Raw genomic sequence first — 55173 nt, 5'->3', positions numbered from 1 at the left:
CACCGCTCGCCGAACTCGGACTCGACTCCGTCTACGCCCTGACGCTCTGCGGCGACATCGAGGACGAGTTCCAGCTCGAGGTCGATCCGACGATCGTGTGGGACCACCCCACGATCCGCGAACTCGCCGAGGGCATCCGGCAGCGTGCCGATGAGTGATCCTCACGGCGATGCCCGGCGCACGCTCGTCTCCGCGCGGGGAGTGCACGTCGTGGCGGGCCGCATCCCCGGTGCCGGATCGGGCTTCGATCCCGAGGAGGCCGAAGAGCTTCTCGGAACGGATGCTGCCACCCTCGGCTCGCTCGACGAGGCACGGGTCGCGTCGTACCTGACGGCGCGCCGGTGGGTGCGCGACATCGTCACCGTGCGCCTGCGGCGCCCCTGGAGCGGATTCGAGACGACTCCACGCGGGGTGAAGCCGCGACTCGCCGACTCGACGCTGGATGTGAGCATCGCCCACGCCGGCGACCGGCTCGTCGTCGGGGTGGTCGAACACGGGCGAATCGGCGTGGACGTCGAGCTCGTCGCATCCGTCTTCGATCAACCCTCGCTCGCCCGTCGCCTGTGCACGCCCGCCGAGCACCGCCGCGCCGAACGGCTGCCGCTCGCCGACCGCAGGGCATGGCTCACCCAGCTGTGGGCGGTGAAAGAGTCGTACGCCAAGGCGCTGGGGGCGGGACTCGCACTGGATTTCCGTGGGTTCGACGCGGCGGGTCTGCGTCACAGTGCGGCCGTTCGCGGTGTGCTGACTCCCGGATCGGGTGCCAGCCGTGCAAAGATCGCTGTCAGCTGGGTCGACGCCGCCCCTTCCTGTTCTCCGTCGCCTGTTCGGGCGATCTAGTCCCATCCCGGAAGGGCATGTTCATGCGTCTGTCTGTCATCGGTTGCGGGTATCTCGGAGCCGTCCACGCCGCGGCGATGGCGTCGATCGGTCACGATGTGGTCGGTATCGACGTCGACGAGCGCAAGGTCGCGTCGCTGTCGAAGGGTGAGGCGCCGTTCTTCGAGCCCGGGCTGCAGGAGATCCTCACCGAGGGCATCGCCTCGGGACGCCTGCGGTTCACCACCGACATGTCCCAGGCGCAGGGCGCCGCGGTGCACTTCGTCGGGGTCGGCACCCCGCAGCAGAAGGACGGGTACGCCGCCGACCTCACCTACGTCAACGCCGCCGTCGACGGCCTCGTCCCCTACCTGTCGCCCGGCGACATCGTCGCCGGCAAATCGACCGTGCCGGTCGGCACCGCCGCCGAGCTCGCACCCCGCGTCGAGGCGACCGGCGCGACGCTGGTGTGGAACCCCGAGTTCCTGCGCGAAGGGTTCGCGGTCAAAGACACCATCGACCCCGACCGGCTCGTGGTGGGCGTGCCGGCCGGCGAACCTGGTGACGCGGCCGCCGACGTGCTGCGGGAGGTGTACCACACGGCCGTCGCGAAGGACACGCCGTTCATCGTCACCGACCTCGCCACCGCCGAGCTCGTGAAGGTCGCCGCCAACGCGTTCCTGGCCACCAAGATCTCGTTCATCAACGCGATGGCCGAGATCGCCGAAGTCACCGGCGCCGACGTGACCCAGCTCGCCGACGCGATCGGACACGACGTCAGGATCGGCCGCCGCTTCCTCGGCGCCGGCATCGGGTTCGGCGGCGGCTGCCTGCCCAAAGACATCCGCGCGTTCTCCGCCCGCGCCGAAGAACTCGGCCGCGGCGAATCGGTCGCGTTCCTCCGCGAGGTCGATGCGATCAACCTGCGCCGCCGCGACCGCGCCGTCGACCTCGTCATCGACGCGCTCGGCGGGTCCGTGTTCAAGAAGAACATCACCGTGCTCGGCGCCGCATTCAAGCCCTACAGCGACGACATCCGCGACTCCCCCGCGCTCGACGTCGCCGTGCGCCTGCACGGCCTCGGCGCCTGGGTCACCATCACCGACCCCGCCGCGATCGAGAACGCGCAGCGCCTGCACCCGCAGCTGAACTACGTCGAAGACCGCGACGAAGCCCTCCGCGAAGCCGACGCCATCATCATGGTCACCGAATGGGACGAGTACCGCCGCGAACTCACCCCCGAACACGCCGCCACCCTCACCCGCGGCAAGGTCGCCATCGACGGCCGCAACGGCTGGGACGCCGCCGCCTGGAGAGACGCCGGCTGGAGCTACCACGGCATGGGACGGCCGTAACGGCGGCGGTTCGCGGACTCAGAGTTCGCGGGCTCAGAGTTCGCGGACTCTGAGTTCGCGGACTCAGAGTTCGTGGACGCTGAGGAGCTGCCAGCCCTCGGGCACTTTGGCTTCGAGCGCGGCCATGTCGTCGGCCTCGATCTCGTCGACACCGTCACGACGGGCGGTCGTCGCCGTCGAGGTGAGCAGCTGCGAACCCTTCGGCATCGCCGCCGGAATGTCCGTCGCCACCCACCCCGCGGTCAGCTGTGAGGTCACGGCTGCGTTGAGGGCCTCGAGGGAGGCGCCTTCCACATCGACGGTTCGGGTTTCGACAGGGCGGATGCGGCCGACGAGCATAGGTCGATCCTACGAGCGTCCTGCGGCAACGCTGATCGAACCGGGCCTGTTTTCCGCGGACAGCCTGCGGTATCGTCGCCCTATTCTCGACGGTGAGACAGCTCCCGCACCCGAGCCTGGCTGCCGCCGTCACGGAATCCGTGACTCGTGCCGAGACGCCCGTACGACCTCCGCGAGTCGCTGGGGGACGGAGTACGACGTGAAGCGTGCACTCATCACCGGGATCACCGGTCAGGACGGCTCTTACCTGGCCGAGCTTCTGCTCGGAAAGGGCTACGAGGTCCACGGCCTGATACGCCGGGCGTCGACCTTCAACACCCAGCGCATCGACCATCTCTATGTCGATCCGCACGATCCGAGCGCGAGGTTGTTCCTCCACTACGGCGACCTGAGCGACGGCGCCGGGCTCGTGAGCCTCCTCGTGAAGATCCATCCTCACGAGGTGTACAACCTCGCCGCACAGTCGCACGTGCGGGTGTCGTTCGACGAGCCCGTGCACACCGCCGACACGACGGGCATCGGCACGGTCCGCCTGCTCGAAGCCGTGCGCTCTTCGGGCATCGACACGAAGTTCTATCAGGCCTCCACGTCGGAGCTGTACGGCGCCACCCCTCCGCCGCAGAACGAGGAATCGCGCTTCTACCCGCGTTCCCCGTACTCCGCCGCCAAGCTGTACAGCTTCTGGATCACGAAGAACTACCGCGAGGCGTACGACATGTTCGCGGTGAACGGCATCCTGTTCAACCACGAGTCCCCGCGCCGCGGCGAGACGTTCGTCACGCGCAAGATCACGCGCGCGGTCGCCCGCATAAAGGCGGGCCTGCAGAACGACCTGTACCTCGGCAATCTGGATTCGATCCGGGACTGGGGGTACGCGGCCGAGTACGTAGAAGGAATGTGGCGGATGCTGCAGGTCGATGAACCCGAGGACTTCGTGCTCGCGACGGGCGTCGGATACACGATCCGCGACTTCCTCGAGGCCTCGTTCGGCCATGCAGGCCTGGATTGGCAGGAGTACGTGAAGTTCGACGAGCGCTACCTGCGCCCCACCGAGGTGGACGCTCTCATCGGCGACCCGTCGAAGGCCGCCGACAAGCTCGGGTGGAGAGCAACCCTCGACGGCAAGGACCTCGCCCAGCTGATGGTCGACGCCGACATCGAGGCGCTCGACCAACGACCGGAGTGGATCGACTCCGTCAAGCTCGCCTCGTGGACGGCCGAGCCGTCGCTGGTAGGCCCATGACCACCGCGACCGACGGTGTCTCGTGCGCGCCCGGGGAACTCGACCGCGACGCGACGTTCTACGTCGCGGGTCACCGGGGGCTCGTCGGGTCGGCCATCGTTCGGCAGTTGGATGCTGCGGGCTTCACGAACATCGTGGGCAAGACGTCCGCCGAACTCGATCTCAAGAACCGCGACGACGTCTTCGCCTACCTGGCCGAGATCAGGCCGCGATACCTGGTGCTCGCCGCAGCCAAGGTGGGCGGCATCCTCGCGAATTCGACATACCCGGTCGATTTCCTCAGCGACAATCTCCGCATCCAATCGAACGTGCTCGACGCGGCGCTGGAGAACGAGGTCGAGCGGGTCGCGTTCCTCGGCTCGTCGTGCATCTATCCGAAGTTCGCGGAGCAGCCGATCCGCGAGGACTCGCTGCTCACCGGACGCCTGGAACCGACGAACGACGCGTACGCGATCGCGAAGATCGCCGGCATCCTGAACATCCAAGCCGTGCGTCGCCAATACGGCTTGCCGTGGATCTCGGCGATGCCGACCAACCTCTACGGGCCGAACGACAACTTCTCGCCGCAGGGGTCGCACGTGCTCCCGGCGCTGATCCACCGGTACGACGAGGCGGTGAGCTCCGGCGCTTCGTCGGTGACGAACTGGGGCACCGGGACGCCGCGCCGCGAGTTCCTGCACGCCGACGACATGGCCGATGCTGTGCTGCACCTGCTGGAGCACTACGACGGCCCGGAGCAGGTCAACGTCGGCACCGGCACGGACGTCACCATCCGCGAGATCGCCGACATGATCGCCGGGATCGTCGGCTTCGAGGGCGAGACCGAGTGGGACACCTCCAAGCCCGATGGCACTCCGCAGAAGCTGCTCGACGTATCGAAGCTCGCCGCGGCCGGGTGGAGGTCGAAGATCCCGCTGGAGGACGGACTCGAGCGCACGGTTGCGTGGTACCGCGACCACGCCGGCGCGATCCGCGTGTAGTCGATCGCGCTTCGATGCGGGGCAGCGGCCCTCAGGCTCGGGGGAGAGTAATTCTGAGAGCCGCTGCACGGGTCACGGTAGACGCGAGTTCATCACATGGGTCCCCGGGTTGACAGGCCTCAGCGTAGCCCGTAGGGGCGGTGCTGTCCCACGCGATTTCGAGCATCGGCTGCCCACGTTTCGCGAATCACGCCGGTCGTACCGCTACCTTGGAGCCACTGCCGGCTCCTGTCTCGTCACGGAGGACACGAAATGACTCAGCGCCCGCTCGGCGTCACCCTCGTCGCCATCATCGCCTGGATCTCGGGCTTCCTGCAGATCATCGGCTCGATCTTCGTGATCATCGCCGGCCTCTTCATCACGTGGCCGGCCATCCTCGGGTGGATCAGCCTCATCATCGGCATCGTCACGCTGTGGGTCGGCGTCGGCCTCTGGCGCGGCAACCCCACCGCTCGCACGATCGCGACGATCGTGTTCGTCGCGAACATCGTGCTCGAGGTGCTGGGGATGTTCAACGGCGAGAGCCTCTGGTCGGCCATCGGCGGCAGCATCCTGTCGCTCATCGGCCTGATCCTGCTCTACACGCGCTCAGCGCGGGAGTACTTCGGCAGCTGATACGACCCGGCTGTTACGTGGCGAGGTGCGCGAGCAGCTTCTTGAGCAGCACGTCGAAGCTCTCATCTTCGGGCTTCTCGGGCTCGGGGGCTGGCGGCTTCTTCGCGGTCATCGCCTTGGGCACCAGCACGGTGCCGCGGACCGACGTCATCTCAGGATCCACCGGGAACCACTCCCGCAGCGATTCGCTGAGCGCCGCGACAGCGAGGAGCCTGTCGAGATCCTTCAGGTGCACGTCGTCAGTGACCTTCTTGCGGACCTCCGCGTCGACCTCAGACAGCGCTTCGGTGACCTGACAGTAGGCGTGGGTGAGACTCTTGAGCTTCTCGGTGGTGAGGTCGAAGTTGTCGGCTTCGGTCTCGAGCATGGTTGCCGCTGTGGTGACGGCTTGCGCGGCCGACGCGAGCGGGTCGGGCTTCGCAGGGGCCTCCCCGGGGGCCGGCGTCGCGGGCGGGTCGGGGTCGACGTCGGGCTGATTCTGCGGGGGGAGCGGCGGGCGCGGGGGCACGACGACGGCGGGAGCGGCGTTGAGTTCTTCGGCGCCCGGTGTGCCGCTCTGGGCGGGACTCGCGGTCGTGGCGGCGGGGACGGTCGGCGCGACGGGCTCGGGCGGCTTATTGGGCTCGCGGTCCTTCTGCCGGGGGCGGTTGCGGTCTTGCCGGCTCATGAGGTGCTCCCTTGGTTCGACGCGAACAGGATGGCGCGGTAACAGGCGAGCGAGTACGCGACGATCGGGTCGCGATCATAACCTCCCGTCACCGCGAGAGCGGCTTCCTCGCAGCGGAAGCGCTCTGCATCCGTGAGGACGGCTTTCGGATCACCAGCGTGGGCTTCGCGGGGCCGCGCCTCGTTCGACGCGGCCAGGTCCGCCTGTGTGCGCGGGTGCACGGCGTCCCACGCCGCACGCTCCTGGGCGAACTCGGCGAGACCGAGGGCTTCGGGCCGCGTGGTGGGCGGAGTGGCGAGTCGCGACGCGCGGAACTCGTCGAGGAGCAGCAGCTGACGCCGCCGGATCGCGAGCTTGGGCGGCTCGCGCTTCGACAGCGGACCGCCGAACGTCTCGCGCCGCAGCTTCTGGTACTGCTCGTCGACGCTCCGCTGGCCCGGGTGAGGCGTCTCTCCGCTCAGTTTCACGGCCGCATCCGCATTCATGGCCGCGACGACGCGCGTCTGCAGCAGGCGCAGGAGCAGACCGTTCTGCCGCATCTGCGACATGCGCACCTCGTCCTTGACACGGAGGAAGCGCGAGGCATCGGGGGGCGCGGCCGGGGCTGCGGGTTGCGCTGAAGCGGGAGCCGAGGGACGACGATGCGGGAACGTTGTGCGCCGCCACACCCAGTCGTCGGCCCCTCCCGGGCGCGCGCGGGTCAGTTCCTCGAGGATCGCCCCGTCCAGGAACTCCCGGTAGGCCTCGTGCGGCTTCGGGTTCTTCGGGTCGTGGATCTGGGGGTCGCGGTAGGCGTAGTTCGCGAGGGTGGTCCAGGCGGCGCGGTTCTGCGGATCCAGTTCGATGGCACGAGCGAGGATCGGGATGCCTCGGGCCCGCGTCGCTCGGTTGCTCGAGAGCGCGCTGCTGCCGATGTAGTGCAGCGCGATCGACTCGCCGTCGGTCGCCCCCGACAGATCAGCATCGAACTCGGACCGGTACCTCGAGCGCAGCGTCGCGATCAGCTCGCCACCGATCAGCGCGGCCAGCACCTCGGCCGGGGTCATCTCGTCGACGCCCGTCAGCGGCTCGCCGATCTTGACCCGCTTCGCCTTCATGAGGGCGCCATTGCGTGAGATGGTCACCGACGCCGCCGTCTCACCCTCGTTCTCGACCGTCAGCGTCCAGGGCGTCGCCCCGACGATCGCGCTCACGGCGACCTGCAGCGTGGCGACGAACTTGTTGTCGGAGAGCTCGCTCACGGCGGCGGCCGCGGTGGTCAGGTCGGTGCCGACCGGAAACTCGAGCCCTCGATTCGTCTGCCCCGCCATCGCGTCCATCGCGGCCATGATGTGCGCGCTGTCGAGGCCGGTGCCGTCGTCTTTGCTCTTGAGCTTGATCGCGACACCCTGCCGCGTCGCGAAGGCGAACGTCAGAGTGGCGATCGTCAGAAGCGCGACAAGCAGAACGACCCACCAGGTGCCGGAACGCCCCAGTACCTCGGGAACGAACTGCTCGAAGCGATAACCCTCGCGATCCACATCGGCATCGCTGGTCGGGCCGCCCTGCGCCATCACCCACATGCCGCGCAACGCGACATAGGCCGGTATGGCGACCGCGAATGTCAGACCGACGATCCATGCCGCGATGCGCCAGCTGCGCATCGACCGCAGGTTGCGCACCTTCGGCAGCAGCGCGAGCAGTCGCGCGATCACGAGCAGCGCGAGCGTGAACAGTCCGACGAAGACGAGAATCGGAACGAGCGCGTCGAGGGTGTCCGTGAAGACCTTCCACAAGGCTCCGAGGTCCACCCCGTCGTACTCTGTCGGATCCTTCACGGGACGCAGACACTCCGCGACCTCGGCCGCGTTCCATCCCGGCTGCGCGAGCAGAAGCTCGGTCGCCACCCGCAGCGCGTCTTCGCCGCCACCCTTCGCGATCGCGACCGCCGCCTCGCAGTCGGCGTCCGCGCCGAACGCCGCCGTCGGCGGGCCGAACACCGCCACCGCGGCGCCGGCGACAACGGCGCCGACGCCGGCACTACCCGCAAGACCACGCCAACCAGGCATACGGCCCCCACCGTCTCCCGGAAACCCCCGGATTAGCGCATATCGTGGCCCTGTCGCCCACCGCGCGTCAAGTCCCTCGTCGGCCGCGGGCGCAGCATCCGTCAATCCGGAACTCTGCGCCGCTCCCTCAGGTGCACGATCGCGAGGCCGATTGCGGCGCCCAGCACGTTGGCGACGATGTCGCGGAGGCTCGGCGTGCGCTGGGCGAGGAGCAGCGCCTGCCCCGATTCGATGACCAGCGTGGTGGCGAGGGCGATCGGCACGACGAGTCCGCGGTGCAGCGGGAGCGCGAACGCCAGCAGCACCCCGAACGGCACGAACAGCGCAACGTTCGCGGTCGTCTCGATGAGGTCGTACGTCAGCCACGGAACCGCCCGCGTGATCGCCTCGAGGAAGGCTGACGCTCCGCGATCCACGGGTGTGGGCCAGAACGCGATGAGCGCGAGCATCACACCGTAGACGACGAGCAGACGGATGCCGCGGCTCTGCCCGCGACGAAGGTGCACCGTTGCGACAGCCGCCGTGGAGGTCTGCGCGGGCGCGAGAGGGGGTGCATCGGCGATGGCGGGCTCCCCTCGATCGGGCGCCGCGACACTGCCGCGCAGTGCGGCGATTCTACTCGGGAGGACATGCGGGCGCGCATGGATTCTTTCTTGTGGAACGTTTGTTCGAATGTCGTCGTCGTAGATTGATTCGAGACTCTCGATGTCGCGGCGCGACGGCAACGGGCGTTGACGCTGCCGATCTGGCACAACTCCCATGATGGATCGCCTCGGGAAACCGCCGAAGTAGTCAATGAAGATCCGGTTTGCCTGCAGCTCCTGATGCCACCTCTGGCATCGCGTATCTTCAAGAGAGATTAGAACAAATCTTTGACACTCGCACCAGTTTTCGATACGCTGGATCCATGACCAGCGCACTGTCATCCCTCGCCGAGGCGATCGACGCGGCGCGCGGAATTCTGCCCGACGGCCGCGACATCGCGTCGCTCACACCGGCCGAGCTGATCGCTCTCAACGACCAGATCGGGCGTGGCAAGCGTCTCGCCGAGAGTGTGCAGGCGCTGGTGGCTTCCGAGATCCAGCGGCAGTCACGACCCGAGCTCGGGCCCGACAGCCTCGCGAAGATCCAGGGCTTTCGCAATCCCACACAGTTCATCGCGGCGACGATGGGCACCACCACCGGCGATGCCGCGCGGCTCGTGAAGGTCGGCGAGGCCACGACCCCACGCACGCTGCTGTCGGGCGACAAGGCACCCGCCCGGCACCCTCACGTCGGGCAGGGCCTCGGCGACGGCCGCATCGGTGCACAGGCCGCGGCGGCGATCATCGCGATGCTCGACCGCGTCGCGATCCGTGCCGGCGCAGAGAAGGTCGCCCAGGCCGAGAAGCTCCTCGTCGAGCAAGCCGCCGGGCTCCCCCTCGACGCGCTCTCCAAGCTCATCCTCCGCGCCGAGGCCTGGCTCGACCCCGACGGCGTCGAGCCGCGTGAGGCAGACCTCGCGGCGGAGACCACAGTGAAGGTCCGGACTGACCACCGAGGCATGCTCATCATCCACGGTGAGTTCGATCCCGTCAGCGGCGCGCCGGTCAAGACGGCGATCGAGGGCTACGTCACCGCGCAGTTGCGCGCCCAGCGCGATGCCGAGTCCGCCCGCGCAACGTCGGCAACCGACGCGCACGCGACACCCCTTCTTGACGAGACGACCGATGCTGAGCGCCGAACCATCCCGCAGATGCAGGCCGATGCCCTCGTGAGCATCTGCGAGCACGCCCTCGGGTGCGACGAGAAAGACCTCCCCCTCAACGGCGTGACCGTGGTCGTGCGCATGGACCTCGAGACGCTCCGCGAAGGCACCGGCACCGCTGAGATCGACGGCATCGACGCTCCGATCTCGGCCTCCGCGGCCCGCAAGCTCGCGTCGAGCGCGTCGATCATCCCCGCCGTGCTCGGCGGCGACAGCGAGATCCTCGACTGGGGCCGCGAGCGGCGGCTCTACTCCAAGTCCCAGAAGCTCGCCCTCGGCGAGCGCGACGGCGGGTGCGCCGGGTGCGCGCTTCCGCCGCAGTTCACGAAGGTGCATCACATCCGCTGGTGGGCGCGAGACGCCGGCCCCACCGACCTCGACAACGGGGTGCTGCTCTGCGAATCCTGTCACCACCGCGTACATGACAACGGGTGGGACGTACAGGTCGAAGGCACCGGAAGAAGAGCCAAGGTGTGGCTCATCCCACCCGCCTACGTCGACCCCGCACGCACCCCGCGCCTCGGCGGGCGCGCCCGCTACGACTTCGCCACCGTCTGAGCCCCGTTATCGTGGGCCCGTGCCCACCCATGCTTCGACCGACGCGACGGTAATGCTGCGCCTGGACGAAGCCGACGAGCTCGCCGCCGCGTGGGTATCCGCGCTGGCGGAGAGGCGCGGCATCCGTGCCCTTCTCATCAAAGGGCCGGCACTGCACCTCCACGGCCTGCGTGAAGAGCGGGTGTCGGCAGACGTGGACCTGCTCGTCGAGCCGGCCCGGTTCGACGAGCTGTGCGAGGCGATCGCAGATTCCGGGTGGAGGAAGCGGCCGTCAGGACTCGTCGGCGAGCTGACCACCCTGCACTCGAACACATACCTGCGCGACGGATGGCCGTGCGACCTCGATGTGCACAGCTTCTTTCCGGGCTTCCTCGCCGACCCTGCCGACGTGTTCGAGGCGCTCTGGCGGCACCGGTGGACGCTGGAGCTCGCACACCGCGACTGCCTCGCGCTCGACAAGGTCGCCGGGGCGCTCATCCTGGGCCTGCACTCGCTGCGCGGGGCGACGATCCAGCCGCGCCACCTCGACGAGCTCGAGCAGTTGGTGCGTACGCCCTTCACAGACACCGAGCGTCTCGAACTCGGATTCCTCGCCCGCGAGACCGGCTGCGTCGCGACCCTCGAGTCGGTGCTGCCCCGCCTGGGCGTGCAGATCGAGCCGTCCGCCGCCGAACTGACGTCACCGGCCCTGCGCGATTGGCGCGAACGCGTGTCGGCGGGATCGTTCGGCTCCTACTTCTGGCTGCTGGCGCTGCGCAAGTCGCCGTGGAGCGCACGCCCCCGCATCCTGTGGGGCGCCTTCTGGCCCTCCCGCCGCGACCTGCTGATCTCCCGACCCGAAACGGTCGACACATTCCGCGGACGGACGCGGGCGCGACTCGCGCGCTGGGGGCGCGGCATCCGTTCCGGCCCCGCCGGTCTGCGGGCCGTCTGGACCCACCGCCGCGGCGTCACCCCATGACGAACCACAGCGCGGCCACCGCCGCAAGGAACACGGCCGCGACACAGATGAGCCACATGGGTGCTCCGCCGTATTCGCGGAGGAACCACGGCTCCTGTCCGATCTCGTACCGCCGCCGCCGACGTCGTCGCTGTGCCATGGCGAGCCCCCGCTCGTAGTTCTGCTGCACGACGCCGTTGTCTGAGCCCGACCGTACGCGCGCGCGGTTGCCGGATGGGGGCGTGCGTGTAACGAATGGCCGCACGACGCTCAGGATCTCGTAAAGACGCCGAGGACGTTACGCCGCGTTGACGGGCTGCCATCTGCGTTCCACTAGGGTGAGGATCACGTCGACGGTTTGGGGCCGTCGCATGTCGGGCGAGGGGTCGCCCGTTCTGTTGAAGGCTGTGGGAGCCCGTTCGACGCCCGTCAGCCACGACTGTTCTCTGGGGGAACACAGTGACCGACACGCTCGCGCGCGCTCTCGAACCGGCCGACAACGGCATGGACCGCCGGAAGCTCCTGAAGATGGGCGTTTGGGCTGCGCCGGTGGTGGTGCTGGCCACGGCCGCGCCCGCCGCAGCCGCGTCGAACCCGGATCTCACGGTAACCGCCACAACAAGCCGGGAGGTTGGTGTGACCACCACCAATCCCGGGCGCGACACGATAATCGTGTCGACGGACGTGACCGTCAACAAGACGGCGACTCTCATTGTCGTGCTCCAGATCGCTGAGAATGGAGCCTGGGCTGCTGGCATCCCCGATCAGGACACCGTCTCAGCCCAGTCCGTGACCAAGACGGTCGCGCTCGCGGCGGGGACGACGAAACTCAAGTTCCCGAAGTTCACCCGCGGCAACAACGGCAAGAAGCCGAGCGTCACGCTAACCTACAAGCTCGTCAACGGCCTAGAGGTTCTGCCTGCCCAATCAGTCACCTGGTAGGCACTTATCTGAGACCGACTTCGGCGTCGGCCGCCATTCAAGGGACTCACCGCCAGCCGGTGAAGACGAGGTCCTGATCGCGGAGGGTTCCTAGGAACGACTCGACGTCACCGCGAATCGCATCGTGATCGACCTCGGCGGCCTCAGCAACACGCGCGACGATCGTGTCTGAGCAACCGGGACCCGCGGCGAGCGCGGTCCAGATCATTGCCGCTGACCCCTTGAGAGCCAGCGGAGACGCGGCAGGATTCGCCAGTGCCAGCACCACGACGCGCGAGGATTCGCCCGTCCAGGCGACGTCGTCGTGGATGCGCCACAGCGGGTCATCCGCGGACGCCACCGGCGACGACAATTGCAGCACCCCGGCACCGACGAGCTCGTCTACCGCCGCTTCGACGGCGGCCGCAGCATCCGTCCCCTCTGGAGCGCCGTACGCAGAAACCGCAGCCTCAGCGAAGGAGTCAAGACCGACACCATCGGCCGCACGCCAGAGCGCGGGAGCGATGCCCGCCAGCACACGCACGGTGCCGGCGTGGTCGGCGTCGAGGTGCAGGAGCGCGAGCCGATCGGGATCAGCCAGCGGCAGCTCGTCGAGCGGCGGGACGCGGCGGAACAGCCGTCCACCAGAACCCGCAGACGCTGCAGCCCGCCCCGACGACACGGACTTCGACACCCGCGGCGGCGACGGCGACATCTCCGCGACCTCGGGAATCACCGAGACGAGGGCGGAGGCATCCGTGTACGACACCCGGCGCACGCCGCCGACCGACGCGACGTGCGCGGCGATCGTGCGGAGCGGCGCGGGAAGGTTCGTGAGGTAGCTCGACTGCGCCACGAGTTCCTCGAGCGCGTCGCCCAGATCGACGTCCGAGACGACCGCACCGTCGACGCCCTCGCGCCGATCGAGCAGCACGATGCCGGCGAGCCGAAGCGAGCCACCCGGCAGCGCGCCCAGCCCCAGAGCCGAAGGCGAGCGCTGCGCCTTCTCAGGCTCCCCCGGTTCGATGATCGACAGCGGCTTCCGATAGGGCAGAACGCGACCCGAAACGTCGATCGCCACCGTCTCGTCCGACACGTACCCGTACGCCTCGCCGAGCATCCGCGCCGCCGTCGTCTTGCCGCGACCACTCGGACCCACGAGCGCCACCACCCGACCATCGGGCAGAGCGATGCCGGCGGCGTGCAGCATCCACAGCCGTCCGCGCTGGGCCTCGATCGCGGCGAGCGTCACGCGCTGAGACAGCGACGACAGCAGAGAACGGATGCTGCCACCCGCGGCCGCGACCACCTCGATGTCGGCGTCACCCAGCGCCGCAGCATCCGTCCGCGCATCCTGCCAGGCCGTTTCGACAGCAACCCGCGATTGCGAACCCAGGCCGTCGCACACGATGCCCACCCGCACCCCGAGGGCATCGATCACGAGGTTGTCCTGCACACGCGGTAGTGTACGGGGGACTGGGAGGGGCCCATGGAGCTGCGGGATTACCTGCGCATCTTGCGAGCACATTGGCTCGCCATCGTGGCCCTCACTCTCCTGGGCGTGGCCGTGGCGTGGGGATGGACCGCCCTGCAGCCCAAGGTCTACACCGCCAACGCCAGCGGGATCGTCACGGCGACCAACGCCGGGTCCGACACCGGCTCATCGCTCGTCGGCGACCAGCTCGCCCGCAGCAAGGTGACCTCGTATGTCGAGCTCGGGTCGTGGCGCGCGGTCGCCGAATGCGCGATCGACGAACTCGGACTGAATACGACCCCCGAATCCCTCGTCACCCGCGTCGACGTCTCGAACCCCCTCGACACCGTCATCGTGCGTGTCACGGCGAGCGCGTCGAGCCCCGAAGAGGCCCGCGACCTCGCCGAGTCGTGGCTCGGGTGCATGGTCGAGCAGATCAACAACGTCGAGGGCACCGACGAGACCGGCACCGCCGCCGTCACGCTCGTCACCGGCGACTCTGCCCGTCTGCCCACCGCCCCGTCGTCGCCGAACGTGCGCCTCGCGCTCGCGCTCGGCGCGCTCGTCGGACTCGCCCTCGGCATCGGCTACGCGGTGGTGCGCCACGTGCTCGACCGGCGGCTGCGCGACCCGCGCGACATCGAGCGCGAGACCGGCGTGCCCGTCGTCGGAACCCTGCCGGTCGACAAGGGCCTGAGCGTCGAGCGCGGCCTCGCCGACTTCGAGAGCCAGCATTCCTCCTCCGCCCCGCTCGCCGAAGCGATGCGCGAGCTCCGCACGAACCTGCAGTTCATGGACGTCGACAACCCGCCCCGCGCGATCGTCGTCACGAGCCCGCTCCCCGGCGACGGCAAGTCCACGATGGCGGCCAACCTCGCCGTGAGCCTCGCCGCCGCGGGCCGCCACGTCGTGCTCCTCGACGCGGACCTGCGCCGCCCCATGGTCTCGACCGTGTTCGGACTGCCCGACGGCGCCGGCCTCACCGACGTGCTCGCCGGACGCGCCGAGCTCAACGAGGTCGTGCACAACGTCGGCGCGAGCCGCAACCTCGCCGTCATCACCGCCGGCCGCGTGCCGCCGAACCCGAGCGAGGTGCTCGGCTCGAACCGCATGCAGGCGCTGGTGCAGAGCCTCACCGAGCACGCCCTCGTCATCATCGATTCCCCACCCCTTCTTCCGGTGACGGATGCTGCGGTCCTCACGACCGCCGCAGACGGGGCGCTCGTCGTGGTCAGCGCGGGAAAGACGACGTACGACATGCTGCACAAGGCACTCGCGAACCTCGGCAAGGCCAACGCCCGCGTGCTCGGAGTGGTGCTCAACCGCGTGCCGCGCAAGAACGGCGCGTACTACGGCTACCAGTACCAGGGCGACTACGCGGGAGCAGACACCCGCTGACTCCGGAAAGCGGATGCTCAGACCGGCCCCTTAGGGTGGAGCGGTGACCGACTCCCCCCTGCCCCGCTCCGTGCGCCGCGGGGGCCTCGTCTTCGCGATCGTCCTCGGCTGCCTGCTGGTGGCCGCGGTGGTCGCCACCGTGTGGATCGGGGTGCGCGGCGCCCTCGCCTACAGCCACCTCCGCGACGCGCAGCAGACGGCGGCCGCCGTGCGGGAGAACCTCGCCGACCCGGCCGCCGCGAGCGACGCGATCGCCGCCCTCGCCGCCGACACGGGCGCCGCCCACGCCCTGACCTCCGACCCGGTGTGGTCGCTGGCCGAGGGTCTCCCGTGGATCGGACCGCAGCTGGCCGCGGTCGCAGCCGTCGCCGAGTCGCTCGACGGCGTCACCAGCACCGCGCTTCGGCCGCTGTCGGAGGTCGCCGCCTCGTTCCAGGTCGACGCACTGCGCCCCCAGGGTGGCCGCCTCGACCTCGCACCCCTGCAGCAGATCAGCGGGGCCGCGCAGACCGCGAGTGACGGGGTCGGCGCGGCCGCAGCATCCGTCTCGTCCATCGATCGTGCCGCGCTCGTCGCGCCCGTCCGCGACGCGGTGGACGAGGTCGACGGCCTGCTCACCGAGGCCGGGGTCGCCACCGACGCCCTCGCCCGCGCCACGCAGCTGCTGCCGTCGATGCTCGGGGCCGACGCGCCGCGCGACTACCTCGTGCTGTTCCAGAACAACGCCGAGTGGCGCTCGCTGGGCGGGATCCCCGGCGCGATGGCGCTCATCCACACCGAGGGCGGCGCGCTCAGCCTCGCCGCGCAGGAGTCCTCGAGCGACTACCCGCGCTACGACGACGCCGTACTGCCGCTCGGCGACGAGGTCACCGCGATCTACGGCGACCGCCCGGGCCGGTGGATCCAGAACGTCACGCAGGTGCCCGACTTCGCCGTCAGCGGTGCGCTCGCCCGCGAGATGTGGGCCCGACAGCACGGCGGGCAGCAGGTCGACGGAGTGATCTCGCTGGACCCCGTCGCGCTGTCGTATCTGCTCGAGGCGACCGGACCCATCACCCTGCCGACGGGCGACGTGCTCGCTCCCGACAACGCCGTGCAGCTCCTGCTCAACGACGTCTATTCGCGGTACACGCGCCCCGCCGACCAGGACGACTTCTTCGCCATGGCCGCGGCCGCCGTGTTCGAGCGGCTCTCGAGCGGCGACGCCGACCCGGCCGCGCTCGTCGGCGCGCTCACCCGCGCCGGCGACGAGGACCGCCTGCTGCTGTGGAGCACGCATGAGAACGAGCAGACCCTGCTCGCCGACACCACCCTCGGGGGCGGGCTGCCGGTCTCGGACGACGAAGCCTCGCGCTTCGGCGTCTACGTCAACGACGGCACCGGCTCGAAGATGGACTTCTACCAGAACGCGACGACGGCGCTCGAGTGGTCGAGCTGCACCGTCGACGCCGCCGGAGCCGCGACCGGCGACGCCGTGCTGACCGTCACCGTGGGCAACACGGCGCCCGCGGACGCAGCATCCCTTCCCGCGTACATCACCGGCGACAGCGCCTTCGGGGTACCCGCGGGCATCACCCGCACGATCGGCTACCTGTACCTGCCGGAGGGCTTCGAACTGATCGACGCGACCATGTCGGACGGCACCGGATTCGGCGGCGGCACGCACGACGGGCGCCGCGTCGTGAGCTTCGCGATCGACCTGCCGCCGGGCGGATCGGCCACCGCGACGCTCACCGCGCGGGCGAACGAACCGGTCGCCGCGACGCTTGAGGCCGTGACCACGCCGACGCTCACCCCACCGGCCGCAGTTGCCGCGGTCTGCGGCGGTTCGTAGACTTCTTCCGATGCCCCACATCACCGGATCCCCCACGTCCATGCTCCTCCCCCGAGCCGCCGTCGCTGCGACGCTCGCCCTCGGAGCGGTCATCGCCGCGCCCGCAGCCGCGAACGCCTCCACGATCTACCCGCCCTCGGGCTCATGCACGACGACGCCCACGGCCCAGGCCGGCGGCACCATCTCGTTCGAGTGCGCCGCCGAGACCTTCTCGCCCGACGAGGCCGTCACCATCACCGTCACCGGTGAGAACGGCGCCGCCGCGCGCATCGGCATGGTGAGGTTCGCGATCACCACGGCCAGCGGCAACGCCTCGTCCGGGGCCGACGGCTCGCTCGCCGCGGTCGACATCACGCTGCCGTCGAACGCCACGGGCACCTACAACATCGCCGCGGTGTCGTCGACCTCCGCCGGCGGCACGGCCGCCGTCACCATCACCGGCGCCGACGGCCTCCCCGCGACAGGCCTCGACCAGGGCCAGACCATCGGGCTCTGGATCGGCGGCGGGGCGCTCCTGCTCGCCGGCGCAGCGCTCGCGGTCGTCGCCGCGGTGCGCCGCTCCCGCGACTCCCGCTGACCCGCGACTCGGGTCGGCGCCGCCGTCGGGGTCGAACGCTAGGGTGATCGCCATGGCATCCGCTGCGTCGACGACGCTCGAGCGCACCTACCGCTACCTGCGGATCGGGCTCGCCGGCACCGTCGTCGCGATCTTCGTCGCGATCGCCCAGGCGGCGACGACGTACGGCTGGCTGACCTCCATCAGCGACTACTTCTACACGCCGGCCCGCGACGTGTTCGTCGGCGCCTTGATCGCGGTCTCCCTCGCGCTGTTCGCGCTGTCGGGGCGCGGCGCCGAGAGGGCGCTCCTCGACGCCGCCGCACTGTTCGCGCCGCTCATCGCCCTGGTGCCGACGACGGTGGTCGCCGGCGCCGTGCCCGGGGTCGGCGAGACGTGCAGCGGACGCTGCTTCCCCCCGGAGTACGAGGCCGATGTCGCGAACGGCGTCGTCGTCTACCTCGTGCTCGGCGTGCTGCTGCTGCTCGTCGCGCTCTTGCTCGGCGCGCTCGGCCAGGTCTCGCTCGCGGCGGTCTGGCCGTCGCTGCTGATCGCGGCGATCGTGATCGCGGTGACCGGACTCACGTGGGTGTTCGCCCGAGACGCGTTCCTGCAGCACGCGCACTTCATCGCCACGACGGCGTTCTTCGCGCTGTTCGCGGCGGTCGCGGTGCTGGGTGCCTTCCCCCGGCAGGGTCCGCCTCCGGCGCCGGTGTTCCGCGTGCTGTACATCGCGATCGCCGTGGGGCTGGTGATCGTGCTCGTGGCGTACGTCGTGCTGCTGCCGCAGGCGAGCGGAAGCGGCATCCCCATCGTGCTCATCGTCGAAGCGATCGCACTCGCGCTGTTCTTCGCGTTCTGGGTGGTGCAGGGAATCGAGAAGTGGAGCGACCCGGACCCGTCGATCATCGCGGGCTGAGGCCGGCTCTTCGAGAGACGAAACGCCCCCGGGGGTTCGGGAGGGTCCGGGGACGTTCCGTCTGGCTTGTGGTGGGCTCCTCACTCACCCGAGGGCGCGGGGAAGAGGCCGCTGCAGCTCGGATCGATCGTGACGGGGGTCGCGGTCGCGGTCGGGGTGTGCCGCAGGCGCAGCGGACCGAGCTCGCCGGCGGGCAGCACGGCGGTGAACGAGACAGTCTCGGTCTCCCCCCTGCCGATGAACACGGTCTTGCTCACCGCCGTGTTGCCCTTCTCCACGCCGCTGCGCTCCCACCGCGCGACGTCCCCCCGTGCCGGTACGGTCTGGGTGATCTGCGCACCGGGTGGCGCGAAGAACAGCACGTCGAGGATCATCGTCGTGCGCGGCACTCCCAGCTGCCGGTTGCGGTACCCCAGGGTGTAATTGCTCCTGATGTCGTCGGTGATCCCGTTGTGCATCGTCATCGTGGTCGTGATGGTGCGTGCCGTGGCATCGCACGTCGCGGTGACGGTCGTGGCGAGGTGATAGTCGAGCTTGCTGACCGCGGAATCGTTCAGATAGATCCCCACCTGCGTCTGCGTCGTCGTGTCACCGGCGAGGGCGCCGTCGAGACCGAACTCCACGGCGAGCGCCTGCGCCGACGGGTCGGTGAACGCGAGGTTCACGCGCTGTTCCTTCGCCGATTGCTCGAGCGCGGCGAGCATCTGCAACGGATCCCACGACGACGCCGTGAGGTGGTTGAACACCTGCCGCGCAGCATCCGCGAAGAAGGCGTCCGAATCGGCACCCACGGGGTACCGCTCGTACGCGTCGCTCAGCAGCACCTTCACCGCGTTGTCGGCGGTGAGCTGCTCTCCCGTGCCGAGCGTCACCGGGCCAGACACCGCGAGCATGTGCGAGAGCACCACCGGATCGATCGACACGACTCCGTCGAACGTCGCACCCGTCGTATGCGTCCACAGCGCCTGGAACAGCTGCGCCGTCGTCGGGAAGTCGGGGGTGAAGGTGAAGTCCTGCGAGTGCCGGGTCAGCGTGGGCAAGTAGATGCCCATGGTCTCGCCGGGGAGCGCCACGTACTCGTTGCCCTGCGTGCCTGCGTCGTAGAACGTCTGCGAGCTGCCCTGGTCGACGAACCCGAGCTTGCCGTCGGTGACCGTCACGATCATGCTCGCGGCGGGATTGCCGCCCGTGGCACGGATCTCGGCGTTGTTCTGGAACATCAGCAGATACGTCTTGGTACCCCCGGAGCCGGCCATGTCGAGCAGCGTCGGCAGATACTTCTCGGCCACGCCGAGAGCCGGCGTCGCGACCTCGATGAAGCCGAGGATGTCGGAGATCGACTCGCTGACCTCGGGCAGCAGCGTCGACGTGTCGATCGGCGCGACGATCGCCTGCGCTTCGGTGAAGGCCGCGGCGATCTCGGGGATCGAGCTCTGCACCTGCCGGAAGGGCTCCAGGTCGATCCCGCCGGCCGCCACGGTGAGCCGGTCGAAGTCGGTGGCGGCCATGAACTGCAGCCCCGCCGGCAGCGCGCGGTCGACGAGCACGTCGACGGCATGCGTCACACGCCGCACGGCGTCGACGTTCTGGCCGACGAACGGCACGTTCGTCGCGATGTCCCACAGCGGCCCGTCGACGGTGCGCACGGCGAGCGTGACGTTCGCCTGGATCTCGTCGGTCACGGCACGGAGCTGCGCCGTGTCGGCGGGATCGAAGTCGTCGCGCAACGACTCGATTCCGGCCGCGGCCCGCTCCACCGCAGCGCGGGCGCGTTGCGCCTCCGACCAGAACTGCATCGCGAAGGCGCCGGCGACGACGCCACCCACCAGCAGCACGGTGAGCAACGCGACCACGATCCACGGCCACGCGCGCCGGCGGTGCGTCGGTACAGGCGTCGCCTCAGCATCGAGAACGGCCCCAGTTTGCGCACCCTCGGGTTCGGAGCGCGTGACGATCCCCCTCGTCACGCGCCCAATGGTACTCTTCGCGCCCCCTCATGTCAGGGGTCGAACGAGCGGGGCGAGCTCAGGCGGCGCCGGACGCTCCGGCGGCCGCGGCGGCCGCTTCGGGGTCGGCGATCTCGACCACGCGACGCACACCCGGAGCGGGGTGTGCGGTCACGAGGATCGGCAGGTGGTCGCTGAGGCCCTGCGGCAGCGTGCGCACGCGGTCGATCTCGAATCCGATCGACGTCGCGAAGTCGTAGTGGCCGCGGAAGAAGCGGTAGCGCGTGTACGTGCGCGAGTCCGAGAGATTCAGCTCGTACCCCTGCTCGCGGATGTGCTGACCCAGCCGCTCCTTGAAGACGGGGTAGTTGTAGTCCCCGACCATGAGCGCCGGGATCCCCTCGCCCAGTTGCTGCAGCTCGCCCAGCGCCGTGCGGATCTGATGCCGGCGCAGCGAGTTCAATGCCGTGAGGGGCGCGGCGTGGAACGACGCCACGATGAGGTCGGTGTTCTCGTCGATGTCGTGCAGCCGGACGCCGAGCAGCCGCTCCTCGGCGGGCTTGAGCACGCGGTCGTGCAGCGACTTCTTGAGCGCGAGCGCCCGCACTTCGACCGCGCGATACGTGTTCTCGCGGTAGTACACGGCGAGCCCGAGACGGTTGCGCTGCGTGGAGTCCGCGAGCCGCAGCCCCGAGATCTCTTCGGGGATGTCGGACGTGTCGGCCTCCTGGAGGCAGAGCACATCGGCGCCATGGCGTTCGACCAGGTGAGCGAGCTCCCCCGCCGCCCGATGCTTGCGCAGGTTGTACGAGATGACCTTCATGACGACGACAGCCTATGCCGACGACGTGGCGATCGGATGGCCTTGACAGGAACCTCGTATGTACGAAACACGGATGCTGCGGCTCTTCAGTGGTGTGCCGGTTCACGGCATCCGAGCGTGACACCCGCACCCCGATCCTGGAGGACCCCATGACCGCTGCATCCCCGAAGACCGTCCGCGCCGAGCTCGCCGAGGCCCTCGACGCGAGCCGCACCGCCCGCGAAGAGGCGGAGCGCGAACTGCACCGCAGCGTCGCCCTGCGCTCCCGTGCCGCGGAGGCGCTCGAGCGCACCGCCCGCCGTACCGGACTCGACGAGTCCGAGCGCGAGCGCCTGCGCACCGAGTACGCCGCCGCCGACCGCGTCGTCGCCGAGCGCCGCGCAGCCGCCCTGAAGGCGCAGGAGTTCGAGCGCGCAGCATCCGTCGTCGCCGGCGCCTTCGAGGCCGAGGCCGCCTCGGCGAGCCCGCTCGCGGCTGCTCTGCTGCAGCTCGTCGGCTCGAAGCGCGGCGGCACCGCCCGGCGCGGCTCCCTCGCGTCCGGACGCACCGCTCCGGCCGCACGCGTGCGCAGCCCGCGACCGCGCACGGCCTGACGCGACACGCCGGAGCGCCCGCGCCCTGCGTCGGTCTCGTAGGCTCGCCTTCGTGCCCACCTCGCGACGGACCCTCACGATCCTCGCGATCACGGGCGTCGTAGCCGTGGTCGCGGTCATCGCAGCCGTCGTGCTCCTGCGTGGGCAGGCTCCCGAGCCGCCCGGTCGCGGCACGAAGATCGTCGCCTCCGAGCTGTCGAAGGCGACGGATGCTGCGTCCCGCGCCGCCGACGGCAGCCCCGAGCAGGCCGCGGCGAGGTATCTGAGCGCGCAGCCCACCGCGGTATGGCTCACGCCGGAGGCCGACCCGGTCGACGTCGTCGGCGAGCGCATCGCGAACCTCGCGACCCAGGCGCGGGACCAGTCCGCACGCATCGCTGTCGTCGTCTACGGCCTGCCCGAGCGCGACTGCGGCGGCCACTCGGCGGGTGGCCTCGACGGCGACGCCTACGTCGAGTGGACGCGCGCCATCGGCGACGCGCTGCGTGAGGCCGCCGACACGGCGCCAGTGGTGATCCTGGAGCCCGACAGCCTCGCCCTCGCGCCCGAGTGCGGCAACGTCGACGAGCGGGTCGCCCAGCTGAGCGCAGCGGTCGAGGCGATCGCCGCCGAGAGCACGTGGATCTACGTCGACGGCGGGCACTCGAACTGGCTGGCGCCGACGGAGATGGCCGCCCTCATCGATCAGGTCGACCGCGCGTCCCGCGGCGACGACGGTCGCGGCATCCGTGGATTCGCCACCAACGTGTCGAACTACGAGGCGACCGACGACGAGGCGGCCTACGCCCACGACGTCGCCGACCGCCTGGACGGCCTGCACGCGATCATCGACACCGGCCGAAACGGCGCCGGCTCGAACGGCGAGTGGTGCAACCCGCCCGGCCGTCTCGTCGGCGAGTCGGGGGGCGCGATCGGCGACGACGTCGTCGACACGAACCTCTGGATCAAGCCGCCCGGCGAGAGCGACGGCGACTGCAACGGCGGCCCTGCCGCCGGCCGCTGGTGGCCGGAGGCCGCCGTCGAGCTCACCCGCGACGTCGTCCCGGATTGACACCCGACCAGGCGTTCCCTGGTTGTGTGTAGCATCGGAGTACTTTGCGCATGCGTCGGGGGCCGCGGCTGGGGTCGGTAATCGGCGCATTCACCGGTTCCACCGTCCGAGAGAGAACGTACGTATGAGCACCCCTTCCGACGAGCTGAAGACAGCGGTCATCATCGAGGACGACAAGGAGATCCGCCACGTCCTGGCCGAGGTCCTCGAGTCGTCGGGGTTCTCGACGGTGTCGGTCGGCAACGGCATCGACGGCGTGCGGGCCGTGCTCACCTACAAGCCGGTTCTGACGACCATCGACGTGAACATGCCGGGCATCGACGGCATCGAGGCGGCCAAGCGGATCCGCGCCCAGTCCGACACGTACATCATCATGCTCACCGGCATGAACGACGAGGCCGACGTGATCGCCGGGCTCGGGGCCGGCGCCGACGACTACCTCCTCAAGCCCTTCCGTCCGCGCGAGCTCCGCGCCCGCGTCGAGGCTCTCATGCGGCGCCGCACCACCGACGCGGAGCGCGCGATCGCCGCGCCCGCCGCGCCGTCGCAGGGGAGCGTCGGTCCGTCGTTCCCCGGCATGCGGCCGACGGCCACCGCCGTGCCGACCGCACCCGCGATCGAGGACCTCGAGCTCGCGACGCCCGCGGCCGTGATCGTGCCTGCGGGCGCAGCATCCGTCCCCGCCATCGTCGATACGGACGGCGAATGGCTGACGCACCGCGACCTGCGGCTGCACCCCGAGAACCGCATCGTGCTGATCGGCGGTGAGGAGCTCGACCTCACGCGCACCGAGTTCGACCTGCTCGCGACGCTGCTCGAGTCGAAGCGGCGCGTGCGCAGCAAGGCGGATCTGACGCTGGTGCTGCGCGGCGAGTCGTACGTGACGAGCTACTTCGTGGGCGACGCCGACAAGCGCGCCGTCGAGGCTCACATGACCAACCTGCGGCGCAAGCTCGGCGAGAGCGCGGCGAACCCGCGGTACATCGAGACCGTGCGCGGCGTCGGGTACCGGCTGACCTCGGAGGGCTGAGAACCCTCAACCCGGAAGAGGAGGGATCGGCTCGCCCCACGCGAGCGGATCCCCCCTCTTCCTCTTTCGGCCAGGGCGTCCGCCTCTCCCCTTGCGGACCCCTCGCCTTTCCTCCCCCGCGCCGTGCTCCCCAGCCATCGGCGCTTCCCCAGCTCCCTCACTGCTGACACGCTTCGGGTGTGTGTCAGTCGCGCGGATGCCCCAGGCTCTTCTGTCTTCGGTGAGGGTTCCCGCCTCTCCCCCAGGCGGGACCCTCACCTCCTCCCCCGCGCCGAGCTCCCCAGCCATCGGCGCTTTCCCCAGTACTGACCGGCCTTCGGGTGACCGATCAGACCTTGTATCCGTGGTGACGACGGATGAGCTTGAAGAACATGGTCAGCGTCTGCAGCACCGTGACGACGCCGACGATCGGCCAGCCGATCCAGAGGACCGTGGACTGCACCATGACGGGAAGCATCATCCAGATCGCGACCATCGCCGCGATGACCGCGACCGCGAGGATGAGCGGCGTCCAGTGGCCGAAGCCGCCGCCGCGCTCGGCCTTGGCCTGCATCGCCCAGTTGTCGACCTTCTTGCGCGAGAGGAACCGCGTCCACGACCGCACGAAGTGGCTGCAGCGGATCCACATGTAGATCTCGGCGGGCACGAGCGTGAGGCCGAAGACGACGTCGCGCCAGTTGCGGTTGTGCATCGTGAGCGCCATGCGCGTGTTGAGCGCGATCGCGACCACCGGCGGGATGAGCCACCAGTACGAGAAGACGAACGCGCCGATCGACAGCGACGCCGCGAGCAGCGTGATGAACGCGATGCGCACGAACATGTTCATGAGCATGTCGAAGTGCTCGAGCCAGCGGACGCGCAGGTTCGGGTGGAACGGCTGGCCCTTGGTGTCGCCGCGCTGACCCGGCCACATGAGCTCGATGGCGCCGTAGGTCCACTTGACCTGCTGCGCGTCGAGCGCCCGGAGGGTGGTCATGCCGCCGACGTCGGCGCGGGCGAACGGGCTGATCTTGGTGAGGTAGCCGGCGCTCTTGATCTGCAGCGACAGCAGCGAGTCCTCGACCTCGGAGTCCTTGACCCACGGCGTCGACTGGTGGTTCTCCTTCATGACGTCGCGGAGCGCGTGCGTCGAGAAGATCGAGAACTGACCGCCGAGCACCGCCATGTTGCGGCCGCGCAGCAGGTTGTGCAGGTTGAAGGCGGCGAACTGCGAGCGCTGACCGGTCGTGAGGAACTTCGCGAGCCCGCCCTTGATGGGCTGGTCGTCGATCGAGTAGATCGCCGAGATGCCGCCGATGCGGGTGTCGCTGGTGGCCTCGGCCTCGAGGTACTCGACGGCCTTCGCGTCGGCGACGGTGTCGCCGTCGACGCCCAGCAGGTAGTCGTAGCCCTCGACCAGCGTGTAGCCGTAGTTGAGCGCGCCGACCTTCTTGTCGGGATTCTTGCCGATGTCGTGGACGAAGACCTCGGTGAACTGCTCGCCGAGCTCGGTCGTGACCTCGTGCGGGCCGGCGTACTGCGACGCGAGCTTGACGGTGGCGTCGGACGTGTTGTTGACGACGACGTGGATGACGTCCGGCACGCGCGTCTGCCCGAGCAGCGACTCGATCACCTGGGCGATCGACTCCTCCTCGTTGTACGCGGGGATGACGCAGCCGATGGTGGAGCGGTGCACCGAGGTGTCGTCGAGGACGGCTTCGAAGTCGTCGGCGAATCCGTGGGCGGCGTGGACGGGCGAGACGGTCGTGACGTCCTCGAGCGAAGCGGTCGCGTCGTTGCGGTGCGTCCGCTGGCTGCGGGTGAGGGGGACGATGTCGGTCACGTTCGTCGCCTTTCGGATTCTCGGCCGGTGTCTCCGGCACATGAAGAGCTTCTCCCACCGACCGCAAGGCCCCTCCGAGGGACCGCGAACAGAACCGCAAGGTTTGCGCAAGGCATCCGCAAGAGAGCGTTTGCCGACTTTCGGCTCGGCACCGAAATGCCAGGTGGCCGGGTCAATAGAATCGCCGTATGGCTACCGGGGCTGCGCGACCGACATCGGTCGTGGGCGCGCCCGACGGACGCACGCGGTCGATCTGGCTCACGCAGCTCGTGCTGGCCGCCAGCGTGCTCATCACGGCGATCCTCGTGATGGCGCTGCAGCCCGAGATGTTCGGCCGCTGGAACTTCCTGCTCGGCACGCTCCTGGTGGTCATCCTCACGCTCGCCACCTTGTCTCTGCCGTGGTCGCGATTGCCCGCGTGGGCGGTGCTGGCGGTGCCGTTCGCGGATGCGATCGCCATCGGCCTGATGTCCAGCGGGACCGAGCTGCGTCTCGGTTACCTCTGGGCATTCCCCGTGATGTGGGTCGCGATGCATTTCCGAGCCATCGCCCTCGCCGCGATGCTCGCGCTGATCGGGCTCATCCTCCTCGTCGACTCGGCGATCGCCTCGAGCAACCTCGCCGCCCTGCGGGTTTTCGTCGTCCTGCTGTCGCTGACCTTCATCGGCATCACGGCGCACATCGCCCTGCGACGGACCCGCGCGCTGCGCCGGCTGCTGCGTCGTCAAGCGAGCCGCCTCACGGCGACCTACACGCGCCGCGCCGACCAGGAGCGCCGCACCGGCGAGATCCTCAACGGCGTCGACACCGGCATCGCGCGCATCTCCGACGACGGCTCGGTGCTCGCCGTCAACGACGCGTACTCGCGCCTGTACGGCCTCGACCCGCTCGACCCGACGCTGCCCGCCCGTTCCGTCGAGTACACGGGGCGCCGCGGCATGCCGGTGCCGTTCTCCGAGCGACCGTTCGCGCGTGCCGCACGCGGTGAGACCTTCACGGATGCCTCGGTCTGGCTGTTCACCGCGGAGGGCGAGTGGCGCGCGCTCTCGGTGACGGCCAAGCGCCTCGCCGCGGGCGGCGACGAGGGCAGCAGCATCCTCCTCCTCGTCCATGACGTGACGGCCCTCACCTACGCGCAGCGCGAGCGGGAGCGGTTCACCGCCATGGCGTCGCACGAGCTGAAGCACCCGCTCACCGTGATGATCGGCAACGCGGAGCTCGCGCTCGAGCTCGACGACCTCACCCCGCGCACCCGCGAGCGGTTCGAGTCGATCGTCGCGGCGAGCGATCGCATGCTGACGATGATCCAGACCCTCGGCACGACCTCGAAGCGCGGCTTCTCGGGCCGCGACGAGGTCGACGACATCGATCTGCGCCAGATCCTGCTCGAGTCGGTCGCCTCGTTCCGCCCGACTGCCGCCTCGGGCCGCATCTCGATCGATGTGATGGCCGACGACGCGCTGCCGATCACCGCCGACGGGTTCCGGCTGCGGCAGGTCGTCGACAACGTCGTGAGCAACGCGATCAAGTACACCCCGCGCGACGGCCGCGTGCGCATCACCGGCGCCGTCGAGAACCACCAGGTCGTGCTGTCGGTCGCCGACACCGGCATCGGCATCGCTGCGAACGACCTCCCGAACATCCTCACGCCGTACTTCCGCACCGAGGAGGCCAAGAAGAAGTCCGGCGGCACCGGGCTCGGCCTCGGCATCAGCAACGACATCGTGCTCGCCCACGGCGGCACGCTCTCGATCGACAGCGAGGCGGGCGCCGGCACGACCGTCACGATCCGTCTGCCCCTGGCCGGCGAGCTGGCCGGGGAACCGGCCGCGCGGCCGGAGGCCCGGCGCGACACAGAAGGACGAGCATGACCGACCTCATCGCCGGAGCCGGCGTCGACCTCGGCATCGCGCAGGCGGTGATCACCACCCTCGCGACGATGCTCACCATCGGCATCGCGTTCCTCGTGCGGCCGGGGCTTCCGACGCTCTACTGGAGCATCGCCTTCACCCTCGCGATGGTCGCCACTTATGGGGTCGTTGCGGGCGAGGTCGCCGGCATCGAGCAGCTGCGGCGCGCGTCGCTCGGCGCCCTGATGGGCGCGCCGGCGTTCCTGTGGTCGGGCTTCCGCGCGGCGTGGGGACTGCGTCCGCACGTCTGGGCTGGCGCGGCGATGGCGGCAGCGTCAGCGTTCTCTCTCTCGATCGTCGACGACCTCGCGTGGTTCACGATGGCGTACCGCACGGTCTTCTTCGCAGCATCCGTGTTCGCGGGTCTGTTCGTGCTCGACTGGGCGCGCGCGTCGTCCCGGCGCAGCGACCGCCTGCTGCTGCCGCTCGTGATCGTGTCGGTCGCGTTCTTCGTCACCGGCGTGGCCACGTTGATCGCGGGCTTCGTGTACCCGCCGTCGGGCGGCGACGACTTCGAGCTGGTGCGGCTGATCTCGTCGGTCGGGATGCTGGTGTACGTGGCCTGCGCGCTGATCGCGGTGGTCGGCACCACGGCGCGCGACAGCGGGCTCGGCCGCACCGCGGCCGTCTCGACGGCGTGGCAGCAGTTCGAGCGGACCGCCGGCGACCGCCTGGCGCGGGCGCAGAAGACCTCGGAGCCGTGGTCGGTCGTCTACCTCGGCCTCGACGACGCCGCCGACATCCGCCAGACCGCGGGGGCCGCGGCGTTCGCGACGCTGTCAGAGCGGCTCGAGGACGAGGTGCGGGCCGCGTTCCCGGCGGAATCCGACGTGGGATCTCCCTCCGCGGGCGCGGTCGTGGTCCTCGTGCCGCGGCCCGATGCGGTGGTGCGCGACCTGCTGCGCGCGACGCTCGAGCGGGTGACTCTGCTCGACGTCCACGGGGCGATGCCGATCCGCCCGACGGCGAGCGCGGGCTGGGCACCGGTCTCGGTGCTCGGGTACGATCTTGACACTCTCGTGTACACCGGCCGCGAGGCGGCGCGCGTCGCGAGCGGCAAGGGCGGCGACCGATGGGAGCGCGTCGGCGCCACCATCGTCAACCGCCTGATCAGTGAGTCAGAGCTACCGTGAGCGTGTCGGTCGCCGTCTGCTTGGCGTACTCGCTCGAGGTCGGCGTCGTCTGCACGAGGAAGTCGTAGCTGAACTGCAGCGTGATGTACGTCGCCTCGGCCGGGACCGGCCCGACGTTGAACGTCTGCGAGTAGCTGTAGGGATCCAGCACGAGGTAGCCGGGGCTCACCGTCGACTCGTCGACCTGGGGCTGCAGGGCATCGAGCGCGCCCGTCGGCGTCGACGGGATCGCCGTCATGGTCGCACGCTGCAGATAGACCTTCTGGCCGTCGTCCGGGGTGACGGTCGTCACCATCGAGATGCTCACGGGCTTGACCGCCTCGGCCGTCCACTCGTCCATCGACAGCGTCGACCAGTAGTCGATCGTCGCGGCGACCGCGCCCGCGGTGAGCTGGCGCTGCGTCGCCCCGCCCGACAGGTCGTTGGGCACCGGGGTCGGCACCGCTGTGGCCGTCGGCGTCGGAGTGCTCCCTCCCGCGCCCTCCTCCCACGGAGCGGGCCCGCAGCCGGCGAGTGCCGCCATGCCTACGAGCGAAATCGTGACGACGCCGGCGAACCGGTTCCACCTGCGCATAAAACCCCCGAGTCGCGCCGGAAAACGTCCGGTCAGTCTAGCGGGATGATGTCACTCGCGATCGCGCCGCGCGCGGGTCTGCTCGGCGCGCTGAGCCAGCAGGTCGTCGGCGGGGTAGCCGACCTCGGTGAGCGTGAGCCCGCGAGCCGCGAGCACTTTCACCTCGGGCACGCGCTCCTGTGCGTCGCGGATGTCGACGACGTCGTCCACATCGAGCCGGCCCTCGCCGACGGCGACGCACGCCCCGACGAGCGCGCGCACCATGCTGTGGCAGAACGCGTCGGCCTTGACGTTCGCGACCAGCACGCCCAGGTCGTCGCGGTGCCAGTCGAACTCGAGCAGCGTGCGGATCGTCGTGGCCTCTTCACGCGGCTTGCAGTAGGCGGCGAAGTCGTGGAGTCCGATGAGGGCGCGGGCCGCAGCATCCATCGCCTCCGCATCGAGGGCCGCCCGCACCGAGGTGGTGCGATGGCGCTCGAGCGGGTCGTACCCGGTCACGGTGTCGCCGATGCGGTATTCGTAGCGGCGCCACACCGCCGAGAAGCGGGCGTCGAAGCCCTCGGGCGCGATGCGCGAGCCGGTGACCGCGACGTCGGAGTAGGCGCCGACCACGCCGGTCATGCGCGCGGCGAGTGCGGCGGCGCGGTCTTCGGCGGTGGGGATGCCGGCGGCCGGACGCGCGTGCCGCGCGAGCATGCGCTGCTGCTGGGCGTCGTCGAGGTCGGCGTGTGCGACCTGGCCGGTGGCGTGCACGCCGGCGTCGGTGCGCCCGGCGACCACGAGGCGCGGGTTCCCGCCGACGACGCGAGCGAGAGAGGACTCGAGAGTCTCTTGGACGGTGCGCAACCCCGGCTGGCGCGCCCACCCGCGGAAATGCGTGCCGTCATAGGCGATGTCGAGGCGGATCCGCACGGGCTCCAGCCTATTCCGGCGGCGGGATCGAGCCGAAAAGGCCGATGAACTTCCGACTCACGAGCCTGCCGGCCCTGAGGGTGCGTCTCATAGCGTGGTGTCACTTCCCACGGGGTCCTCGTCGTCGTTGACGTAGGAGGGCCATCGTGGGAGACCAGTTGTTTCCGCCAAGAAGCAAAGAAGTGATCCCACGATGACCCAGAACCAGTCTGCCTTGACGACCCTGATTGCCGAAGTCCTCGCCGAGCCGGAGCTCGCTCATTCGGACGTGTTCCGCCGGATGCTGCAGGCCGGCTTGCAGGACCTGATCGACGCGGAAGCGACGGTGAAGATCGGCGCGGCGCCGCACGAACGCACCCCGGAGCGCACCACTCGGCGGAACGGCACCCGCCCCAAGACGCTCGCGACCCCGGCCGGGGAGGTGGACTTGGCGATCCCGAAGCTGCGGGAGGGATCGTTCTTCCCGTCGTTGCTGCACCCGCGCCGCCGGGTCGACAAGGCGCTCTACGCCGTGATCTGCCAGGCCTGGATCGACGGGGTGAGCACTCGCAAGGTCGACCAGCTGATCCGGGCGCTGGGCAACGACACCGGTATCAGCCGGTCGACGGTGTCGCGGATCTGCAGTGAGATCGACGAGGCCGTGCAGGAGTTCCTGCACCGCCGGATCGACCACACGTGGTTCCCCTACCTCTTCCTGGACGCCACCTACCTCGACGTCCGCCACCGCGGCCGGGTCGTCTCCCAAGCCCTCGTCGTCGCCACCGGCGTCAGCGGCGAGGGCCGCCGGGAGATCCTCGGGATGGCGCTGGGAGACGCGGAGACCACCGACTTCTGGACCGAGTTCCTCCGCAGCCTCCGCGACCGGGGACTGAAGGTCGCCACCGACGCCGACCCGCTCGGGGTCGCCCTGGTCACCAGCGACGCGCACGCCGGCCTGAAAGCAGCGGTGAAGGCGATCCTGCCCGGAGCTGGCTGGCAGAGATGCCGAGTCCATTTCGCCCGCAACGTCACCCAGAAGATCGGATCCGCGCGCTCCAAGCCGGTCAACGCGCTGATCACCACGATCTTCGCGCAGACCACGCCGGAGGCCGTGCTCGCCCAGTACCAGGCCGTCACCGACAGCCTCCGCGGGTCGTTCCCCGAGATCGCCGCCATGCTCGAAACCGCCGAGCCAGACCTCACCGGTTTCGCCTCGACCCCTCGAGAGCACTGGCAGAAGGTCTGGTCCAACAATCCGATCGAACGGCTCAACCGCGAGATCAAACGCCGCGCCGACGTCGTCCAGATCTTCCCCGACCGCGACTCCGTGACCCGCCTCATCGGCGCTGTTCTGCAGGAGCAGCACGAGGAGTGGCAATACGGCGAACGCCGCTACTTCTCCGACATCTCAATGCGCAAGCTCATCCACTCCCTGCACGAACACACCGAGCCCGCCCGCACCGAGCTGTACCTCACCGCCTGACCATCACCCACCATCGGCAACAACAGAAGTGACACCACGCCACGGGACTTGACCGGCCCTGAGCAAGGAGCCGTGTGAGTCGGAAGTTCATTGAGGTATTGAGAGCACCTGGTCGGACACGAACACGCCGCGGCGGCACTGCGCGCGCCGTGATACGCCCAGCCACGCCACGTATGATTGCCGTTTCCCCACCTCAGTTCGCGAGAACCCATGACGTCGACTGCGCCCTCCCCCGCCCCGCCCGCCCGCTTCGCCGGGCTGGACGGCATGCGCGCGATCGCGGTGCTGCTCGTGGTCGTCTACCACCTGTTCCCGCCGGCGGTGCTCCCGGGCGGCTTCGTCGGCGTCGACGTCTTCTTCGTGATCAGCGGCTTCCTCATCACGAGCCTGCTGCTGCGCGAGCAGGTCTCGACCGGACGCGTGGCCCTCGGCCGCTTCTGGCAGCGGCGCGCTCGGCGACTCCTGCCCGCCCTCGCGGTGGTGGTCGTGGTGTGCTCGGCGCTGGCCTGGCTCGTCGGCGGCGACGTGCTCGTCGACCTCGACGCGCAGGTGCTGGGTGCCGCGACCTTCAGCTACAACTGGGTCTCGGTCGCGGGCGGCGGCGGGTACTTCGCCGCTGCGACGCCCGAACTCTTCCGCAACTTCTGGTCGCTCGCGGTCGAGGAGCAGTTCTACGTGCTCTGGCCGCTGATCTTCCCGCTGTTCCTGCTGCTGCCGCGCGCCTGGATGCGCACGGCAGCCGCGCTCGCTCTGGCGGCCGCGTCGGCCGTCTGGATGGGCGTCACGGTCTCGGGCGGCGGCGACGTCACGCGTGCGTACTTCGGCACCGACACTCACGCGTTCGGGCTGCTGCTCGGCGTCGGTCTGGCGTTCCTGCTCGTTCCGTTGTTCCGCGCCGGAGGCCTGCGCTGGGCGGAGTCGCGTGCCGCGCAGAACATCACCGGGGCGGCCGGCGTGCTCGCCCTCGCCGGGCTGGTCGCGCTGGCGATGGTGCCGCAGAGCGCCTCGGCCGTGACATTCCCCGGCGCCCTCCTCGCCGCGAGCCTGCTCAGCGCCGTCGCGATCGTCGCCGGCGTGTGGCCGGGATCCTGGTTCGGGCGCGCCATCGACGTGCGGCCGATGCGCTGGATCGGCGACCGCTCCTACGGCATCTACCTGTGGCACTGGCCGCTCCTCGTGCTCGCGGTCGCGGCCTTCGCGCCCGACGCGACCGTCGCCACAGCGCCGGTCTGGATCAGCCTCGTGGTACTCGCGGCGACGGCCGCAGCATCCGCTCTGTCGTTCCGCTATATCGAGACCCCCGTGCGCCGGCATGGATTCCGCACCTCCGTGCGCATGCTCGCGGTGCGTCTGCAGGCCGGACCCCGCGCGCGGCTCCGTGCCGTCGGCGTGGCGCTGAGCGGTGCGCTCGTGCTCGCCGGCGCGGGCGCCGCGATCGCGGTCTCGCCCGACGAGACCAGCGCCGAGGCGGCCGTCGAGGCGGGGCGACGGGCGCTCGAAAAGGCGCTGCGCGAGGCCCCCGCGCCGATCGCCCCCACTCCTTCGGCGACGGATGCTGCGTCCCCGGCCCCCACCGACATCACCGGCGACCAGATCAGCGCCGTGGGCGACTCCGTCATGATCGCGTCGGCCGGCGGCCTCGTGGAGCGCCTGCCGGGCATCGAGGTCGACGCCGAGGTCTCGCGCTCGATGTGGGCAGGCCCCGATATCGTCGACGAGCTCGACGCCACCGGCCGCGTGCGGCCCTATGTCGTGATCGCGCTCGGCACGAACGGCGAGGTCGACCCCTCGACGCTCGAGCACCTCGCCGACACCGTGGGCCCGAAGCGGGGCCTCGTGCTCGTGAACGCCTACGCGCCGCGCGACTGGATCCCCGGCGTCAACGCCGAGCTCGCCGCGTTCGCCGACGACCACCGCAACGTCGTCGTCGCCGACTGGTCGGGCGCCATCGCGTCCCACGAGGACCTGCTCGCCGGCGACAAGATCCACCCCGGCGCCGCCGGCGGGCGCATCTTCGCCGACACGGTCGCTGCCGCCGTCGACGAGCTCGCCGACGAACGCCGCGCCTACGCCGCCGACCGCGCCGAGCGCCTCGCCGAGATCCTGAGCGCCGACCTCACCCCCTGAGCCGGCGCCGCGTCGCGTTCCGGCATCGCGCAGGGTCGCAGCATCCGTCTCCCCTTCTCCATTGCAGGGGCGCCCGAAGACGCAGCGAGGCCCGTCACCCGGGGGTGACGGGCCTCGCGGTGCAAGGGGTGCCGGGCTGCTGCGCCCGGCGGGATCCGCTTTACGCGGACTTCTCCTCGGCGGGCGCCTCGACGGCGTCCTCGGCAGCAGCCTCGGCGGCGGCGCCCTCCTCCTGCGACTCGGCGCCGGCGTCGGCGGCCTCGTCGGTGGCGGGGGTCTCCTCAGCCGGGGCCTCCTCGGCGGGAGCCTCCTCGGCCGGAGCAGCCTTCGCGGCAGCAGCCTTCTTGGCCGACGGCTTCTTCGTCACGGGCTCGAGGACGAGCTCGATGACGGCCATGGGCGCGTTGTCGCCCTTGCGGTTGCCGACCTTGGTGATGCGGGTGTAGCCGCCGTCACGGTCCGCGACCAGCGGAGCGATCTCGGTGAACAGGACGTGCACGACTTCCTTGTCACCGATGACCGAGAGCACGCGACGACGCGCGTGCAGGTCGCCACGCTTCGCGAACGTGATGAGACGCTCGGCGAGCGGACGCAGGCGCTTGGCCTTGGTCTCGGTCGTCTTGATCGACTTGTGGGTGAACAGCGCGGCGGCCAGGTTCGCAAGCAGCAGGCGCTCGTGGGCGGGGCCGCCTCCGAGGCGGGGACCCTTGGTGGGCTTGGGCATTCTCAATTACTCCAGTGTGAAAAGTCGGTCGGGGGGACGGATGCCGCGAGCCGCAGCATCCGGAACCAATCGGCTCAGACGGTCTCGTCGTCGTAGCCGCCGTAGAAGTGCGCGCCGTCGAACCCGGGGACCGAGTCCTTCAGCGACAGGCCGAGCGAGACGAGCTTGTCGCGCACCTCGTCGACCGACTTCTGACCGAAGTTGCGGATGTTCATGAGCTGCGTCTCCGAAAGGGCGACGAGCTCCGACACGGTGTTGATGCCCTCACGCTTGAGGCAGTTGTACGAACGCACCGACAGGTCGAGGTCCTCGATGGGCATCGACAGCTCGTTCGAGAGGACGGTCTCGACCGGCGCCGGGCCGATCTCGATGCCCTCGGCCTCGACGTTGAGCTCGCGGGCCAGGCCGAAGAGCTCCGTCAGGGTGCGACCGGCCGAAGCGACGGCGTCGCGCGGGGCGATCGAGGACTTGGTCTCGACGTCCAGCACGAGCTTGTCGAAGTCGGTGCGCTCACCGGCACGCGTCGCGTCGACGCGGTACGAGACCTTGAGGACCGGCGAGTAGATCGAGTCGACCGGGATCTGGCCGGCCTCGGCGTACTCGTTGCGGTTCTGCGTCGCCGAGACGTAGCCGCGGCCACGCTCGATGGTGAGCTCGAGCTCGAACTTCGCGGTGTCGTTGAGCGTCGCGATGACGAGCTCGGGGTTGTGCACCTCGACACCGGCCGGCGCCGAGATGTCGGCGGCGGTGACCTCACCGGCGCCGGTCTTGCGCAGGTACGCGGTGATGGGCTCGTCGCGCTCGCTGGAGACGACCAGCTGCTTGATGTTGAGGATGATCTCGGTGACATCCTCCTTGACACCGGGAATGGTGCTGAACTCGTGGAGGACGCCGTCGATGCGGATCGACGTCACGGCTGCGCCGGGGATGGACGACAGGAGGCTGCGACGCAGCGCGTTGCCGATCGTGTAACCGAAGCCGGGCTCCAGCGGCTCGATGACGAAACGGCTGCGGAACTCCCCGATCTTCTCCTCGGTCAGAGTGGGACGCTGTGCGATGAGCACTATGTGTTCCTTTCGATCACGTGCCCGCTATATGACACGTGCGGTGGGTGAGGTGTTGAGTTTTGCTCGGGATGCTGAGCCCACCGCTCGCGCGGGGGACGCAGCATCCGTAAGAAACGTGCCGGAGCCGGGGCACCGACGAACGGTGCCCCGGCTTACGGGATGTCAGACGCGGCGGCGCTTGGGCGGACGGCAGCCGTTGTGGGCCTGCGGCGTCACGTCCTGGATCGAGCCGACCTCGAGGCCGGCGGCCGTGAGCGAACGGATCGCGGTCTCGCGGCCCGAGCCCGGACCCTTCACGAAGACGTCGACCTTCTTGACACCGTGCTCCTGCGCCTGGCGGGCAGCGGACTCCGCGGCCATGCCGGCGGCGTACGGCGTCGACTTGCGCGAGCCCTTGAAGCCCACGCCACCCGACGACGCCCAGCTGATGACGGCGCCCGACGGGTCGGTGATCGAGACGATCGTGTTGTTGAACGTCGACTTGATGTGGGCCTGGCCCAGCGCGATGTTCTTCTTCTCCTTGCGGCGCGGCTTGCGCGCGGCGGACTTGGCCTGTGCCATTGCTCTGCTCTCCTAAACCCTGGGGGCCGCGCCTTAGCGCGCCTTCTTCTTGCCGGCGACGGTGCGCTTCGGGCCCTTGCGGGTACGCGCGTTCGTCTTCGTGCGCTGACCGCGCACCGGGAGGCCGCGGCGGTGGCGCAGGCCCTCGTAGGAACCGATCTCGACCTTGCGGCGGATGTCGGCGGCAACCTCACGACGGAGGTCACCCTCGACCTTGTAGTTGCCTTCGATGTAGTCGCGGAGCGCGACGAGCTGGTCGTCGCTGAGGTCCTTGACGCGGATGTTCTCGTCGATCTCCGTCGCGGCGAGGATCTCGTTCGAGCGGGTACGGCCGACGCCGTAGATGTACGTGAGGGCGATCACCACGCGCTTGTCGCGCGGGATGTCAACGCCGGCAAGACGTGCCATGCGATTCTCCTGGGAGTTGGTGGAGGTGTGGAGCAGTGTCGGTGCCCGGGCCCCCAGCCCGAGGTGTCCCCCGCTTCGTGCGGGATCTGACGCTGCCTGTCGTCGTATTCAGTTGTGGGATGACGGATGCTGCGGGCCGCAGCATCTGTCCAGACCTGATGTCAGCCCTGGCGCTGCTTGTGACGCGGGTTGCTCTTGCAGATCACCATGACGCGACCGTGGCGACGGATGACCTTGCAGTGGTCGCAGATGGGCTTGACGGAGGGGTTGACCTTCATGATTTCTTCTCTTCGCTGTCTTCACCGGGCACGCCGGAGCGTGGGGTGTTACTTCTCGACCGGCCTAGCGGTAGCGGTAGACGATGCGCCCGCGGGTGAGGTCGTAGGGCGACAGCTCCACGACGACACGGTCCTCGGGGATGATGCGGATGTAGTTCTGCCGCATCTTGCCGGAGATCGTCGCGAGGACCTTGTGGCCGTTGCTGAGCTCAACGCGGAACATCGCGTTGGGCAGCGCTTCGGACACGACGCCCTCGATCTCGATGACACCGTCTTTCTTCGCCATACGCTCGCTAACACTTGTGCAGACCGGTCGATCTGCGGTGGATGGGATTCGGTGCGACGACACGCCAATACAGGCGCAACGCACCAAAGATCAAGCATACGTGATAGTGGATGCCTCGGCAAATGGCCGCGGTACGGTCACGGCTCGCACTCAGGAACGCCCCCTCCCCCTCCCCGGGCGGGCCCTGCTCGACGTTGCCCTCGATGACAAACACCACATGTGCGACGAATCACCACGCTGGTCCGGGGTGGCTCGATGCGGATCCGGTGTTTCGACTCCTCCCCAGGGAGAGGGTGAGGGGGTTCGTGGGCAGGTTGTGCGCCGAAGGCCGGGATGGGGGCACGCAGCGGCGCGCGAGTCATGAGCATCGGGGCATGAGTTCGACTTCTGAGATCGGTGTCCTCCGCCCCTCCCCTATCGACCTCGTGCGTGTCGCCGACGCGTTCGGGGGCACACGCGACCTGCGCGACGCCCGTCTCTTCTACCGGGTGCGAGCGGGTGTCTACGCCGCGCGAGCGGGGTGGGAGCGGCTACCGCCATGGAGCCGATATCTCGCACGCGTGCACGCCTATGCCCTCGTCAGGCCGGATGCAGTGTTCGCATACGAGTCCGCCGCAGCGCTGCTCGGCCTTCCGCTCTTCGGCGAACCGGCGCTCATTCACGTCTACGACCTCGGCCGGACGAAGTCCCGCCGCTTCGGTGATGTGTTCGTGCACACCTGCGTCTCGAATCCGCAGACGACGACCCTGGGCGGCCTCGCAATGACCGGGATCGCCACGACGACGGTCGACCTCATGCGCGTGCTCCCGGCGCCGTACGGGCTCGCCGTCGCGGACGCGGCGATATCGCCGGTGCAGCGCGGACCACTCGCACTCTCCCAACTCGAGGCAGTGGCCGCCGCGATGCCGAACACCCGCGGCCGCGCTCTGCGCAACCTGCTCCTGCCGATGGTGGATCCGCGGTCGGAATCACCGGGCGAGAGCGTGAGCCGCGCCGTGATCGTCTGGTCGGGCTTCGAGGCTCCCGTGATCCAGCAGGTGTTCGTCACGGATGGCGTCACCGACCGCACGGACTTCTGGTGGCCGAGCGTTCGCGCGATCGCCGAATCCGACGGCTACGGAAAGTACATCGGCGACGGCTCCGACGAGACCGTGGAGCGGGTCATCGCCGAGAAGCGTCGCGAAGATCGGCTCCGAAAGCAATGCCGGGCGTTCGGCCGGTGGGACTGGGCCGCCTGCGTAGCGGTCGCCCCGCTCGTCCGGGAACTCGAGCGGCTCGAGATCCCCCGCGTCGGCGCCCCGCGAAAGCTGCTGCTGGCGTCCATGCGATCGAACCCGCGATCGCTGCATCTGCCTGGCCGACCACCGCGCACTCCGTCGGCTGTCGTGTAGTGCGCCGCCCCCGAGCGCATGCCCACACCGAACCGGGCAAACACCACATCCGCGACGAACCACCCCGACGGCCGATGGTGGCTCGTTGCGAAACTGGTGTTTGCCATCAAGAGGGCGTGGGGCGCAGCAGACGCGGGGGGACGGATGCCGCGGGACGCGGCATCCGTTCTCAGAGGGCTTACTCGAAGAGCGTCGCGAGGGAACCGGCGGGCGGCAGCTGCGAATTGGCGATGACCTGGCCGTTGACCGCGATGGTCGGGGTGCCGATGCCCTGGGATCCCGGTTGGATCGGGGTCTGCTCCGTCATCGTGGTGACGAAGCCGGCGTACGTGCCGTCGTTGACGCACGAGTCGATGCCGGTGACGCCGACGCCCGACGCGATGTCGATGATCTCGCTGTTCGTGAGGCCGCTCGACCCCTCAGCGGGCTGGTTCTCGAACATCGCCTGCAGGAACGGCAGCGAGGCGTTCGGGTCCGCAGCGGCCACGCAGTAGGCGGCGTTCGCGGCGCGCGTCGAGTACTGGGTGCCGCTGGACTGACTGTCGAGGATCGAGATCGGGTGGATGCCGAGCGTGATGCTGCCGTCGTTCACCATGCTCTCGATCTCGGCGCCGTAGACCTGCTCGAACTGGTTGCAGACCGGGCACATGAAGTCGATGTAGGTGTCGAGACGGTCCTCGCCGTCGCCGACGAGGATCGCGCCGGTCTCCGGGTCGATGCCCGCCGACGTCGGCGTGTTCACCTCGGTCGGCAGGGGCTTCGGCGTCGCCGCATTGTTCAGGGTCACCACGAGGACGGTGACGAGCACGAGCGCCACGACGACGCCGAGTGTCACCCAGATCGCGAACCAGTTGGTCTTGCGTGCCGTCTGTGCCATGTCGAGCCTCCTAGGCGATCTCGCGCGGGGTCACGCCGAAGGGCGCAAGGCCCGCGGCACCGCCGTCCGGTGCCGTGAGCACCCAGATTCCGTCTTCGTGGACGGCGACGCTGTGCTCCCAGTGGGAGCCCGCGGTGCCGTCGATCGTGGAGACCGTCCATCCGTCGTCCTCGACGAACGTGGCCTGGTCGCCGATCACGACCATGGGCTCGATGGCGAGCACCAGTCCGGGCCGCACCTCCGGGCCCGGATCGGCGACGCGGTAGTTGAACACCGAGGGCGACTCGTGCATCTTGCGGCCGATGCCGTGGCCGACGTACTCGCGCAGGATGCCGTACGTGCCGGATTCCGGCGAGTTGGCCTCGATGTGCGCCTGGATCGCGGTGCCGACCTCGCCGATGTGCTTCGCGGTCGCGAGCGCGGCGATGCCGGCCCACAGCGATCCCTCGGTCACGTCGGACAGGTGCTGTCGCGCAGCGACGAGGTCGGGACGGCTGTCGTCCGGGAGGACGAACGTGAACGCGGAGTCCCCGTTCCAGCCCTTGTACTCGGCGCCGGCGTCGACCGAGAGGATGTCACCGGGCGCGAGCACCCGGTCGCCGGGGATGCCGTGCACGACCTCCTCGTTGACCGAGGCGCAGATCGTGTGGCGGTACCCGCGCACCATCTGGAAGTTGGACTTCGCACCTCGGCCGGTGATGAGAGCGGATGCCGCGGCATCCAGCTCCGCCGTCGTCACACCCGGAGCGATCAGGCCGCGGGCCGCGTCGAGCGCCGCAGCCGTGATGAGCCCGGGTTCCACCATCGCCCGCAGCTGAGCGGGTGACTTGTAGATCGAACGGCGGAGCGACACGGGATCAGGCGACGGGGACGCGGACGAGTCCGCGAGCCTCGAGCGCGGAGATGATCCGCTCGGTGATCTCGTCGAGGGTGCCCACGCCGTCGACGCTGTCGACGACGTCGCGCGCCTCGTACACGCCGAGGATCGGCGCCGTCTCGCGCTCGTAGATCGACAGGCGGTTCGCGATGACCTCTTCGGTGTCGTCGGTGCGGCCCTGCTCCTGCGCGCGCAGTGCGATGCGCGAGATGCTCTCGTCGCGCGGCACGTCGAGCAGGATCACGGCGTCGAGCTCCTCGTCGCGTCCTTCGAGGAACTCGTCGAGGTGCATGACCTGGGCGACGTTGCGGGGGTAGCCGTCGAGCAGGAACCCGCCTTCGGCGTCCGGCTGGGACAGGCGCTCGCGCACGACGGCGCTGGTCAGCTCGTCGGGGACGAGGTCGCCCGCCTCGATGATGGCCTTGACCTGGCTGCCGAGCTCCGACCCGTCCGCGACGGCCGCGCGGAAGACGTCGCCCGTCGAGATGGCCGGGACGCCGAACGCCTCGGCGATGCGGATGCCCTGCGTGCCTTTGCCGGAACCCTGGGGGCCGACGATAAGAAGTCGCGTCATCGGAGGAGCCCTTCGTAGTGGCGCTGCTGGAGCTGCGCGTCGATCTGCTTCACCGTCTCGAGACCCACGCCGACGATGATGAGGATCGAGGCGCCGCCGAACGGGAAGTTCTGATTGGCGCCGACCGTCGCGAGGGCGATGAGCGGCAGGAGCGCGATCAGACCGAGGTAGATCGAGCCCGGGAGGGTGATGCGCGTGAGCACGTAGTCCAGGTACTCCGCCGTCGGACGACCCGCACGGATGCCGGGGATGAAGCCGCCGTACTTCTTCATGTTGTCGGCGACCTCGACCGGGTTGAACGTGATCGCGACGTAGAAGTACGTGAAGCCGACGATGAGGAGGAAGTACAGCGCCATGTACAGCGGGTGGTCACCGCGCACCAGGTACAGCTGGATCCACGCGACCCAGGCCGGAACCTCTTCGCCCGCCTGCGGCTGGTTGAACTGCGCGATGAGCGCCGGGATGTACAGCAGCGACGAGGCGAAGATGACGGGCACGACGCCGGCCATGTTGACCTTGATCGGGATGTACGTGTTCGTGCCGCCGTAGGTGCGGCGACCGACCATGCGCTTGGCGTACTGCACCGGGATGCGCCGCTGTGACTGCTCGACGAAGACGACGAGCGCGACGACGACGATGCCGACGGCGAGCACGAGCAGGAAGACCTCGAAGCCCTTGGACTGCCAGATCGCCCACATCGAGGCGGGGAACGCTGCGGCGATCGAGGTGAAGATCAGCAGCGACATGCCGTTGCCGATGCCGCGCTCGGTGACGAGCTCGGCGAACCACATGATGAGGCCGGTGCCGGCGGTCATGGTGATGATCATGAGCAGCTGCGCCCACCACACGTCGTTCGTGAGGAGGTTCTCGCACTCGGGAACACCGGTGGTCCCGAAGAGCTGGCCGCTGCGCGCAACGGTGACGAGCGTCGTCGACTGCAGGAGCGCGAGCGCGATCGTGAGGTAGCGGGTGTACTGCGTGAGCTTCGCCTGGCCCGCCTGGCCCTCCTTGTAGAGGGTCTCGAAGTGCGGGATGACGACGCGGAGCAGCTGCACGATGATCGTCGCCGTGATGTACGGCATGACACCGAGGGCGAAGATCGACAGCTGCAGCAGGGCGCCGCCGGAGAACAGATTCACCAGCGAGAGGAGGCCCTCGGTGCCCGCGGACTGCCGAAGGCACGACTGCACGTTCGGGAAGTCGACGAACGGCGCAGGCACGTGCGCGCCGAAGCGGTACAGGGCGATGATCGCCAGGGTGAATGCGATCTTCCGCCGAAGGTCGGGTGTGCGGAAGATCCGCGCGATGGCGCTGAACAAGAGGATTCCTCCAGAAGGGGCATCGGCACGCAGACGTGCCGACGTCCAGGGTAACCCAGAGGGGGCCGGAGCAAGCTCCGACCCCCACTGTGTGCGTATTACTTGACGGCGCCGCCCGCGGCGACGATCTTCTGCTCGGCGGAAGCCGAGACCTTGTCGACCGACACGTTGAGCTTCACCGAAATGTCGCCGGTGCCGAGCACCTTGACCTTCTCGTTCTTGCGCACGGCACCCTTGGCGACCAGGTCGCCGATGGTGACGTCGCCACCGGCCGGGTACAGCTCCGCGAGCTTGTCCAGGTTCACGACCTGGTACTCCACGCGGAACGGGTTCTTGAAGCCGCGGAGCTTCGGGGTGCGCATGTGCAGCGGCATCTGCCCACCCTCGAAGCCGACCTTGACCTGGTAGCGAGCCTTCGTACCCTTGGTACCGCGACCCGCCGTCTTGCCCTTCGAGCCCTCACCGCGACCGACACGGGTCTTCGCGGTGTTGGCGCCGGGGACCGGACGAAGGTGGTGCACCTTCAGCACGCCCGGGCGCGAGGCGGGGGCGTCCTTCTTGGCGGCGGCCTTCTTGGCAGGAGCCTTCTCAGCCTTGTCGGCCTTGGCGGCGGACGCCTTCGCGGGCGCCTTCTTCTCGGCGGCAGCCTTGGGAGCAGCAGCCTTCTTCGGGGCCTTCTCGGCCTCGACGGCGTCGTTCTTCTCAGCCATCAGTCGATCTCCTCAACCTTCACGAGGTGCGCGACGGTCCGGACGTAGCCGCGCGTCTGCGCGTCGTCGGGGCGGACGACCGAGTCGCCGATCCGCTTCAGACCGAGCGAACGCAGCGTGTCACGCTGGTTCTGCTTCTCGCTCACCTTGGACTTCACCTGCGTAACCTTCAGGCGCGCAGCCATCAGACACCTGCCTTCGCAGCACGGGCGGCCTCGGCCGCCTCGGCCTCGGCACGGACGAGACGGGCGGGGGCGACCTGGTCGAAGTCGAGACCGCGACGCGCGGCGACCGCACGGGGCTCCTCGAGCTGCTTCAGGGCCTCCACCGTCGCGTGGACGATGTTGATCGTGTTCGACGAGCCGAGCGACTTCGACAGCACGTCGTGGATGCCGGCGCACTCGAGGACGGCGCGCACCGGGCCACCGGCGATGACACCGGTACCGGCGGCGGCGGGGCGCAGCAGCACCACACCGGCAGCGGCCTCACCCTGCACCGGGTGCGGGATGGTCGAGCCGACGCGCGGCACGCGGAAGAAGTTGCGCTTGGCCTCTTCGACACCCTTCGAGATCGCCAGGGGCACCTCGCGGGCCTTGCCGTAGCCGACGCCCACCACACCGTTGCCGTCGCCGACGACGACGAGCGCGGTGAAGCTGAAGCGACGACCGCCCTTGACGACCTTCGAGACACGGTTGATGGTGACGACGCGCTCGAGGAACTGGCTCTCGTTGCGGTCGCGACCACCGCGGTCACCGCGGGTCTGGTTGCGCTCGCGACCACCGCGGCGCGGCTCGCGCTCGCGCTCGGCGGGCGCGTCAGCAGCCGGGGCCTGGACCTCGGCAGCAGCCTGCTCGGTCACGATGTTCTCCTTGTTGTCACTCACAGGTTCAGACCTCCCTCACGGGCGCCGTCGGCGATCGCCGCGACACGGCCGGCGTAGCGGTTGCCGCCACGGTCGAACACGACGTCCGAGACGCCGGCGGCCTTCGCGCGCTCGGCGAGAAGCTCGCCGACCTTGCGGGCCTTGGCGGTCTTGTCAGCGTCGGACGCACGCAGGTCGGTCTCGAGGGTCGAGGCAGAGGCCACGGTGTGACCCTTGCTGTCGTCGACGAGCTGCACGAACACGTGACGCGACGAACGCGTGACGACCAGGCGGGGACGCTCGGTGGTGCCGACGACCTTCTTGCGAAGGCGGGCGTGACGACGCGCGCGCGCGTCGGACTTCGACTTCACAGCCATGGTTACTTACCAGCCTTTCCGGCCTTGCGCCGAACGACCTCGCCGGCGTAGCGCACACCCTTGCCCTTGTACGGCTCGGGCTTGCGGATCTTGCGGATGTTGGCCGCGGCCTCGCCGACGGCCTGCTTGTCGATGCCCGCGACCGTGAGCTTGTTGTTGCCCTCGACGGTCAGCGTGATGCCCTCGGGCGCTTCGACGAGGACGGGGTGCGAGAAGCCGAGAGCGAACTCGACCGCCGTGCCCTTCTGCGCGACGCGGTAACCCGTGCCGACGACCTCGAGACCCTTGGTGTAGCCCTGGGTGACACCGATGATGTTGTTGTTGATGAGCGTGCGGGTCAGGCCGTGGAGCGAACGCGAAGCGCGCTCGTCGTCGGGACGGGTCACGACGACCTGGCTGTCCTCGACCTTGACTTCGATGGGACGGGCCACGGTGAGCACGAGCTCGCCCTTGGGGCCCTTGACGGCGACATCCTGGCCATCGACCGAAACGGTCACGCCGGCGGGGATGTCGATCGGAAGACGACCGATACGCGACATGTCAGATCACCACACGTAGGCGAGGACTTCCCCACCCACGCCCTTCTGCTCTGCCTGACGGTCCGTGAGAAGACCGGAGGAGGTGGACAGGATCGCGACGCCGAGGCCGCCGAGGACGCGGGGGAGCTCGGTCGACTTCGCGTACACGCGGAGGCCGGGCTTGGAGACGCGCTTGATGCCGGCGATCGACCGCTCGCGGTTCGGGCCGTACTTGAGCGTCAGCGTGAGGGTCTGGCCGACGCGGGCGTCGCTGACCTCCCACGCGGAGATGTAGCCCTCCTGCTTGAGGATCTCGGCGATGTGGGTCTTGAGCTTGGAGCTCGGCAGCGACACGGAGTCGTGGTGCGCCGAGTTCGCGTTGCGCAGACGGGTCAGCATGTCTGCGACCGGGTCTGTCATTGTCATTTCTTGATTCCTTTGTTCACGAGGTATCGGCTGCCGTTACACGCCAGACGACCTTCCATGATCTGCCATATTCAGTTGTGGGATCGGATGCTGCGACCGCCGCTCGCGCGCCGGCCGCAGCATCCGTTCAGGAATTACGCCTGCGCGTCGTCCGACTTGAACGGGAAGCCCAGGGCGCGCAGGAGTGCGCGGCCCTCGGCGTCCGTCTTCGCCGTCGTCACGATGGTGATGTCGAAGCCGCGGACGCGGTCGATCTTGTCCTGGTTGATCTCGTGGAACACGGACTGCTCCTGGAGACCGAAGGTGTAGTTGCCGTGACCGTCGAACTGGGCGCCCGAGAGGCCGCGGAAGTCGCGGATGCGGGGCAGCGCCAGGTTGACGAGGCGGTCGATGAACTCCCACGCACGGTCGCCACGAAGGGTGACGTGCGCGCCGATGGCCTGGCCCTCACGCAGCTTGAACTGCGCGATGGACTTGCGGGCCTTGGTCACGACCGGCTTCTGACCGGTGATCTTGGTGAGGTCGTCGACCGCGCCATCGATCACCTTGCTGTCGCGAGCTGCCTCGCCGACACCGGTGTTCACGACGACCTTGACCAGGCCGGGGATCTGCATGACGTTGGCGTAGCCGAACTCGTCCTGCAGAGCCTTCTTGATCTCGCCGTTGTACTTCTGCTTCAGGCGGGGCTGGATCTTGCCAGCCTCCACGGCAGTGGTGCTGCTCATGTTCAGAGGTCCTTGCCTGACTTCTTCGCGTAGCGCACGCGGACGGTGCGCTTCACGCCGTCCTTGGTCTGCTCCTCGACACGGTGGCCGACACGGGTCGGCTTCTTGGTCGAGGGGTCGACGACCTGGACGTTGGAGATGTGGATGGGGGCTTCCATCGTCTCGATGCCGCCCGTCTTGGTGCCGCGCTGCGACTGACCGACACGGTTGTGCTTCGTGACGTAGTTCACGCCCTCGACGATGACGCGGTTCTGCTCGGACAGGACCTCGAGGACCTTGCCCTGCTTGCCGCGGTCGCCGCCCTTGTCCTGCTTCTTGCCCGTGATGACCTGAACCAGGTCACCCTTCTTGATCTTGGCCATGGGGTCAGATCACCTCCGGTGCGAGCGAGACGATCTTCATGAACTTCTTGTCGCGAAGCTCACGACCGACCGGTCCGAAGATACGGGTGCCGCGGGGCTCCCCGTCGTTCTTCAGGATGACGGCGGCGTTCTCGTCGAACTTGATGTACGAACCGTCGGCACGACGGGTCTGCTTGACGGTGCGGACGACGACGGCCTTGACCACGTCGCCCTTCTTGACGTTGCCGCCCGGGATCGCGTCCTTGACGGTGGCCACGATGATGTCACCCAGGCCCGCGTAGCGGCGGTTCGAGCCACCGAGAACGCGGATGGTGAGCAGCTCCTTGGCGCCCGTGTTGTCGGCGACCTTGAGGCGGGACTCGTTCTGAATCACTTGGCCTTCTCCAGGATCTCGACCAGACGCCAGCGCTTGGTGGCGCTCAGCGGGCGGGTCTCGTTGATGAGGACGAGATCGCCGATGCCGGCGGAGTTGGTCTCGTCGTGCGCCTTCACCTTGGAGGTGCGGCGGATGACCTTGCCGTAGAGCGGGTGCTTCACGCGGTCCTCGACCTCGACGACGATGGTCTTGTCCATCTTGTCGCTGACGACGTAGCCACGGCGGGCCTTGCGGTAGCCACGGGCGTCGGCGTCGCGAACGTCGTGCTCGCCGTGCTCGACCTCAGCGGCCTGCTTCTTGTCAGCCATCACTCGGCCTCTTCCTTCGCGGCCTCGGAAGTCTCATCCGACTTCTTGGCCTTCGTCTTCTTCGCCTTCGTCGCGGTCTCCAGCGGCGCGGGCGTGGCACGGATGCCGAGCTCGCGCTCACGGATCACGGTGTAGAGCCGCGCGATGTCGCGCTTGACCGCACGGATGCGGCCGTGGCTCTCGAGCTGGCCGGTGGCCGACTGGAAGCGCAGGTTGAACAGCTCTTCCTTGGCCTTGCGCAGCTCCTCGACGAGGCGCTGGTCTTCGAACGTGTCGAGCTCGCTCGGGGCGAGCGTCTTGGTGCCGATCGCCATTACGCGTCGCCCTCCTCGCGCTTGATGATGCGTGCCTTGAGCGGCAGCTTGTGGATGGCACGGGTCAGGGCCTCACGAGCGAGTTCCTCGTTGACGCCGGCGACCTCGAAGAGGACGCGACCCGGCTTGACGTTTGCGACCCACCACTCGGGCGAACCCTTTCCGGAACCCATGCGGGTTTCGGCCGGCTTCTTCGTGAGCGGACGGTCGGGGTAGATGTTGATCCACACCTTTCCGCCACGCTTGATGTGACGGGTCATCGCGATACGAGCGGACTCGATCTGACGGTTCGTCACGTAAGCGGGCGTGAGGGCCTGGATGCCGAACTCACCGAACGACACCTTGGTGCCACCGGTGGCCTGGCCGGAACGGCCGGGGTGGTGCTGCTTGCGGTACTTGACCTTGCGGGGGATGAGCATTACGCCGACGCTCCTTCTGCCACGGGGGCCTCGTTGCGGCGCTCGCCGCCACGCTCGCCGCGGTCGCCGCGCGGGCCACCACGACGGTCGTCACGACGACGGTCCGACTTCGGCGCGTTCGCCTGCTCGCGAGCGAGCTCCTTGTTGGTCAGGTCGCCCTTGTAGATCCAGACCTTCACGCCGATGCGGCCGAAGGTGGTCTTCGCCTCGTAGAAGCCGTAGTCGATGTTCGCGCGCAGCGTGTGCAGCGGCACACGACCCTCGCGGTAGAACTCCGAGCGGCTCATCTCGGCGCCGCCGAGGCGGCCGGAGACCTGGATGCGGACGCCCTTGGCGCCGGCGCGCTGAGCGCCCTGCAGGCCCTTGCGCATCGCGCGGCGGAACGCCACGCGAGCGGTGAGCTGCTCGGCGATGCCCTGCGCGACGAGCTGAGCGTCGGCCTCGGGGTTCTTGACCTCGAGGATGTTCAGCTGGATCTGCTTGCCGGTGAGCTTCTCGAGGTCGGCGCGGATGCGCTCGGCCTCGGCGCCGCGGCGACCGATCACGATGCCCGGACGGGCGGTGTGGATGTCGACGCGAACGCGGTCACGGGTGCGCTCGATCTCGATGTTGCTCACGCCGGCCCGGTCGAGCTGGGTCTGCAGGAGCTTGCGGATGCGGATGTCCTCGGCGACGTAGTCGGCGTAACGCTGGCCGGGCTTCGTCGAGTCCGAGAACCAACGCGACACGTGGTCGGTCGTGATGCCGAGGCGGAAGCCGTACGGGTGGACCTTCTGTCCCATTACTTGCTCGCCTTCTTGCTCTTGGCAGCCGGCGCCGTCTCAGCGACCTCGGGGGTCGAGAGCACGACGGTGATGTGGCTGGTGCGCTTCTTGATCTGGAAGGCACGACCCTGCGCGCGGGGCTGGAAACGCTTGAGCGTCGTGCCCTCGTCGACGTACGCGTTCTTCACGTACAGGTCCTGCTCGTCCAGGTACTCGCCGTCCTTGTCCGCCTTGACGCGAGCGTTCGCGATCGCGGCGGCGACGAGCTTGTAGATCGGCTCGCTCGCACCCTGCGGTGCGAACTTGAGGATGGCCAGGGCCTCCTCAGCCTGCTTGCCCTTGATGAGCGCAACGACACGACGAGCCTTCTGAGGGGTCACGCGGATGTGTCGCACGCGTGCGATGGACTCCACCATTTCTCTCTCCTCTGCCCCCGCGTCAGCGGCGGCGGCCCTTCTTGTCGTCCTTCACGTGGCCGCGGAAGGTGCGGGTGGGCGCGAACTCGCCCAGCTTGTGGCCGACCATGGTCTCGGACACGAACACGGGGATGTGCTTGCGTCCGTCGTGCACGGCGATGGTGTGACCCAGCATGGCCGGGATGATCATCGAACGGCGCGACCAGGTCTTGATGACGTTCTTGGTGCCGGCTTCGTTCTGGACGACGACCTTGCGAAGCAGGTGCTCGTCGACGAAGGGGCCCTTCTTAAGGCTGCGAGGCATCTTCCTCTACTCCTACTTCCGCTTCTTGCCGGCGTTGCGACGACGGACGATGTACTTGTCGCTTTCCTTGTTCGCGTGACGGGTGCGGCCTTCGGCCTGACCCCACGGCGAAACCGGGTGACGACCACCGGAGGTCTTACCCTCACCACCACCGTGCGGGTGGTCGACCGGGTTCATGGCGACACCGCGAACGGTCGGGCGGATGCCCTTCCAGCGGTTACGGCCGGCCTTGCCCCAGTTGATGTTCGACTGCTCGGCGTTGCCGACCTCGCCGACGGTCGCGCGGCAGCGCGCGTCGACGTTGCGGATCTCGCCCGAGGGCAGACGCAGCTGGGCGTAGGGGCCGTCCTTCGCCACGAGGCGAACCGACGCACCGGCCGAGCGGGCCAGCTTCGCGCCGCCGCCGGGGCGGAGCTCGATCGCGTGGATCACGGTACCGGTGGGGATGTTCTTCAGCGGCAGGTTGTTGCCCGGCTTGATGTCGGCCGACGGACCCGACTCGACGATGTCGCCCTGCGCCAGCTTGTTCGGCGCGATGATGTAGCGCTTCTCGCCGTCGAAGTAGTGCAGGAGCGCGATGCGCGCGGTGCGGTTGGGGTCGTACTCGATGTGAGCGACCTTGGCGTTGATGCCGTCCTTGTCGTTACGACGGAAGTCGATGACGCGGTACTGACGCTTGTGGCCACCACCGATGTGACGCGTGGTGATGCGGCCCTGGTTGTTGCGGCCACCGGTCTTGCTGAGCGGGCGGAGGAGCGACTTCTCAGGCGTCGATCGGGTGATCTCGGCGAAGTCGGCCACCGACGAGCCGCGGCGACCCGGGGTCGTGGGCTTGTACTTGCGAATAGCCATATCTCTAGTCCTCTATCCCGACCGTCAGCCGACTGCCGTGAAGATGTCGATGGTGCCCGACTTCAGGGTCACGATGGCGCGCTTGGTGTCCTTGCGCTTGCCGGTGCCGAAGCGGGTGCGACGGGCCTTGCCCGTGCGGTTGAGCGTGTTGACCGCTGCGACCTTGACGCCGAAGATCTTCTCGATGGCGAGCTTGATCTCGGTCTTCGAGGCGCGGGGGTCGACGAGGAAGGTGTACTTGCCCTCGTCGATGAGCCCGTAGCTCTTCTCCGAAACGACCGGCTTCAGGATGATGTCGCGCGGGTCCTTATTGATGCCGGTCATGCCGAGACCTCCTCGGTGGCGGCGCTCTTGGACGCGACGAACGCGTCGTAGGCGGCCTTGGTGAAGACGATGTCGTCCGAGACGAGCACGTCGTAGGCGTTGAGCTGGTCAGCCGGCAGCACGTGGGCGAACGCGATGTTGCGGACGCTGAGGACGCTGATGTCGTCCGAGCGGTCCACGACCACGAGCACGTTCTTGGTGGCGCCGAGACCGGTCAGGACCGCAGCGGCGGCCTTGGTCGACGGAGCACCCTCGATGCCGAACGACTCCACGACGTGGAGACGCTCGCCGCGAGCACGGTCGCTGAGCGCGCCCAGCAGGGCGGCCGCGATCATCTTCTTGGGGGTGCGCTGCGCGTAGTCACGCGGCTTCGGGCCGTGGACGATGCCACCACCGGTCATGTGCGGCGCGCGGATCGAGCCCTGGCGGGCGTTACCCGTGCCCTTCTGCTTGAAGGGCTTGCGGCCGGCGCCCGAGACCTCACCGCGACGCTTGGTCGAGTGGGTGCCCTGGCGAGCCGCCGCGAGCTGCGCGACGACGACCTGGTGGATGAGCGGGATGTTCGTCTTGACGTCGAAGAGGTCGGCGGGAAGCTGGACCGAGCCAGCCTTCTTGCCGTCTGCCTTCACGACGTCGAGCGCGAGAGTCGAGTCAGCCATGAGATCAGGCACCCTTCACTGCGTTGCGGACGTAGACGATGCGGCCGCGAGCACCGGGGACGGCGCCCTTGACGAGCAGCAGACCCTTCTCGGCGTCGATGGCGTGCACCTTGAGGTTGAGGACGGTCACGCGCTCGCCACCCATACGGCCGGCCATGCGCATGCCCTTGAAGACGCGGCTCGGGGTCGACGAGGCGCCGATCGAACCGGGCTTGCGGTGGTTGCGGTGCGCACCGTGCGAGGCGGAGACACCCTTGAAGTTGTGGCGCTTCATGACACCCGCGGTGCCCTTGCCCTTGCTGGTGCCGACGACGTCGACCAGCTGGCCGGCCTCGAACGTGCCGTCCACCGTGAGCTCCTGACCGAGTGAGTAGTCAGCGGCGTCCGCGGTGCGGATCTCGGTGAGGTGACGGCGCGGGGTGACACCCGCGGCCTCGAAGTGGGCCGTGAGGGGCTGGTTCACCTTGCGGGGGTCGATCTGCCCGTAGCCGATCTGCACGGCCTTGTAGCCGTCCTTCTCGGGCGTGCGAACCTGGGTGACCACGTTCGGGGCGATCTCGATGACGGTGACGGGAACGAGCTTGCCGTTCTCATCCCAGACCTGGGTCATGCCGAGCTTGGTGCCGAGCAGGCCCTTGGAAATCTTGTTGTTGATGTCAGCCATGTCGAACCTCAGAGCTTGATCTCGATGTTGACATCGGCCGGAAGGTCGAGGCGCATGAGCGAGTCGACAGCCTTGGGCGTCGGATCGATGATGTCGATCAGACGCTTGTGGGTGCGCATCTCGAAGTGCTCGCGGCTGTCCTTGTACTTGTGGGGAGAACGGATCACGGCGATCACGTTCTTCTCCGTCGGAAGGGGCACGGGGCCCACGACCGTCGCGCCCGCACGGGTCACGGTGTCGACGATCTTCCGTGCCGACGAGTCGATGACCTCGTGGTCGTACGACTTCAGGCGAATGCGGATCTTCTGTCCCGCCATTGTCTGCTCACTCTCTTTCTCGCGTCATACCCGTGTGGCATTGGACGCACGTGGCGCAAAGCGCCATGGCACTTCTGCACCGCTTACGCAGTGCGTGCTGCACCGCTGTTCTGCTGTCAATCCGGGTGCCGCGCCGAAGCGCCGCGTCCCGGCATCCGTCCTCCCCCGCGCGCGAAGCAAAGCTCCGCCCGAGGTGGATTCGTGATGTGGTGGTTCTGCTGCCCGCGGCCTAGGACCCTGCGCGTCTGCGCTGCCTATGCACTGCCCTGGCAGTGATCCGACGCACGCCAAGAGGGGCGTCGGAATGTGGAACCTCACTAGTCTACGTGCAGCCCGGGCGTGTCGCAAACTCGGGCGTGTCGCGACGCAGGTATGCTCGGGCGTTTCCCAGGGGCGGACCGGGATGGATGCTGCGCCCCCACGCGAAAGGGCGGCCGCGCTGCGCGCGACCGCCCTCTCTACCTACTTGTCAAGCCGTCACTCGGTGCCCGCGTGGCGGCGACGGTACGCGGCGAATGCGACGACCGCGATGCCCGCGAACAGGACGGCGCCACCAGCGACCGCGAACATCGGGCTGATGCCGCCGCCCGTGGCCGCGAGGGCCTTCGGGTCGGTCGCGGCCGGCGTGCCGGTCGGGTCGCCGCCGCCCACGGGCGGGTTGGCGCAGACCGCGCTCGCGGCCGGGTAGGCGACCTCGGTCTCGAACGAGGGGTTCACCTCGAAGCGGACCGTGACGCCGTTGCGCGTCCAGTCGAAGTTGCCGTCGGTCTTCACGTACTCGCCGTTCACGAGCTCCCAGCCCGGCCACATCTTCGGCGTGCCGTTCGAGGCGCCCGGCCACAGGACGGTGCCGCTGAGCGGGTGCGTGCCCGGCACGACGTAGTCCTCGCCCTCCGGGTTCACGAAGGTGATGGTGACGGGGTTCTCGTCTTCGGTCTCGAAGCCCTCGGGCAGCGACACCTCATAGCCGAGGAACGGCACGTCGCCGACGCACACGGACTCGATCTCACCCGGGATCAGGTCACAGTTCTCGGCGACCTCCTCCGGCGTGAGCGGGCGCTCGCTGGTCGAGTCGACGGACTTCGGGGTCCCGAGGATCCAGGTCTTGGTGGCCTCGTCCCACACGTAGGGCGTCGTAGTCGTCGTCTTCGTGACGATCGCCGTCGTGCTCGTGCAGTCGAACGCGGTCTTCTCGGTCTCCGTGACCTTCGGCGCCGGAGGCTCGCAGTTCTCGGTCAGCTTGTCCAGCTTGGGAACGATCCAGCTGCTCTCGGCGCCCGTCTCGAAGACATCGCCTTCCTTCGGCAGGGCCGTCCACGTCGTGGAACCGTCCTCGTTGGGCTCCGAGACCCAATCGACATTGTCGCTCAGGGTCAGCGTGCCCGCCGCGAGGCAGCTCGGAAGCGAGAACGTCAGCGTCGGCGTGACCACCGTGGGCTCGGTCTCGGGCACGTCGCCCTTGCAGACGATCCAGTGCGAGACGTCCGACTGCTGGCCGCTCCCGGTCGGGGGCGACGCATACGCGACACCTGCATTCGGGTGGTCGATGACGCTGTTCGTGGTCGCGCCCTTGATGATCAGCGCGACCCAGCCGTCGTAGCCCCACGACTCGTCGAACTCCGAGAGGGTCACGGTGAGGCCCTCATCGGTGATCGAGCCGTGCGGCGTCTTGTCATTGACGTCGTGGGCGAAGCATGTCGCGTTGAAGGCCGCGTACCGGGTCTCCCAGTACGGTGCCTTGTTCGCCGCGGGCGTGAACGTCTCCAGCACACCTTTTTCGCCGACGGTGTCGGCAGGCCAGGTGAGCGGAGCGTCGTCTTTCGGCGCCGCCGATGCTCCGGCGGTCACCAGCGGTGCCACCACGAGGGCGGCGGCGACCAGCGCCCCAGCCAAAGCCTTCAATGTTCGCTTGCGCACTGCAGGCACAGTGTTCCTCCCCTTATCGGCGCACGGCGCCGTCCCAGCGGCGCACCGAGGTGCGCCGTACATCCCAGCGGCACACCGGAGCGTGCCGTACATCCCAGCGACGTGCGGGGGCACGTCGGCATTGCTGTGCTGCGGCACGGGGGTGCCGCGTCTTTCTCGGTGCGCGGGGGCGCATCGTTCACCCGTCGGGGGACGGGGTCGATCCCACTCGTTCAGGCTGGGTGGGTCCGGTGTTCGCGCTCCTTCCCGCGGAGTGCGAAGCAGGCGGAGAACCGCCGTTCGTGCAGGCTATCGCGACACGCCCGGATGCGCGAAATCGGCGCGCGGGATGGATGCTGCGGCCCGCAGCATCCGTCCCTCCACGGAATCCCCGCACACACTCGAGCCCCTCGCCTTTGGGGCGCGAGGGGCTCGAGCATCCATCCCGATGATGCGGGGGCTGTGAGCAGGAGAGAGCGGGCATCGGGGGTCCCGCTCTCTCTCGCTATCAGAGGGTGGCCTTGGCCTCGCCGCGACGGCGACGGGCGACGATCAGCATCGTCGTGCCTCCGAGCAGGGCGATCAGGCCGAGGATGACCAGCAGCGGCGGCACCTGTCCGCCGCCCGTCGCGGGCAGCGGCGGCTGCCCCGCAGGGCACACCTCGACCGACTGCGACGCCGAGGCGGGGTCATCGTGCGACGGGGCGACCGTGGCGGTGTTCGGGTGCTTCGCGCACGCACCGTCGACGGTCGACAGGTCACGTGAGTACGTGAAGACCGTCTCACCGTCGACCGCGTTGAGCACGACCTCGCCGCCGAACTCTGCCGCCGTGTCGGAAACGGTCGCCGTCTCGTCCGTCGTCGCGGGCGTCACCTCGGCGAAGTCCACGTCGGCGGTCGCGGTGGCAGCACCCGACGTGCCGGGCAGCTCCTCGGCATCCCAGGTGATGTCCACCGTGTTCGTGACAGCCGTCTCGGCGGTCGCGTCCGGCAGAGTGCACTCGTACGGGAAGACGCTCGTCGCCCCCGCAGGGATCACGAGATCCTCGAGCCCGGCGAGTTCGCACTCACCACCGGGCAGAAGGTCGTCGAGCGTGATCGTCACATCGATCTCATTCGGGTTCTCGACCGTGATGTTGCCGGAGACCACGAAGTTCGAGTCTTCAGCAGCAGACGGCGTGACCGTCACCGTGTAGCCGAATTTCGCCGATGCACCGACCCCGACGGTCGCCGAGGTGTGGTCCACCGTCTTGGCGATCGTCCAGTCGTAGTCGCGATCGAACGAGCCCTCGGCCGTCTTGCTGACGGTGAGGTCCAGGTAAGCGCAGACCTCGACGGTCTCATCGGCCTCCTGACCCGTCTCCTCGATCCACGCCGTGTTCGTGTAGTCGACGCACGCGCCGGGAACGCCCT

Annotated in this window: 64 protein-coding genes (2 of these 64 cut by a window edge); 21 read left to right on the top strand and 43 right to left on the bottom strand. The window is 68.9% G+C overall.

Features of this window, described 5'->3' with window-relative positions:
• The 3 genes in view from ACVN90_RS03265 to ACVN90_RS03255 are tightly spaced (at most 23 nt apart) and all read left to right on the top strand, a layout consistent with a single transcriptional unit that may run on beyond the window.
• On the top strand, positions 1–158 hold the 3' portion of the coding sequence (locus ACVN90_RS03265) for an acyl carrier protein (RefSeq protein ID WP_475100746.1). The gene continues 97 nt to the left of window position 1, outside the view; the window shows 158 of its 255 coding nt (coding positions 98–255); the start codon falls outside the window, past its left edge; the stop codon is at positions 156–158.
• The gene (locus ACVN90_RS03260; RefSeq protein ID WP_475100745.1) at positions 151–840 is read left to right on the top strand and encodes a 4'-phosphopantetheinyl transferase family protein; all 690 of its coding nucleotides are present in this window, start codon (positions 151–153) and stop codon (positions 838–840) included. The genes ACVN90_RS03265 and ACVN90_RS03260 overlap by 8 nt, the downstream gene beginning before the upstream one ends.
• Positions 841–863: 23 nt before the next feature.
• The gene (locus ACVN90_RS03255) at positions 864–2174 is read left to right on the top strand and encodes a UDP-glucose dehydrogenase family protein (protein WP_475100744.1); all 1311 of its coding nucleotides are present in this window, start codon (positions 864–866) and stop codon (positions 2172–2174) included.
• Positions 2175–2237: 63 nt separating this feature from the next.
• On the opposite strand, the gene ACVN90_RS03250 is transcribed toward ACVN90_RS03255, so the two are convergent.
• Entirely contained in the window at positions 2238–2513 is a 276-nt protein-coding gene (locus ACVN90_RS03250; protein WP_475100743.1) for a hypothetical protein, read from the bottom strand.
• Between the two features lie 199 nt (positions 2514–2712).
• On the opposite strand from ACVN90_RS03250, the gene gmd reads away from it, so the two are divergent.
• From gmd to ACVN90_RS03235, 3 genes are all read left to right on the top strand, one after another.
• The gene (gmd, locus tag ACVN90_RS03245; protein WP_475100742.1) at positions 2713–3756 is read left to right on the top strand and encodes a GDP-mannose 4,6-dehydratase; all 1044 of its coding nucleotides are present in this window, start codon (positions 2713–2715) and stop codon (positions 3754–3756) included.
• Positions 3753–4736: a GDP-L-fucose synthase family protein gene (locus ACVN90_RS03240; protein ID WP_475100741.1), complete on the top strand. Its 984-nt coding sequence runs from the start codon at positions 3753–3755 to the stop codon at positions 4734–4736. Before gmd ends, ACVN90_RS03240 begins: the two co-directional genes overlap by 4 nt.
• Positions 4737–4988: 252 nt before the next feature.
• The gene (locus ACVN90_RS03235) at positions 4989–5351 is read left to right on the top strand and encodes a hypothetical protein (RefSeq protein ID WP_475100740.1); all 363 of its coding nucleotides are present in this window, start codon (positions 4989–4991) and stop codon (positions 5349–5351) included.
• A 13-nt stretch (positions 5352–5364) separates the two neighbouring features.
• Here ACVN90_RS03235 and ACVN90_RS03230 read toward each other — a convergent pair whose 3' ends face one another.
• The 3 genes from ACVN90_RS03230 to ACVN90_RS03220 form a co-directional block, all read right to left on the bottom strand.
• Entirely contained in the window at positions 5365–6018 is a 654-nt protein-coding gene (locus ACVN90_RS03230) for a hypothetical protein (protein WP_475100739.1), read from the bottom strand.
• On the bottom strand, positions 6015–8066 hold the full coding sequence (locus ACVN90_RS03225) for a hypothetical protein (protein ID WP_475100738.1): 2052 nt from the start codon (positions 8064–8066) through the stop codon (positions 6015–6017). Before ACVN90_RS03225 ends, ACVN90_RS03230 begins: the two co-directional genes overlap by 4 nt.
• Before the next feature lie 101 nt (positions 8067–8167).
• Entirely contained in the window at positions 8168–8572 is a 405-nt protein-coding gene (locus ACVN90_RS03220) for a VanZ family protein (RefSeq protein ID WP_475100737.1), read from the bottom strand.
• Between the two features lie 401 nt (positions 8573–8973).
• On the opposite strand from ACVN90_RS03220, the gene ACVN90_RS03215 reads away from it, so the two are divergent.
• Together ACVN90_RS03215 and ACVN90_RS03210 are read left to right on the top strand one after the other, a co-directional pair.
• Positions 8974–10371 carry an HNH endonuclease gene (locus tag ACVN90_RS03215; RefSeq protein WP_475100736.1) on the top strand — a complete coding sequence of 466 codons (1398 nt, stop codon included), beginning with the start codon at positions 8974–8976 and terminating at the stop codon, positions 10369–10371.
• Positions 10372–10390: 19 nt separating this feature from the next.
• A complete protein-coding gene (locus ACVN90_RS03210) occupies positions 10391–11332 on the top strand; it encodes a nucleotidyltransferase family protein (RefSeq protein WP_475100735.1) in 942 nt (313 codons plus the stop codon).
• On the opposite strand, the gene ACVN90_RS03205 is transcribed toward ACVN90_RS03210, so the two are convergent.
• Positions 11322–11501, bottom strand: a complete 180-nt coding sequence (locus ACVN90_RS03205) for a hypothetical protein (protein ID WP_475100734.1) — start codon at positions 11499–11501, stop codon at positions 11322–11324. The genes ACVN90_RS03210 and ACVN90_RS03205 overlap by 11 nt on opposite strands.
• Positions 11502–11770: 269 nt before the next feature.
• On the opposite strand from ACVN90_RS03205, the gene ACVN90_RS03200 reads away from it, so the two are divergent.
• A complete protein-coding gene (locus tag ACVN90_RS03200; protein WP_475100733.1) occupies positions 11771–12253 on the top strand; it encodes a hypothetical protein in 483 nt (160 codons plus the stop codon).
• Positions 12254–12299: 46 nt separating this feature from the next.
• Here the strand turns inward: ACVN90_RS03200 and ACVN90_RS03195 are convergent, their stop codons facing one another.
• On the bottom strand, positions 12300–13688 hold the full coding sequence (locus tag ACVN90_RS03195; RefSeq protein ID WP_475100732.1) for a PqqD family protein: 1389 nt from the start codon (positions 13686–13688) through the stop codon (positions 12300–12302).
• A 33-nt stretch (positions 13689–13721) separates the two neighbouring features.
• On the opposite strand from ACVN90_RS03195, the gene ACVN90_RS03190 reads away from it, so the two are divergent.
• From ACVN90_RS03190 to ACVN90_RS03175, 4 genes are read left to right on the top strand one after another with little or no spacing between them, the layout of a single operon-like run.
• Positions 13722–15104, top strand: coding sequence for a tyrosine-protein kinase domain-containing protein (locus ACVN90_RS03190; RefSeq protein WP_475100731.1), 1383 nt, complete (start codon positions 13722–13724; stop codon positions 15102–15104).
• Between the two features lie 43 nt (positions 15105–15147).
• Complete coding sequence (locus ACVN90_RS03185; RefSeq protein WP_475100730.1) at positions 15148–16938, top strand: DUF4012 domain-containing protein; 1791 nt, start codon at positions 15148–15150, stop codon at positions 16936–16938.
• A gap of 10 nt (positions 16939–16948) precedes the next feature.
• Positions 16949–17515, top strand: coding sequence for an LPXTG cell wall anchor domain-containing protein (locus tag ACVN90_RS03180; protein WP_475100729.1), 567 nt, complete (start codon positions 16949–16951; stop codon positions 17513–17515).
• 52 nt (positions 17516–17567) lie between these two features.
• Positions 17568–18413: a hypothetical protein gene (locus ACVN90_RS03175; RefSeq protein WP_475100728.1), complete on the top strand. Its 846-nt coding sequence runs from the start codon at positions 17568–17570 to the stop codon at positions 18411–18413.
• Positions 18414–18493: 80 nt separating this feature from the next.
• On the opposite strand, the gene ACVN90_RS03170 is transcribed toward ACVN90_RS03175, so the two are convergent.
• Together ACVN90_RS03170 and ACVN90_RS03165 are read right to left on the bottom strand one after the other, a co-directional pair.
• Positions 18494–20380 carry a DUF4012 domain-containing protein gene (locus ACVN90_RS03170; protein WP_475100727.1) on the bottom strand — a complete coding sequence of 629 codons (1887 nt, stop codon included), beginning with the start codon at positions 20378–20380 and terminating at the stop codon, positions 18494–18496.
• A 58-nt stretch (positions 20381–20438) separates the two neighbouring features.
• Entirely contained in the window at positions 20439–21182 is a 744-nt protein-coding gene (locus ACVN90_RS03165) for an endonuclease/exonuclease/phosphatase family protein (protein ID WP_475100726.1), read from the bottom strand.
• A gap of 149 nt (positions 21183–21331) precedes the next feature.
• Here ACVN90_RS03165 and ACVN90_RS03160 point away from each other — a divergent pair, with 149 nt between their 5' ends.
• The 3 genes from ACVN90_RS03160 to ACVN90_RS03150 all read left to right on the top strand — a co-directional run bounded on the left by ACVN90_RS03160 (position 21332) and on the right by ACVN90_RS03150 (position 23856).
• Complete coding sequence (locus ACVN90_RS03160; protein ID WP_475100725.1) at positions 21332–21775, top strand: hypothetical protein; 444 nt, start codon at positions 21332–21334, stop codon at positions 21773–21775.
• A 52-nt stretch (positions 21776–21827) separates the two neighbouring features.
• Positions 21828–22826 (top strand): glycoside hydrolase family 6 protein, encoded by a 999-nt coding sequence (locus tag ACVN90_RS03155; RefSeq protein WP_475100724.1) that lies wholly within the window; start codon positions 21828–21830, stop codon positions 22824–22826.
• A gap of 124 nt (positions 22827–22950) precedes the next feature.
• Positions 22951–23856: a response regulator transcription factor gene (locus ACVN90_RS03150; RefSeq protein WP_475100723.1), complete on the top strand. Its 906-nt coding sequence runs from the start codon at positions 22951–22953 to the stop codon at positions 23854–23856.
• Positions 23857–24184: 328 nt separating this feature from the next.
• On the opposite strand, the gene ACVN90_RS03145 is transcribed toward ACVN90_RS03150, so the two are convergent.
• Positions 24185–25678: a glycosyltransferase family 2 protein gene (locus ACVN90_RS03145; RefSeq protein ID WP_475100722.1), complete on the bottom strand. Its 1494-nt coding sequence runs from the start codon at positions 25676–25678 to the stop codon at positions 24185–24187.
• A gap of 188 nt (positions 25679–25866) precedes the next feature.
• Between ACVN90_RS03145 and ACVN90_RS03140 the strand changes: the two genes are divergently transcribed.
• Together ACVN90_RS03140 and ACVN90_RS03135 are read left to right on the top strand one after the other, a co-directional pair.
• Positions 25867–27549: a sensor histidine kinase gene (locus ACVN90_RS03140; protein WP_475100721.1), complete on the top strand. Its 1683-nt coding sequence runs from the start codon at positions 25867–25869 to the stop codon at positions 27547–27549.
• Positions 27546–28721 carry a hypothetical protein gene (locus ACVN90_RS03135; RefSeq protein WP_475100720.1) on the top strand — a complete coding sequence of 392 codons (1176 nt, stop codon included), beginning with the start codon at positions 27546–27548 and terminating at the stop codon, positions 28719–28721. The genes ACVN90_RS03140 and ACVN90_RS03135 overlap by 4 nt, the downstream gene beginning before the upstream one ends.
• Here ACVN90_RS03135 and ACVN90_RS03130 read toward each other — a convergent pair.
• Both ACVN90_RS03130 and truA read right to left on the bottom strand, forming a co-directional pair.
• A complete protein-coding gene (locus ACVN90_RS03130) occupies positions 28699–29244 on the bottom strand; it encodes a hypothetical protein (RefSeq protein WP_475100719.1) in 546 nt (181 codons plus the stop codon). The genes ACVN90_RS03135 and ACVN90_RS03130 overlap by 23 nt on opposite strands.
• A gap of 102 nt (positions 29245–29346) precedes the next feature.
• Positions 29347–30207, bottom strand: a complete 861-nt coding sequence (gene truA / locus ACVN90_RS03125) for a tRNA pseudouridine(38-40) synthase TruA (RefSeq protein ID WP_475100718.1) — start codon at positions 30205–30207, stop codon at positions 29347–29349.
• 193 nt (positions 30208–30400) lie between these two features.
• On the opposite strand from truA, the gene ACVN90_RS03120 reads away from it, so the two are divergent.
• Positions 30401–31669, top strand: a complete 1269-nt coding sequence (locus ACVN90_RS03120; protein ID WP_475098597.1) for an IS256 family transposase — start codon at positions 30401–30403, stop codon at positions 31667–31669.
• A 210-nt stretch (positions 31670–31879) separates the two neighbouring features.
• Positions 31880–33796, top strand: coding sequence for an acyltransferase family protein (locus ACVN90_RS03115; protein ID WP_475100717.1), 1917 nt, complete (start codon positions 31880–31882; stop codon positions 33794–33796).
• A gap of 160 nt (positions 33797–33956) precedes the next feature.
• On the opposite strand, the gene rplQ is transcribed toward ACVN90_RS03115, so the two are convergent.
• From rplQ to infA, 6 genes are all read right to left on the bottom strand, one after another.
• Positions 33957–34520 carry a 50S ribosomal protein L17 gene (gene rplQ / locus ACVN90_RS03110; protein ID WP_475100716.1) on the bottom strand — a complete coding sequence of 188 codons (564 nt, stop codon included), beginning with the start codon at positions 34518–34520 and terminating at the stop codon, positions 33957–33959.
• Positions 34521–34594: 74 nt separating this feature from the next.
• A complete protein-coding gene (locus ACVN90_RS03105) occupies positions 34595–35584 on the bottom strand; it encodes a DNA-directed RNA polymerase subunit alpha (RefSeq protein WP_116194480.1) in 990 nt (329 codons plus the stop codon).
• A 165-nt stretch (positions 35585–35749) separates the two neighbouring features.
• The gene (gene rpsK, locus ACVN90_RS03100; RefSeq protein WP_018171470.1) at positions 35750–36148 is read right to left on the bottom strand and encodes a 30S ribosomal protein S11; all 399 of its coding nucleotides are present in this window, start codon (positions 36146–36148) and stop codon (positions 35750–35752) included.
• Between the two features lie 33 nt (positions 36149–36181).
• Complete coding sequence (gene rpsM / locus ACVN90_RS03095; protein ID WP_056371363.1) at positions 36182–36556, bottom strand: 30S ribosomal protein S13; 375 nt, start codon at positions 36554–36556, stop codon at positions 36182–36184.
• 161 nt (positions 36557–36717) lie between these two features.
• Entirely contained in the window at positions 36718–36834 is a 117-nt protein-coding gene (gene rpmJ, locus ACVN90_RS03090) for a 50S ribosomal protein L36 (RefSeq protein WP_005050492.1), read from the bottom strand.
• A 64-nt stretch (positions 36835–36898) separates the two neighbouring features.
• Positions 36899–37120 (bottom strand): translation initiation factor IF-1, encoded by a 222-nt coding sequence (gene infA / locus ACVN90_RS03085; RefSeq protein ID WP_018171468.1) that lies wholly within the window; start codon positions 37118–37120, stop codon positions 36899–36901.
• Positions 37121–37494: 374 nt separating this feature from the next.
• Here infA and ACVN90_RS03080 point away from each other — a divergent pair, with 374 nt between their 5' ends.
• Positions 37495–38511, top strand: coding sequence for a hypothetical protein (locus ACVN90_RS03080; RefSeq protein ID WP_475100715.1), 1017 nt, complete (start codon positions 37495–37497; stop codon positions 38509–38511).
• 178 nt (positions 38512–38689) lie between these two features.
• Here ACVN90_RS03080 and ACVN90_RS03075 read toward each other — a convergent pair whose 3' ends face one another.
• The 26 genes from ACVN90_RS03075 to ACVN90_RS02950 form a co-directional block, all read right to left on the bottom strand.
• A complete protein-coding gene (locus ACVN90_RS03075; RefSeq protein ID WP_475100714.1) occupies positions 38690–39388 on the bottom strand; it encodes a DsbA family protein in 699 nt (232 codons plus the stop codon).
• Between the two features lie 10 nt (positions 39389–39398).
• The gene (gene map, locus ACVN90_RS03070; protein ID WP_475100713.1) at positions 39399–40241 is read right to left on the bottom strand and encodes a type I methionyl aminopeptidase; all 843 of its coding nucleotides are present in this window, start codon (positions 40239–40241) and stop codon (positions 39399–39401) included.
• 4 nt (positions 40242–40245) lie between these two features.
• Positions 40246–40839 carry an adenylate kinase gene (locus ACVN90_RS03065; protein ID WP_475100712.1) on the bottom strand — a complete coding sequence of 198 codons (594 nt, stop codon included), beginning with the start codon at positions 40837–40839 and terminating at the stop codon, positions 40246–40248.
• A complete protein-coding gene (secY, locus tag ACVN90_RS03060; protein WP_045301508.1) occupies positions 40836–42158 on the bottom strand; it encodes a preprotein translocase subunit SecY in 1323 nt (440 codons plus the stop codon). Before secY ends, ACVN90_RS03065 begins: the two co-directional genes overlap by 4 nt.
• 98 nt (positions 42159–42256) lie before the next feature.
• Positions 42257–42868 (bottom strand): 50S ribosomal protein L15, encoded by a 612-nt coding sequence (gene rplO / locus ACVN90_RS03055; RefSeq protein ID WP_475100711.1) that lies wholly within the window; start codon positions 42866–42868, stop codon positions 42257–42259.
• Positions 42868–43053, bottom strand: a complete 186-nt coding sequence (rpmD, locus tag ACVN90_RS03050; protein ID WP_018171461.1) for a 50S ribosomal protein L30 — start codon at positions 43051–43053, stop codon at positions 42868–42870. The genes rplO and rpmD overlap by 1 nt, the downstream gene beginning before the upstream one ends.
• Positions 43053–43727: a 30S ribosomal protein S5 gene (gene rpsE, locus ACVN90_RS03045; RefSeq protein WP_475100710.1), complete on the bottom strand. Its 675-nt coding sequence runs from the start codon at positions 43725–43727 to the stop codon at positions 43053–43055. The genes rpmD and rpsE overlap by 1 nt, the downstream gene beginning before the upstream one ends.
• A gap of 20 nt (positions 43728–43747) precedes the next feature.
• Complete coding sequence (gene rplR, locus ACVN90_RS03040; protein ID WP_045301506.1) at positions 43748–44107, bottom strand: 50S ribosomal protein L18; 360 nt, start codon at positions 44105–44107, stop codon at positions 43748–43750.
• A 2-nt stretch (positions 44108–44109) separates the two neighbouring features.
• Positions 44110–44646: a 50S ribosomal protein L6 gene (rplF, locus tag ACVN90_RS03035; protein WP_116194489.1), complete on the bottom strand. Its 537-nt coding sequence runs from the start codon at positions 44644–44646 to the stop codon at positions 44110–44112.
• Between the two features lie 6 nt (positions 44647–44652).
• The gene (gene rpsH / locus ACVN90_RS03030; protein ID WP_475100709.1) at positions 44653–45051 is read right to left on the bottom strand and encodes a 30S ribosomal protein S8; all 399 of its coding nucleotides are present in this window, start codon (positions 45049–45051) and stop codon (positions 44653–44655) included.
• A 134-nt stretch (positions 45052–45185) separates the two neighbouring features.
• Complete coding sequence (rplE, locus tag ACVN90_RS03025) at positions 45186–45776, bottom strand: 50S ribosomal protein L5 (RefSeq protein ID WP_056371384.1); 591 nt, start codon at positions 45774–45776, stop codon at positions 45186–45188.
• A 2-nt stretch (positions 45777–45778) separates the two neighbouring features.
• Positions 45779–46138, bottom strand: coding sequence for a 50S ribosomal protein L24 (gene rplX / locus ACVN90_RS03020; RefSeq protein WP_045301497.1), 360 nt, complete (start codon positions 46136–46138; stop codon positions 45779–45781).
• A gap of 4 nt (positions 46139–46142) precedes the next feature.
• Positions 46143–46511 carry a 50S ribosomal protein L14 gene (gene rplN / locus ACVN90_RS03015; RefSeq protein WP_045301495.1) on the bottom strand — a complete coding sequence of 123 codons (369 nt, stop codon included), beginning with the start codon at positions 46509–46511 and terminating at the stop codon, positions 46143–46145.
• Positions 46508–46822, bottom strand: a complete 315-nt coding sequence (rpsQ, locus tag ACVN90_RS03010) for a 30S ribosomal protein S17 (protein WP_056371390.1) — start codon at positions 46820–46822, stop codon at positions 46508–46510. The genes rplN and rpsQ overlap by 4 nt, the downstream gene beginning before the upstream one ends.
• Positions 46822–47136, bottom strand: coding sequence for a 50S ribosomal protein L29 (gene rpmC, locus ACVN90_RS03005; protein ID WP_116194492.1), 315 nt, complete (start codon positions 47134–47136; stop codon positions 46822–46824). The genes rpsQ and rpmC overlap by 1 nt, the downstream gene beginning before the upstream one ends.
• On the bottom strand, positions 47136–47555 hold the full coding sequence (rplP, locus tag ACVN90_RS03000) for a 50S ribosomal protein L16 (protein WP_018171451.1): 420 nt from the start codon (positions 47553–47555) through the stop codon (positions 47136–47138). The genes rpmC and rplP overlap by 1 nt, the downstream gene beginning before the upstream one ends.
• Complete coding sequence (rpsC, locus tag ACVN90_RS02995) at positions 47555–48337, bottom strand: 30S ribosomal protein S3 (protein WP_159846877.1); 783 nt, start codon at positions 48335–48337, stop codon at positions 47555–47557. The genes rplP and rpsC overlap by 1 nt, the downstream gene beginning before the upstream one ends.
• Entirely contained in the window at positions 48337–48735 is a 399-nt protein-coding gene (gene rplV, locus ACVN90_RS02990) for a 50S ribosomal protein L22 (RefSeq protein ID WP_045301488.1), read from the bottom strand. Before rplV ends, rpsC begins: the two co-directional genes overlap by 1 nt.
• Before the next feature lie 22 nt (positions 48736–48757).
• Complete coding sequence (gene rpsS / locus ACVN90_RS02985) at positions 48758–49039, bottom strand: 30S ribosomal protein S19 (protein ID WP_045275479.1); 282 nt, start codon at positions 49037–49039, stop codon at positions 48758–48760.
• 12 nt (positions 49040–49051) lie between these two features.
• Positions 49052–49891 (bottom strand): 50S ribosomal protein L2, encoded by an 840-nt coding sequence (gene rplB, locus ACVN90_RS02980; protein WP_116194494.1) that lies wholly within the window; start codon positions 49889–49891, stop codon positions 49052–49054.
• Positions 49892–49915: 24 nt separating this feature from the next.
• Positions 49916–50215, bottom strand: coding sequence for a 50S ribosomal protein L23 (gene rplW, locus ACVN90_RS02975; protein WP_159846879.1), 300 nt, complete (start codon positions 50213–50215; stop codon positions 49916–49918).
• Positions 50212–50874 (bottom strand): 50S ribosomal protein L4, encoded by a 663-nt coding sequence (gene rplD / locus ACVN90_RS02970; RefSeq protein ID WP_116196825.1) that lies wholly within the window; start codon positions 50872–50874, stop codon positions 50212–50214. The genes rplW and rplD overlap by 4 nt, the downstream gene beginning before the upstream one ends.
• Before the next feature lie 4 nt (positions 50875–50878).
• On the bottom strand, positions 50879–51538 hold the full coding sequence (gene rplC, locus ACVN90_RS02965) for a 50S ribosomal protein L3 (protein ID WP_475100708.1): 660 nt from the start codon (positions 51536–51538) through the stop codon (positions 50879–50881).
• A gap of 8 nt (positions 51539–51546) precedes the next feature.
• Positions 51547–51855, bottom strand: a complete 309-nt coding sequence (gene rpsJ, locus ACVN90_RS02960) for a 30S ribosomal protein S10 (protein ID WP_018171443.1) — start codon at positions 51853–51855, stop codon at positions 51547–51549.
• Positions 51856–52332: 477 nt separating this feature from the next.
• On the bottom strand, positions 52333–53748 hold the full coding sequence (locus tag ACVN90_RS02955) for a hypothetical protein (RefSeq protein WP_475100707.1): 1416 nt from the start codon (positions 53746–53748) through the stop codon (positions 52333–52335).
• 520 nt (positions 53749–54268) lie between these two features.
• Positions 54269–55173, bottom strand: partial view of an LPXTG cell wall anchor domain-containing protein gene (locus ACVN90_RS02950; RefSeq protein ID WP_475100706.1) — the end only. It continues 3031 nt past the right edge of the window; the window shows 905 of its 3936 coding nt (coding positions 3032–3936); its start codon lies off the right edge, out of view; its stop codon occupies positions 54269–54271.

Source organism: Microbacterium sp. F01 (genome assembly GCF_056156365.1).
This window is presented reverse-complemented; position numbering and strand designations above follow the sequence as displayed.

Coding starts and splice junctions, on each gene's coding strand:
- ACVN90_RS03260 (WP_475100745.1), top strand. CDS start 151: ATGAGTGATCCTCACGGCGATGCCCGGCGCACGCTCGTCTCCGCGCGG.
- ACVN90_RS03255 (WP_475100744.1), top strand. CDS start 864: ATGCGTCTGTCTGTCATCGGTTGCGGGTATCTCGGAGCCGTCCACGCC.
- ACVN90_RS03250 (WP_475100743.1), bottom strand. CDS start 2,513: ATGCTCGTCGGCCGCATCCGCCCTGTCGAAACCCGAACCGTCGATGTG.
- ACVN90_RS03240 (WP_475100741.1), top strand. CDS start 3,753: ATGACCACCGCGACCGACGGTGTCTCGTGCGCGCCCGGGGAACTCGAC.
- ACVN90_RS03235 (WP_475100740.1), top strand. CDS start 4,989: ATGACTCAGCGCCCGCTCGGCGTCACCCTCGTCGCCATCATCGCCTGG.
- ACVN90_RS03230 (WP_475100739.1), bottom strand. CDS start 6,018: ATGAGCCGGCAAGACCGCAACCGCCCCCGGCAGAAGGACCGCGAGCCC.
- ACVN90_RS03225 (WP_475100738.1), bottom strand. CDS start 8,066: ATGCCTGGTTGGCGTGGTCTTGCGGGTAGTGCCGGCGTCGGCGCCGTT.
- ACVN90_RS03215 (WP_475100736.1), top strand. CDS start 8,974: ATGACCAGCGCACTGTCATCCCTCGCCGAGGCGATCGACGCGGCGCGC.
- ACVN90_RS03190 (WP_475100731.1), top strand. CDS start 13,722: ATGGAGCTGCGGGATTACCTGCGCATCTTGCGAGCACATTGGCTCGCC.
- ACVN90_RS03180 (WP_475100729.1), top strand. CDS start 16,949: ATGCCCCACATCACCGGATCCCCCACGTCCATGCTCCTCCCCCGAGCC.
- ACVN90_RS03175 (WP_475100728.1), top strand. CDS start 17,568: ATGGCATCCGCTGCGTCGACGACGCTCGAGCGCACCTACCGCTACCTG.
- ACVN90_RS03165 (WP_475100726.1), bottom strand. CDS start 21,182: ATGAAGGTCATCTCGTACAACCTGCGCAAGCATCGGGCGGCGGGGGAG.
- ACVN90_RS03160 (WP_475100725.1), top strand. CDS start 21,332: ATGACCGCTGCATCCCCGAAGACCGTCCGCGCCGAGCTCGCCGAGGCC.
- ACVN90_RS03150 (WP_475100723.1), top strand. CDS start 22,951: ATGAGCACCCCTTCCGACGAGCTGAAGACAGCGGTCATCATCGAGGAC.
- ACVN90_RS03140 (WP_475100721.1), top strand. CDS start 25,867: ATGGCTACCGGGGCTGCGCGACCGACATCGGTCGTGGGCGCGCCCGAC.
- ACVN90_RS03135 (WP_475100720.1), top strand. CDS start 27,546: ATGACCGACCTCATCGCCGGAGCCGGCGTCGACCTCGGCATCGCGCAG.
- ACVN90_RS03130 (WP_475100719.1), bottom strand. CDS start 29,244: ATGGCGGCACTCGCCGGCTGCGGGCCCGCTCCGTGGGAGGAGGGCGCG.
- ACVN90_RS03120 (WP_475098597.1), top strand. CDS start 30,401: ATGACCCAGAACCAGTCTGCCTTGACGACCCTGATTGCCGAAGTCCTC.
- ACVN90_RS03115 (WP_475100717.1), top strand. CDS start 31,880: ATGACGTCGACTGCGCCCTCCCCCGCCCCGCCCGCCCGCTTCGCCGGG.
- rplQ (WP_475100716.1), bottom strand. CDS start 34,520: ATGCCCAAGCCCACCAAGGGTCCCCGCCTCGGAGGCGGCCCCGCCCAC.
- rpsK (WP_018171470.1), bottom strand. CDS start 36,148: ATGGCACAGGCCAAGTCCGCCGCGCGCAAGCCGCGCCGCAAGGAGAAG.
- rpsM (WP_056371363.1), bottom strand. CDS start 36,556: ATGGCACGTCTTGCCGGCGTTGACATCCCGCGCGACAAGCGCGTGGTG.
- rpmJ (WP_005050492.1), bottom strand. CDS start 36,834: ATGAAGGTCAACCCCTCCGTCAAGCCCATCTGCGACCACTGCAAGGTC.
- infA (WP_018171468.1), bottom strand. CDS start 37,120: ATGGCGAAGAAAGACGGTGTCATCGAGATCGAGGGCGTCGTGTCCGAA.
- ACVN90_RS03080 (WP_475100715.1), top strand. CDS start 37,495: ATGAGTTCGACTTCTGAGATCGGTGTCCTCCGCCCCTCCCCTATCGAC.
- ACVN90_RS03075 (WP_475100714.1), bottom strand. CDS start 39,388: ATGGCACAGACGGCACGCAAGACCAACTGGTTCGCGATCTGGGTGACA.
- ACVN90_RS03065 (WP_475100712.1), bottom strand. CDS start 40,839: ATGACGCGACTTCTTATCGTCGGCCCCCAGGGTTCCGGCAAAGGCACG.
- rplO (WP_475100711.1), bottom strand. CDS start 42,868: ATGGCTGAGAAGAACGACGCCGTCGAGGCCGAGAAGGCCCCGAAGAAG.
- rpmD (WP_018171461.1), bottom strand. CDS start 43,053: ATGGCTGCGCGCCTGAAGGTTACGCAGGTGAAGTCCAAGGTGAGCGAG.
- rplR (WP_045301506.1), bottom strand. CDS start 44,107: ATGGCTGTGAAGTCGAAGTCCGACGCGCGCGCGCGTCGTCACGCCCGC.
- rplF (WP_116194489.1), bottom strand. CDS start 44,646: ATGTCGCGTATCGGTCGTCTTCCGATCGACATCCCCGCCGGCGTGACC.
- rpsH (WP_475100709.1), bottom strand. CDS start 45,051: ATGACAATGACAGACCCGGTCGCAGACATGCTGACCCGTCTGCGCAAC.
- rplE (WP_056371384.1), bottom strand. CDS start 45,776: ATGAGCAGCACCACTGCCGTGGAGGCTGGCAAGATCCAGCCCCGCCTG.
- rplX (WP_045301497.1), bottom strand. CDS start 46,138: ATGGCCAAGATCAAGAAGGGTGACCTGGTTCAGGTCATCACGGGCAAG.
- rpsQ (WP_056371390.1), bottom strand. CDS start 46,822: ATGGCTGACAAGAAGCAGGCCGCTGAGGTCGAGCACGGCGAGCACGAC.
- rpmC (WP_116194492.1), bottom strand. CDS start 47,136: ATGGCGATCGGCACCAAGACGCTCGCCCCGAGCGAGCTCGACACGTTC.
- rplP (WP_018171451.1), bottom strand. CDS start 47,555: ATGCTCATCCCCCGCAAGGTCAAGTACCGCAAGCAGCACCACCCCGGC.
- rpsC (WP_159846877.1), bottom strand. CDS start 48,337: ATGGGACAGAAGGTCCACCCGTACGGCTTCCGCCTCGGCATCACGACC.
- rplV (WP_045301488.1), bottom strand. CDS start 48,735: ATGGTGGAGTCCATCGCACGCGTGCGACACATCCGCGTGACCCCTCAG.
- rpsS (WP_045275479.1), bottom strand. CDS start 49,039: ATGCCTCGCAGCCTTAAGAAGGGCCCCTTCGTCGACGAGCACCTGCTT.
- rplB (WP_116194494.1), bottom strand. CDS start 49,891: ATGGCTATTCGCAAGTACAAGCCCACGACCCCGGGTCGCCGCGGCTCG.
- rplW (WP_159846879.1), bottom strand. CDS start 50,215: ATGACCGGCATCAATAAGGACCCGCGCGACATCATCCTGAAGCCGGTC.
- rplD (WP_116196825.1), bottom strand. CDS start 50,874: ATGGCTGACTCGACTCTCGCGCTCGACGTCGTGAAGGCAGACGGCAAG.
- rplC (WP_475100708.1), bottom strand. CDS start 51,538: ATGGCTGACATCAACAACAAGATTTCCAAGGGCCTGCTCGGCACCAAG.
- rpsJ (WP_018171443.1), bottom strand. CDS start 51,855: ATGGCGGGACAGAAGATCCGCATTCGCCTGAAGTCGTACGACCACGAG.